This is a genomic window from Pseudomonas sp. GW822-FHT02E03, from assembly GCF_058802325.1.
Window position 1 is genome coordinate 1 of record NZ_JBXAOA010000011.1, and the last position, 57,671, is coordinate 57,671.

47 protein-coding genes, 1 tRNA gene and 2 riboswitches (1 of these 50 running past the window's edge) are annotated in these 57,671 nt (G+C 60.3%); of the genes, 24 read left to right on the forward strand and 24 right to left on the reverse strand.

Annotated features, from left to right (window positions below; translation table 11 throughout):
• Positions 1-82 precede the first annotated feature (82 nt).
• Positions 83-3,793, reverse strand: a complete 3,711-nt coding sequence (metH, locus tag AC1RQB_RS10810) for a methionine synthase (RefSeq protein ID WP_063340166.1) — start codon at positions 3,791-3,793, stop codon at positions 83-85.
• A 155-nt stretch (positions 3,794-3,948) separates the two neighbouring features.
• On the opposite strand from metH, the gene AC1RQB_RS10815 reads away from it, so the two are divergent.
• Together AC1RQB_RS10815 and nfuA are read left to right on the forward strand one after the other, a co-directional pair.
• Positions 3,949-6,234: a fatty acid cis/trans isomerase gene (locus tag AC1RQB_RS10815; RefSeq protein WP_063340165.1), complete on the forward strand. Its 2,286-nt coding sequence runs from the start codon at positions 3,949-3,951 to the stop codon at positions 6,232-6,234.
• Between the two features lie 213 nt (positions 6,235-6,447).
• Entirely contained in the window at positions 6,448-7,032 is a 585-nt protein-coding gene (nfuA, locus tag AC1RQB_RS10820; protein WP_007941757.1) for a Fe-S biogenesis protein NfuA, read from the forward strand.
• A gap of 183 nt (positions 7,033-7,215) precedes the next feature.
• Here nfuA and cobM read toward each other — a convergent pair whose 3' ends face one another.
• From cobM to AC1RQB_RS10840, 4 genes are all read right to left on the reverse strand, one after another.
• Positions 7,216-7,962 carry a precorrin-4 C(11)-methyltransferase gene (cobM, locus tag AC1RQB_RS10825; protein WP_063340164.1) on the reverse strand — a complete coding sequence of 249 codons (747 nt, stop codon included), beginning with the start codon at positions 7,960-7,962 and terminating at the stop codon, positions 7,216-7,218.
• Between the two features lie 82 nt (positions 7,963-8,044).
• Complete coding sequence (locus tag AC1RQB_RS10830) at positions 8,045-8,458, reverse strand: cobalamin biosynthesis protein (RefSeq protein ID WP_007898224.1); 414 nt, start codon at positions 8,456-8,458, stop codon at positions 8,045-8,047.
• A complete protein-coding gene (locus AC1RQB_RS10835; RefSeq protein WP_063340163.1) occupies positions 8,455-9,162 on the reverse strand; it encodes a CbtA family protein in 708 nt (235 codons plus the stop codon). The genes AC1RQB_RS10830 and AC1RQB_RS10835 overlap by 4 nt, the downstream gene beginning before the upstream one ends.
• Positions 9,163-9,173: 11 nt before the next feature.
• Positions 9,174-9,380, reverse strand: coding sequence for a CbtB domain-containing protein (locus AC1RQB_RS10840; protein ID WP_063340162.1), 207 nt, complete (start codon positions 9,378-9,380; stop codon positions 9,174-9,176).
• Positions 9,381-9,501: 121 nt separating this feature from the next.
• A riboswitch (cobalamin riboswitch) is annotated at positions 9,502-9,729 on the reverse strand.
• A gap of 263 nt (positions 9,730-9,992) precedes the next feature.
• A riboswitch (cobalamin riboswitch) is annotated at positions 9,993-10,206 on the forward strand.
• A gap of 101 nt (positions 10,207-10,307) precedes the next feature.
• Here AC1RQB_RS10840 and cobW point away from each other — a divergent pair.
• The 5 genes from cobW (at position 10,308) to AC1RQB_RS10865 (ending at position 18,895) form a co-directional block, all read left to right on the forward strand.
• A complete protein-coding gene (gene cobW, locus AC1RQB_RS10845) occupies positions 10,308-11,369 on the forward strand; it encodes a cobalamin biosynthesis protein CobW (protein ID WP_063340161.1) in 1,062 nt (353 codons plus the stop codon).
• A gap of 3 nt (positions 11,370-11,372) precedes the next feature.
• The gene (gene cobN, locus AC1RQB_RS10850) at positions 11,373-15,239 is read left to right on the forward strand and encodes a cobaltochelatase subunit CobN (RefSeq protein ID WP_063340160.1); all 3,867 of its coding nucleotides are present in this window, start codon (positions 11,373-11,375) and stop codon (positions 15,237-15,239) included.
• Between the two features lie 149 nt (positions 15,240-15,388).
• Positions 15,389-16,399 (forward strand): magnesium chelatase ATPase subunit I, encoded by a 1,011-nt coding sequence (locus AC1RQB_RS10855; protein WP_063340159.1) that lies wholly within the window; start codon positions 15,389-15,391, stop codon positions 16,397-16,399.
• Positions 16,400-16,518: 119 nt separating this feature from the next.
• Positions 16,519-17,064 (forward strand): vWA domain-containing protein, encoded by a 546-nt coding sequence (locus tag AC1RQB_RS10860; protein WP_063340158.1) that lies wholly within the window; start codon positions 16,519-16,521, stop codon positions 17,062-17,064.
• A gap of 184 nt (positions 17,065-17,248) precedes the next feature.
• Entirely contained in the window at positions 17,249-18,895 is a 1,647-nt protein-coding gene (locus AC1RQB_RS10865) for a phospholipase D-like domain-containing protein (RefSeq protein WP_063340157.1), read from the forward strand.
• A gap of 175 nt (positions 18,896-19,070) precedes the next feature.
• Here AC1RQB_RS10865 and AC1RQB_RS10870 read toward each other — a convergent pair whose 3' ends face one another.
• The gene (locus AC1RQB_RS10870; protein WP_063340156.1) at positions 19,071-20,294 is read right to left on the reverse strand and encodes an NADH:flavin oxidoreductase/NADH oxidase family protein; all 1,224 of its coding nucleotides are present in this window, start codon (positions 20,292-20,294) and stop codon (positions 19,071-19,073) included.
• Positions 20,295-20,371: 77 nt separating this feature from the next.
• Between AC1RQB_RS10870 and AC1RQB_RS10875 the strand changes: the two genes are divergently transcribed.
• Entirely contained in the window at positions 20,372-20,776 is a 405-nt protein-coding gene (locus AC1RQB_RS10875; protein WP_008066914.1) for a MerR family transcriptional regulator, read from the forward strand.
• 133 nt (positions 20,777-20,909) lie between these two features.
• Here AC1RQB_RS10875 and AC1RQB_RS10880 read toward each other — a convergent pair whose 3' ends face one another.
• Complete coding sequence (locus tag AC1RQB_RS10880; protein ID WP_063340155.1) at positions 20,910-21,359, reverse strand: thioredoxin family protein; 450 nt, start codon at positions 21,357-21,359, stop codon at positions 20,910-20,912.
• A gap of 341 nt (positions 21,360-21,700) precedes the next feature.
• On the opposite strand from AC1RQB_RS10880, the gene AC1RQB_RS10885 reads away from it, so the two are divergent.
• The 8 genes from AC1RQB_RS10885 (at position 21,701) to AC1RQB_RS10920 (ending at position 28,376) form a co-directional block, all read left to right on the forward strand.
• The gene (locus tag AC1RQB_RS10885) at positions 21,701-22,546 is read left to right on the forward strand and encodes a transporter substrate-binding protein (protein ID WP_063340154.1); all 846 of its coding nucleotides are present in this window, start codon (positions 21,701-21,703) and stop codon (positions 22,544-22,546) included.
• A 52-nt stretch (positions 22,547-22,598) separates the two neighbouring features.
• Complete coding sequence (locus AC1RQB_RS10890; protein ID WP_007898260.1) at positions 22,599-23,261, forward strand: amino acid ABC transporter permease; 663 nt, start codon at positions 22,599-22,601, stop codon at positions 23,259-23,261.
• A gap of 9 nt (positions 23,262-23,270) precedes the next feature.
• Complete coding sequence (locus AC1RQB_RS10895; RefSeq protein WP_063340153.1) at positions 23,271-23,933, forward strand: amino acid ABC transporter permease; 663 nt, start codon at positions 23,271-23,273, stop codon at positions 23,931-23,933.
• Positions 23,930-24,721: an amino acid ABC transporter ATP-binding protein gene (locus AC1RQB_RS10900; protein ID WP_063340152.1), complete on the forward strand. Its 792-nt coding sequence runs from the start codon at positions 23,930-23,932 to the stop codon at positions 24,719-24,721. Before AC1RQB_RS10895 ends, AC1RQB_RS10900 begins: the two co-directional genes overlap by 4 nt.
• A 24-nt stretch (positions 24,722-24,745) precedes the next feature.
• Entirely contained in the window at positions 24,746-25,135 is a 390-nt protein-coding gene (locus AC1RQB_RS10905) for a RidA family protein (protein WP_007898265.1), read from the forward strand.
• A 145-nt stretch (positions 25,136-25,280) separates the two neighbouring features.
• Positions 25,281-26,045 carry an IclR family transcriptional regulator gene (locus AC1RQB_RS10910; RefSeq protein ID WP_032830034.1) on the forward strand — a complete coding sequence of 255 codons (765 nt, stop codon included), beginning with the start codon at positions 25,281-25,283 and terminating at the stop codon, positions 26,043-26,045.
• Between the two features lie 39 nt (positions 26,046-26,084).
• Positions 26,085-27,302 carry an amino acid deaminase gene (locus AC1RQB_RS10915; RefSeq protein ID WP_063340151.1) on the forward strand — a complete coding sequence of 406 codons (1,218 nt, stop codon included), beginning with the start codon at positions 26,085-26,087 and terminating at the stop codon, positions 27,300-27,302.
• Between the two features lie 141 nt (positions 27,303-27,443).
• On the forward strand, positions 27,444-28,376 hold the full coding sequence (locus AC1RQB_RS10920; protein WP_063340150.1) for a sugar kinase: 933 nt from the start codon (positions 27,444-27,446) through the stop codon (positions 28,374-28,376).
• A 142-nt stretch (positions 28,377-28,518) separates the two neighbouring features.
• Here the strand turns inward: AC1RQB_RS10920 and AC1RQB_RS10925 are convergent, their stop codons facing one another.
• Complete coding sequence (locus AC1RQB_RS10925) at positions 28,519-28,794, reverse strand: peptidylprolyl isomerase (RefSeq protein ID WP_007898282.1); 276 nt, start codon at positions 28,792-28,794, stop codon at positions 28,519-28,521.
• Between the two features lie 66 nt (positions 28,795-28,860).
• The gene (locus AC1RQB_RS10930) at positions 28,861-31,398 is read right to left on the reverse strand and encodes a PAS domain-containing hybrid sensor histidine kinase/response regulator (RefSeq protein WP_063340149.1); all 2,538 of its coding nucleotides are present in this window, start codon (positions 31,396-31,398) and stop codon (positions 28,861-28,863) included.
• Positions 31,399-31,517: 119 nt separating this feature from the next.
• On the opposite strand from AC1RQB_RS10930, the gene AC1RQB_RS10935 reads away from it, so the two are divergent.
• Positions 31,518-32,627 carry a PilT/PilU family type 4a pilus ATPase gene (locus tag AC1RQB_RS10935; protein ID WP_063340437.1) on the forward strand — a complete coding sequence of 370 codons (1,110 nt, stop codon included), beginning with the start codon at positions 31,518-31,520 and terminating at the stop codon, positions 32,625-32,627.
• Between the two features lie 120 nt (positions 32,628-32,747).
• On the opposite strand, the gene AC1RQB_RS10940 is transcribed toward AC1RQB_RS10935, so the two are convergent.
• From AC1RQB_RS10940 to AC1RQB_RS10985, 10 genes are all read right to left on the reverse strand, one after another.
• On the reverse strand, positions 32,748-34,703 hold the full coding sequence (locus AC1RQB_RS10940) for an acetoacetate--CoA ligase (RefSeq protein ID WP_063340148.1): 1,956 nt from the start codon (positions 34,701-34,703) through the stop codon (positions 32,748-32,750).
• Positions 34,704-34,843: 140 nt separating this feature from the next.
• A complete protein-coding gene (hbdH, locus tag AC1RQB_RS10945; RefSeq protein WP_063340147.1) occupies positions 34,844-35,617 on the reverse strand; it encodes a 3-hydroxybutyrate dehydrogenase in 774 nt (257 codons plus the stop codon).
• 7 nt (positions 35,618-35,624) lie between these two features.
• A complete protein-coding gene (locus AC1RQB_RS10950) occupies positions 35,625-37,016 on the reverse strand; it encodes a GntP family permease (RefSeq protein WP_063340146.1) in 1,392 nt (463 codons plus the stop codon).
• Between the two features lie 305 nt (positions 37,017-37,321).
• Positions 37,322-38,737: a sigma-54 interaction domain-containing protein gene (locus tag AC1RQB_RS10955; protein WP_063340145.1), complete on the reverse strand. Its 1,416-nt coding sequence runs from the start codon at positions 38,735-38,737 to the stop codon at positions 37,322-37,324.
• Positions 38,738-38,904: 167 nt separating this feature from the next.
• Positions 38,905-40,479 (reverse strand): ABC transporter ATP-binding protein, encoded by a 1,575-nt coding sequence (locus AC1RQB_RS10960; RefSeq protein WP_063340144.1) that lies wholly within the window; start codon positions 40,477-40,479, stop codon positions 38,905-38,907.
• Positions 40,480-40,493: 14 nt separating this feature from the next.
• Positions 40,494-41,516, reverse strand: coding sequence for an ABC transporter permease (locus AC1RQB_RS10965; RefSeq protein WP_063340143.1), 1,023 nt, complete (start codon positions 41,514-41,516; stop codon positions 40,494-40,496).
• Positions 41,516-42,577 carry a microcin C ABC transporter permease YejB gene (locus AC1RQB_RS10970; protein ID WP_008066883.1) on the reverse strand — a complete coding sequence of 354 codons (1,062 nt, stop codon included), beginning with the start codon at positions 42,575-42,577 and terminating at the stop codon, positions 41,516-41,518. Before AC1RQB_RS10970 ends, AC1RQB_RS10965 begins: the two co-directional genes overlap by 1 nt.
• The gene (locus AC1RQB_RS10975) at positions 42,577-44,445 is read right to left on the reverse strand and encodes an extracellular solute-binding protein (protein WP_063340142.1); all 1,869 of its coding nucleotides are present in this window, start codon (positions 44,443-44,445) and stop codon (positions 42,577-42,579) included. The genes AC1RQB_RS10970 and AC1RQB_RS10975 overlap by 1 nt, the downstream gene beginning before the upstream one ends.
• Before the next feature lie 135 nt (positions 44,446-44,580).
• Positions 44,581-44,862, reverse strand: a complete 282-nt coding sequence (locus AC1RQB_RS10980; RefSeq protein WP_007898306.1) for a peptidylprolyl isomerase — start codon at positions 44,860-44,862, stop codon at positions 44,581-44,583.
• Positions 44,863-44,958: 96 nt separating this feature from the next.
• Positions 44,959-45,840, reverse strand: coding sequence for an esterase/lipase family protein (locus tag AC1RQB_RS10985; protein WP_063340141.1), 882 nt, complete (start codon positions 45,838-45,840; stop codon positions 44,959-44,961).
• Positions 45,841-46,179: 339 nt separating this feature from the next.
• On the opposite strand from AC1RQB_RS10985, the gene AC1RQB_RS10990 reads away from it, so the two are divergent.
• Positions 46,180-47,232 (forward strand): hypothetical protein, encoded by a 1,053-nt coding sequence (locus AC1RQB_RS10990; protein WP_063340140.1) that lies wholly within the window; start codon positions 46,180-46,182, stop codon positions 47,230-47,232.
• A 58-nt stretch (positions 47,233-47,290) separates the two neighbouring features.
• Here the strand turns inward: AC1RQB_RS10990 and AC1RQB_RS10995 are convergent, their stop codons facing one another.
• Positions 47,291-48,379, reverse strand: coding sequence for a 3-deoxy-7-phosphoheptulonate synthase (locus AC1RQB_RS10995; protein ID WP_063340139.1), 1,089 nt, complete (start codon positions 48,377-48,379; stop codon positions 47,291-47,293).
• Between the two features lie 629 nt (positions 48,380-49,008).
• Here AC1RQB_RS10995 and AC1RQB_RS11000 point away from each other — a divergent pair.
• From AC1RQB_RS11000 to AC1RQB_RS11025, 6 genes are all read left to right on the forward strand, one after another.
• The gene (locus AC1RQB_RS11000) at positions 49,009-49,767 is read left to right on the forward strand and encodes a carbon-nitrogen hydrolase family protein (RefSeq protein WP_063340138.1); all 759 of its coding nucleotides are present in this window, start codon (positions 49,009-49,011) and stop codon (positions 49,765-49,767) included.
• The gene (locus AC1RQB_RS11005) at positions 49,768-50,211 is read left to right on the forward strand and encodes a GNAT family N-acetyltransferase (RefSeq protein WP_493094563.1); all 444 of its coding nucleotides are present in this window, start codon (positions 49,768-49,770) and stop codon (positions 50,209-50,211) included.
• Between the two features lie 127 nt (positions 50,212-50,338).
• Positions 50,339-50,980, forward strand: a complete 642-nt coding sequence (gene gacA / locus AC1RQB_RS11010) for a response regulator transcription factor GacA (RefSeq protein WP_008015884.1) — start codon at positions 50,339-50,341, stop codon at positions 50,978-50,980.
• Positions 50,981-50,982: 2 nt separating this feature from the next.
• Positions 50,983-52,806: an excinuclease ABC subunit UvrC gene (gene uvrC / locus AC1RQB_RS11015; protein ID WP_063340136.1), complete on the forward strand. Its 1,824-nt coding sequence runs from the start codon at positions 50,983-50,985 to the stop codon at positions 52,804-52,806.
• A gap of 33 nt (positions 52,807-52,839) precedes the next feature.
• The gene (gene pgsA / locus AC1RQB_RS11020; protein WP_008066866.1) at positions 52,840-53,400 is read left to right on the forward strand and encodes a CDP-diacylglycerol--glycerol-3-phosphate 3-phosphatidyltransferase; all 561 of its coding nucleotides are present in this window, start codon (positions 52,840-52,842) and stop codon (positions 53,398-53,400) included.
• A gap of 63 nt (positions 53,401-53,463) precedes the next feature.
• Positions 53,464-53,539: transfer RNA gene (locus AC1RQB_RS11025), tRNA-Gly, on the forward strand.
• A gap of 165 nt (positions 53,540-53,704) precedes the next feature.
• On the opposite strand, the gene AC1RQB_RS11030 is transcribed toward AC1RQB_RS11025, so the two are convergent.
• The 4 genes from AC1RQB_RS11030 to AC1RQB_RS11045 form a co-directional block, all read right to left on the reverse strand.
• On the reverse strand, positions 53,705-55,096 hold the full coding sequence (locus tag AC1RQB_RS11030) for an aldehyde dehydrogenase family protein (protein ID WP_063340135.1): 1,392 nt from the start codon (positions 55,094-55,096) through the stop codon (positions 53,705-53,707).
• A gap of 61 nt (positions 55,097-55,157) precedes the next feature.
• Positions 55,158-55,973: an HpcH/HpaI aldolase/citrate lyase family protein gene (locus AC1RQB_RS11035; protein WP_063340134.1), complete on the reverse strand. Its 816-nt coding sequence runs from the start codon at positions 55,971-55,973 to the stop codon at positions 55,158-55,160.
• Positions 55,970-56,812 (reverse strand): HTD2 family dehydratase, encoded by an 843-nt coding sequence (locus AC1RQB_RS11040; RefSeq protein ID WP_063340133.1) that lies wholly within the window; start codon positions 56,810-56,812, stop codon positions 55,970-55,972. The genes AC1RQB_RS11035 and AC1RQB_RS11040 overlap by 4 nt, the downstream gene beginning before the upstream one ends.
• A gap of 25 nt (positions 56,813-56,837) precedes the next feature.
• Positions 56,838-57,671: the 3' portion of an electron transfer flavoprotein subunit alpha/FixB family protein gene (locus AC1RQB_RS11045; protein WP_063340132.1), read on the reverse strand. The gene runs 123 nt beyond the window's last position; only the last 834 of its 957 coding nucleotides appear in the window; its start codon lies off the right edge, out of view; its stop codon occupies positions 56,838-56,840.

Genomic DNA, 57,671 nt, shown 5'->3' on the forward strand with positions numbered 1-57,671 from the left:
CCCCCCCCCCCCCCCCCCCCCCCCCCCCCCCCCCCCCCCCCCCCCCCCCCCCCCCCCCCCCGCTCCCACAGGGGGATGGAGGTTAGTTGTCGTAACCCAGGTTAGGCGCCAGCCAACGCTCGGTCACGCTCAATTCCTGACCTTTGCGCGAGGTGTAGCTCTGCACCTGATCCTTGTCGATCTTGCCCACGGCGAAGTACTGCGCCTGTGGGTGAGCGAAGTACCAGCCGCTGACCGCTGCCGCCGGGAACATGGCGTAGTGCTCGGTGAGGAACACGCCGCTGCGGCCGGCTTTGAGCTCTTCCGCTTCCGGGTCCAGCAGCTTGAACAGCGTGGCTTTCTCGGTGTGATCCGGGCACGCCGGGTAGCCTGGAGCGGGGCGGATGCCGGTGTATTGCTCTTTGATCAGCGCCTCGTTGTCCAGCGTCTCGTCCTTGGCGTAGCCCCAGTAGTCTTTACGCACCTGTTGGTGCAACCACTCGGCACAGGCCTCGGCCAGGCGGTCGGCCAGGGCCTTGACCATGATCGAGTTGTAGTCGTCGCCCGCATCCTGATAGGCCTTGGCCACTTCTTCGGCGCCGATCCCTGCGGTGGTGATGAAGCCCCCCACGTAATCGGTCACGCCGCTGTCCTTGGGCGCAACGAAGTCGGCCAGGGAGAAGTTCGGTTTGCCATCAGTCTTGATGATCTGCTGGCGCAAGTGATGCAGCTTGGCCAATGGCTTGCCGTCATCGTCGTAGACTTCGATGTCATCGTCGCGCACCTGATTGGCCGGCCAGAAACCGAACACCGCACGGGCGCTGATGAGTTTTTCGTCGATCAGTTTGGCAAGCATTTCCTGGGCATCGGCGTACAGCGCGGTGGCGGCTTCACCGACCACTTCGTCCTTGAGGATGCGCGGGAATTTACCGGCCAGGTCCCAGGAGATGAAGAACGGTGTCCAGTCGATGTACTCGGCCAGCACCTTCAGGTCAATGTTGTCCAGCACCTTGGCGCCGGTGAACGTCGGTTTGACCGGTTCGTAGCTGCCCCAGTCGAACTGCGGCTTCTTGGCGATGGCCACCGGGTAGCTCAGGCGTTCGGTACGGGCGCTGCGGTTGGCGGTGCGCTCGCGAACGTCGATGTATTCCAGGCGAGTCTTCTCGACAAAACCGGCCTTCAGCTCCTTGGACAGCAATTGCGTCGCCACGCCCACAGCGCGGGAGGCATCGGTGACGTAGATCACCGCGTCGTTGCTGTACTTGGGCTCGATCTTCACCGCCGTGTGCGCCTTGGACGTGGTCGCGCCACCGATCATCAACGGCAGATGGAAGTCCTGACGCTGCATCTCGCGGGCCACGTGAACCATTTCGTCCAGCGAAGGCGTGATCAAACCGGACAGGCCGATGATGTCGCATTTCTGTTCTTTGGCGACTTGCAGGATCTTCTCTGCCGGCACCATCACGCCAAGGTCGACGATGTCATAGCCGTTACAGCCCAGCACCACGCCAACGATGTTCTTGCCGATGTCGTGTACGTCGCCCTTGACCGTGGCCATCAGGATCTTGCCCTTGGCTTCTGGCTTGTCGCCTTTTTCCAGTTCGATGAACGGGATCAAGTGGGCCACGGCCTGCTTCATCACGCGGGCGGACTTCACCACTTGCGGCAGGAACATTTTGCCGGCGCCGAACAAGTCGCCGACGATGTTCATGCCGGACATCAGCGGGCCTTCGATCACTTCGATCGGGCGCGCAAAGGACTGACGCGACTCTTCGGTGTCTTCGACGATGTGGGTGGTAATGCCTTTGACCAGTGCATGTTCCAGACGCTTGTTGACGTCCCAGTTGCGCCACTCTTCGGTCTCGGCTTCCTTGACGCTGCCGTCGCCCTTGTACTTGTCGGCGATGGCGAGGAGGGCGTCGGTGCCTTCCGGGGTGCGGTTGAGGATCACGTCTTCGACGGCGTCGCGCAGCTCGGCCGGAATCTGGTCATAGATCTCCAGTTGGCCGGCGTTGACGATACCCATGGTCAGGCCGTTGCGGATCGCATACAGCAGGAACACCGAGTGAATCGCCTCGCGCACCGGGTTGTTGCCACGGAACGAGAACGACACGTTCGACACGCCACCGGAGGTCAGGGCGTACGGCAGTTCGTCGCGGATGTAGGCGCAGGCGTTGATGAAGTCCACAGCGTAGTTGTTGTGTTCTTCGATGCCGGTGGCCACGGCGAAGATGTTCGGGTCGAAGATGATGTCTTCCGGCGGGAAGCCGACTTCATTGACTAGGATGTCGTAGGAGCGTTTGCAGATTTCTTTCTTGCGCGCTTCGGTGTCGGCCTGGCCGGCTTCGTCGAAGGCCATCACCACCACCGCGGCGCCGTAGCGTTTGCACAGTTTGGCGTGATGAATGAACTGTTCGACGCCTTCCTTCATGCTGATCGAGTTGACGATGCCCTTGCCCTGGATGCACTTGAGGCCGGCTTCGATCACTTCCCATTTGGAGGAGTCGATCATGATCGGCACGCGGGAGATGTCCGGTTCACCGGCAATCAGATTGAGGAAGGTCACCATGGCCTTCTTCGAATCGAGCATCCCTTCGTCCATGTTGATGTCGATCACCTGGGCGCCGGCTTCGACCTGCTGCAGGGCGACTTCCAGGGCTTCGGTGTAGTTGTCTTCACGGATCAGACGGGCGAATTTGGCGGAGCCGGTGATGTTGGTCCGCTCGCCGACGTTGACGAACAGCGAGCTGCGATCAATGGTGAACGGTTCCAGGCCCGACAGGCGGCAGGCCTTGGGAATGTCCGGAATCTCGCGCGGCGCATAACCGGCCACCGCTTTGGCGATGGCTTCGATGTGGCCCGGCGTGGTGCCGCAGCAGCCGCCGACGATGTTCAGGAAGCCGCTTTGGGCGAATTCTTCGATGACCTTGGCGGTTTGGGCCGGCAGTTCGTCGTACTCACCGAATTCGTTCGGCAGCCCGGCGTTCGGGTGCGCGGAAACGTGGGTGTTGGCCTTGTTCGACAGTTCTTCCAGGTACGGGCGCAACTCGCTGGCCCCGAGGGCGCAGTTCAGGCCGACCGATATCGGTTTGGCGTGGGCCACTGAGTTCCAGAACGCTTCGGTGGTCTGGCCCGACAGTGTGCGGCCGGAGGCATCGGTGATGGTGCCGGAGATCATGATCGGCAACTCGACGCCCAGTTCTTCGAACACGCCTTGCACGGCGAAAATCGCCGCTTTGGCGTTGAGGGTATCGAAGATGGTTTCGATCAGGATCAGGTCGGCGCCGCCTTCGATCAGGCCTTTGGTGGCCTCGGTGTAGTTTTCCACCAGTTCATCGAAGGTCACGTTGCGGTAACCGGGGTTGTTGACGTCGGGCGACAGCGAGCAGGTGCGGCTGGTCGGGCCGAGTACGCCAGCGACGAAACGCGGCTTGTCCGGGTTCTCGAGAGTTTTCGCATCGGCAATCTTGCGGGCCAGGCGAGCGCCTTCTACGTTCAATTCGTAGGCGAGTTCTTCCATGCCGTAATCGGCCATGGAAATCCGGGTGGCGTTGAAGGTGTTGGTTTCCAGAATGTCGGCGCCGGCGTCCAGATAGGCCTTCTCGATGCCGCCAATCACGTCAGGACGTGTCAGCACCAACAAGTCGTTGTTGCCTTTGACATCGCTCGGCCAGTCGGCGAAGCGTTTGCCACGGTAATCCTGCTCCTCGAGCTTGTAGCTCTGGATCATCGTACCCATGCCGCCATCGAGAATCAGGATGCGCTCTTTGAGGGCGTGCTTGAGAGCTTGAAGGCGAACGCTGCGATCGGACATTTGGACTACTCGGTAAGGCCATGACGAAGGGCCGGAATGATAACAAACCTGTGCGCTTTTGGAGCATGTACGGGTTTTGCATGAATATCGTTCATGTTGGTGCGCAGGCCAGACCGGTAGAATCGCGGCGTTTTCTCATGATCAGGACCAGGGATATGTCGTATCGCGTCGTCACCAGCCTATTGATGCTGTTTTTAAGCGGGGGCGCCGCTGCGCAAGGTCCGGATATTTCCTACGTCCGGGACATTCAACCGATCTTCACCGAAAAGTGCGTGGCCTGCCATGCCTGCTACGACTCCGCCTGTCAGCTCAATCTGGGCAGTGGTGAAGGGGCGGCCCGAGGTGCAACCAAGGCGCCCGTTTATGATGGCGAACGCAGACAGGCCGCAGCGCCGACCCGACTGTTTTATGACGCCTTTGGCAAACGCGCCTGGCAGCAAAAAGGCTTTTATTCGGTGCTCGACGCCCAAGGCAGCCAGGCGGCGCTGATGGCGCGCATGCTCGAACTGGGCCACAAAACCCCGTTGCAACCAAACGCCAAATTGCCGGAAGACATCGTCCTGGGCCTGAACCGGGAGAACATGTGCGCCATGCCGGCGGAGTTCGACGGCTATGCCAGCTCCCACCCTAAAGAAGGCATGCCGTTGGCAGTCACCGGCCTGACCGATCAGCAATACCAGACGTTGCAACGCTGGCTGGCCTCCGGTGCGCCAATCGATGAGCAGGGCCTGGTGCCCAGCGCCAAGGAAGCCTTGCAGGTGGTGCAGTGGGAAAACCTGCTCAACGCGCCGGGCGCCCGGGAAAGTCTGGTCGGGCGCTGGTTGTTCGAGCACTGGTTTTTGGCCCACATCTATTTCAAGGACGGCGAGCCGGGGCATTTCTTTCAGTGGGTACGTTCGCGCACGCCGACGGGGCAGCCAATTGATTTGATCAACACCCGCCGTCCGAATGACGATCCGGGCACTCAGGTCTATTACCGGCTATGGCCGGTGCAAGGCGTGATCGTGCACAAGACCCACATCACCTATCCGCTGAGCGCGGCGAGGATGGCGCGGATCAAAAGCCTGTTCTACAGCGGCAACTGGCAGGTCAGCGCGCTGCCGGGCTACGGGCCGGAGCGACGGGCCAATCCGTTCACGACCTTTGAGGCCATCCCGGCGCAGGCGCGTTACCAGTTCATGCTCGATAACGCCGAATACTTTGTGCGCACCTTTATTCGTGGCCCGGTCTGCCGCGGCCAGATCGCCACCGACGTGATTCGCGACAACTTCTGGGCGCTGTTCCAGGCCCCGGAGCATGATCTCTATATCACCGACCCGAATTATCGTGGCCAAGCCACGCCATTGCTGGCGATGCCGGGGCAGAACGATGACGTCGGCAGTGTCCTGAGCCTGTGGCACGACTACCGCGACAAGCGCAACGAGTACGAAGCCTTGCGCCGGGACAGCTACGCCGACCTGCCGGCACCGAGCTGGTCGACCCTGTGGGCCGGCAATGACAACGCGCTGCTGAGCATCTTCCGGCATTTCGACAGCGCCTCGGTGAACAAAGGCCTGATCGGTGACGTTCCGCAAACCATCTGGCTGTTCGATTACCCGTTGCTGGAACGCACGTATTACCAGTTGGCAGTCAACTTCGATGTATTTGGCAACGTATCCCATCAGGCCCAGACCCGGCTGTACTTCGACCTGATTCGCAATGGTGCCGAGCAGAACTTTTTGCGTCTGATGCCGGCCGACTCACGGGACGGCTACCTCGACGATTGGTACCAGAACGGCGGAAAGCTCAAAATGTGGCTGGATTACGAGTACATCGACAACGACAAACCCACGGCACTGACGCTGAGCGAGAAGGACCCGAAACGCGATTTCGCCCTGCAATTGCTGGCCCGGTACGGCGAACTCAATGCCAACCCCGACCCGATCAACCGCTGCGACGGTGCCTACTGCTCGCGGCCGAACATCGATCTGGCATTGCAGAACGCCGAACAGGCCTTGAGCCGCCTGACCTCACGTCCGTCTGCGGGGCTGAAGGTCATCGATCAATTGCCAGAAGCCACGATGCTGCGCATCGAGACTCAAAGCGGCAAGCGCGGGGTCTATAGCCTGCTGCGCAACCGGGCCCACAGCAACGTGGCGTTCCTGCTGGGGGAGTCGCGGCGCTATCAGCCGGGGCTCGATACGTTGACAATTTATCCGGGTGTACTCAGCAGCTACCCGAACTTCATGTTCAACATTCCAGCCGGCCAAGTGCCCGCTTTCGTTGATGCGATGGAAACCGCGAAGGACGCTGCCAGTTTCGAGAAAATCGTCGAACGCTGGGGCATTCGCCGCAGCCATCCGCAGTTCTGGCAATATTTCCATGATCTGAGTCGCTATATCCACGACACCGACCCGGTGGAAGAGGGCGTGCTGGACATGAACCGCTACGAGAATCTTTGATGCACGGAATTTAGAGGTGTCTGCGAACCAGTGTGGGAGCGGGCTTGCTCGCGAAAGCGGTGTGTCAGGCAACATCAATGTTGACGGTGCCGCCGCCTTCGCGAGCAAGCCCGCTCCCACATTGGATCAGCTGTGCTTTCCCGACAAAAATACTAGGACTTTGTCCGGCGCGATGATTGGCGTAAACTGCGTCCAAGCCTGCGAGGAGTTTCCATGACCGCTATTACCATTACCGACGCCGCCCACGATTACCTGGCTGATCTGCTTTCCAAGCAGAACACCCCGGGGATCGGTATCCGCGTCTTTATCACCCAGCCTGGCACCCAGTACGCCGAAACCTGCATTGCCTACTGCAAGCCGGGCGAAGAAAAACCCGAAGACACCGCGCTGGGGCTCAAAAGCTTCACCGCGTACATCGATCACTTCAGCGAAGCCTTCCTGGATGATGCGGTAGTCGACTACGCCACCGACCGCATGGGCGGCCAACTGACCATCAAGGCGCCAAACGCCAAAGTACCGATGGTCAACGCCGACAGCCCGGTCAACGAGCGCATCAACTACTACCTGCAAACCGAGATCAACCCGGGGCTGGCCAGCCACGGCGGTCAGGTCAGCCTGATCGATGTGGTCGAAGACGGCATTGCCGTGCTGAAATTCGGCGGTGGTTGCCAGGGCTGCGGCCAGGCAGATGTCACCTTGAAGGAAGGCATCGAGCGCACCTTGCTCGAGCGTATTCCCGAACTCAAGGGCGTTCGCGACGTGACCGACCACACGCAGAAAGAAAACGCCTACTACTAAGGTGTTCGCTGCAAACCTAAAAAAACGGTGCCCGTGAGCACCGTTTTTTTATGGGCGATCGATACCTGTTTTTGATCGTTCCCACGCTCTGCGTGGGAATGCCTCAACGGACGCTCTGCGTCTGCTCTTGGGACGCGGAGCGTCCCGGGCTGCATTCCCACGCAGAGCGTGGGAACGATCATCTCAGGGTCTGTAGAGGTGCGCATGCCCCGCGCGATACAGCGACGATTCACTGAAGTGATCGCTACCCAACACCCTGCCCACCAGGATCAACGCCGTGCGGCGAAATCCCTTGGCTTGAACCTTCCCGGCAATATCCGCCAGCGTCCCCACCACCCAGTCCTGATCCGGCCAGGTCGCCCGATGAATCACCGCGATCGGGCAATCGGCGCCGTAGTGCGGCAGCAATTCAGCAAGGATCTTCTCCAGGTGATTGACCCCCAAGTGGATCGCCATGGTCGCCCCATGCTGCGCCAGACTGCCCAGCTCTTCACCGGCCGGCATGGCGGTCTTGTCGGCGTAGCGGGTCAGAATCACGCTTTGTGACACGTCCGGCAGGGTCAGTTCAGCACCCAAAAGCGCCGCGCAGGCGGCGGTGGCGGTGACGCCGGGAATGATTTCGAAAGGGATGTCGAGTTCACGCAAGTAGCGAATCTGCTCGCCAATCGCCCCGTACAGGCTCGGATCACCGGAATGCACCCGGGCCACGTCCTGGCCGTTGGCATGGGCGGTCTTGATCAGCTCGATGATCTGTTCCAGATGCAATTCGGCGCTGTTGACCACCTGTTCGGCGCGGTGGCCGTCCAGTACAGCGGCCGGGACCAGGGAGCCTGCATAGATGATGACCGGGCAGCTACGAATCAGCCGTTGGCCTTTGACGGTGATCAGTTCCGGGTCGCCGGGGCCTGCGCCAATGAAGTAGACGGTCATCGTCGTTTCCTGTCAGAAAAAAGGTATGGGCACGCTTCAGATGAAGATTGCTCATGATCGAAGGCGGGGATTATCGGGGATTTTACGCGGCGCTGGCCAATGCAAGGGTGGCCTGGGCGTATTTTTGTCGTGGAATCAGCAACTTTGCCGGTGCCTGAGCCAATTGTTCGGCCAGTGCCAGCGCGGCACTTTCCGCTACGCCGTAACAGCCGGTGCGTTCGAACGCGATGTCCGAGTGGTGGCTGAGTTGCGGTTCATAACCAGCCAACTGTTCGCTGCTGAAATACATCAATGGCAATGCCAATTGTTCGGCCAGTTCGATCAGGGCGGGTTCTTCGCGCTTCAGGTCGATACTGGCCAGGGCCTTGATCTCACGAAGCTCGATTTGATGGGCCTGTAACGCTTGATCAAGCAGCGCCCGCAGCGTGCTGACGGGGCAGCCGCGCTGGCAGCCCAGGCCGACCACCAGGGTCGGCGCTGCGCTGACGTCAGTCATGCGGAGTATTGGCCATCGCTTTTGCGGCGGAACAACCAGGCGCTGATCAGGCCCAGGGCCAGCCAGAACGCCATGTTGGTCAGCTGCGAAGCGATTTTGAACTGCGCTTCCAGGGCTTCTGGAGCCAGCATGGAGTGCACTTCCGGTTGTGGCGCGCCGATGACGTGCGGAGCGGCCAGAATCGCCACGCCGAGGATCTTCATCAGCCAGTGGCGGCTGAACACAATCAGCGCGATGCCGACAGCGGTGGACGCGGCAGTACCAATCCACCAGATCTGCCGTTGCGCCAGATCCGCCGCGGCAGTGCCCGGCAGCTCAGGTGGCAGGCCGAGGGTGGGCGCCAGCACGAACGTCGCGTAACCCGCCAGGCCCCAAAGCAGGCCCTGAGAGGTACGGCGTGGAGCGCGTAAGGTGTAGAGGCCCGCGAGCATCAGGGCGAAACCCACCGCTACCACCAGATTGCCGCCGGTGGTCGACAGCACGCGCTGCCAGCCGTCTTCAGGCGACCAGGCTTCGGCATCGTGGGTGTGAGCGGTGACAGCTCCCGCGGCGTGCTCGTGGATTTCAACCGCGGCCGGCTCGGATTTTTCGTAGGTCTCGGCCTGCAGAATCAGCGGAGCCACCCAGAAGCTTTGCAGCAGGGTCAGCAGCAGGGCGGCCAGCAGCCCGGTGAAACCTGCGGTTTGCGCAATACGCTTGATCATGTCAGCAGGTCTCAATGGCACGGGAATGCGGCGCTGTGACGGGTATCGTGCGCGGCGTTGTGTACCGCTTCGATGTGCGAGAAACCGGCGAAATACACAAGGCTGGCGCCAAGGATCGACGCACAAAAAGCGGCGGTCAGGCGTTGGCTCAGGGTAGTGGTGGTGCTGATCGTGCTCTTTTTATCGGTGTTGCTGGCGGTGCTGCTGATGATCGACATGGCGCTTCCCTCTGGTCTGTCAGCGGGTGAATAGAGCGCATGAAAACCTCCGTACGCCGGGGCACGCAGAGATTTCGAACAGCGCCCGCCCACCGCGGGTTTGTTATTCAGTGAACGTAAAAGTCACTTTGTGTTGCGGGCCGGTCTCCGGGCTCGCGAGGGGCAGGGCTTGTGCCCAAACCTGCAAGCATCACCTTCCCATGCCGTATGACGGGCACAGTGGATTTGACGCTTCACTCGCTTACCGTTGCGGGGGCAGCACCGGACTGACATGGCTTTAGAGTAAAGCACATGATTCACCGGTTTCCCGTTTCACCCTGTGAAGGGCACCCGTAACAAGGCGTGTAGGAGAGCATGGGCGGGGGTTGGGCGTCAATTGGCATGGGTTCTCGTTTGAGTTGATCGTTCCCACGCTCTGCGTGGGAATGCAGCCCGGGACGCTCCGCGTCCCTTTCACAGCCGAACGCGGAGCGTCCGTTGAGGCATTCCCACGCAGAGCGTGGGAACGATCATCATCGACACTATTCCTGTAGGAGCGAGGCTTGCCCGCGAAGGCGTCCTGTGAGTCACCACAGATCTGTGCACGGACATTGACCCGCCCCCACACGATGCGTAGCCTTGCGCTTTCGAGGTTCTTCGGCATTTGCCGAAGCTAAGAAGGGAACGCGGTCGATGCCGCGGCTGCCCCCGCAACTGTGAACGGTGATGTTCGCTGCCACGCCACTGCAAACCCTGATCCATCAGGTTCGCGGGAAGGCGCAGCAAACGCCAGTCGTACGATTGGCACACCGTCAGCCAGGAGACCTGCCTCGACACAGATTCTCACTACAACCGGGCGGGGTGATCCGGTGGCGGAACTCTTGCGCGCGCGCACCTGCCGCTGCGATTGTCGTCCCGTATGCCCGCCACCTTGCCAAAGGGCATCCGATGAAAACACTGGCCAAACTCCCCGTCACCATCGTTACCGGCTTCCTCGGCTCGGGCAAAACCACCTTGCTGCGCCACATGCTCGACAACGCCCAGGGCCGTCGCATCGCAGTGATCGTCAACGAGTTCGGTGAGCTGGGCATCGACGGCGAAATCCTCAAGCAGTGCTCGATCGGTTGCTCCGAAGAAGAAGCCAACGGCCGTGTTTACGAGCTGGCCAACGGCTGCCTGTGCTGCACGGTTCAGGAAGAATTCTTCCCGGTGATGCGCGAACTGGTCGCGCGGCGCGGCGACCTCGACCACATCCTCATCGAAACGTCGGGCCTGGCCCTGCCAAAGCCCTTGGTTCAAGCCTTCCAATGGCCGGAAATCCGCAGCGCCTGCACGGTTGACGCGGTGATCACCGTGGTCGACAGCCCGGCCGTTGCTGCTGGCACCTTCGCGGCGTTCCCGGATCAGGTCGATGCCCAGCGCAAACTCGACCCGAACCTGGACCACGAGTCGCCGCTGCACGAGCTGTTCGCCGACCAACTGGCCAGCGCCGACTTGGTGATCCTCAACAAGGCCGACCTGATCAGCGCTGAAGACCTGGCCCGCGTGCGCCTGGAAGTTGCCGAAGAACTGCCGCCAGCGGTGAAAGTCATCGAAGCCAGCAGCGGTCGTCTGCCACTGGACGTGCTGATCGGCCTCGGCGCCGGTTCGGAAGAACACATCGACAGCCGCCACAGCCATCACGATCATCACCATGAAGGCGAGGACGACCACGACCACGACGCATTCGATTCCATCTCGATCGAGCTGCCACAAGCCGACGAAAGCCTGCTGATGGACGCGCTGACTCAATTGGTGGTCCAGCACGGCATCCTTCGGGTCAAAGGTTTTGCTGCGGTGCCGAACAAGCCGATGCGCCTGTTGATCCAGGGCGTGGGCACGCGTTTCGACAAGCACTTCGACCGTCAGTGGGGCGCTGAAGAAGCGCGCACCACGCGTCTGGTGTTGATCGGTCAGGATCTGGACGCCGCTGCGCTCGAAGCGCAATTGCGCGCTGCGCTCAGCGTTTAAACCATGCACCTGCTCAGGACTCAGCCCGGCGGTTTCGTGTCGGATGACAACATTGCCGACCTTGGACAAACTCCCGCCGAGCTGGTGATCCTGTGCAGCGGCGATTCCAGCCTGGCGTTGCTCGCCGAAGCGGCGCAGCAGTTGCCCGACGATTACCCGAGCGTGCGCCTGGCCAACCCGATGCAGGTGCAGAATCACGCCTCGGTCGATCTCTACGTCGACGAAGTGCTGCGCCACGCCAAAGTGATTCTGATCTCGCTGCACGGCGGCATCGCCTATTGGCGTTACGGCATTGAGCGGCTGGTGGAATTGTCCGAACGCGGCGTGCAGCTGATTCTGGTGCCGGGGGATGATCGCCCGGACCCGGAACTCAGTGACCTGAGCACCGTAACCGCGCAAGACCGCGATCGGCTCTGGCACTTCCTGCGTCAGGGCGGCATGGCCAACGCACTCGACCTGTTTCGCTGCCTCGCCAATCGCTGGCTGGATCGCGACTACTCATGGTGCGAACCGCAAACCCTGCCACGCACGGCGATTTACCACCCGCACAAAAGCCCCGCTGAATTGAGCGATTGGCAAGCCGACTGGCAAGCTGATCAGCCGGTGGCGGCGGTGCTGTTTTACCGCTCGCATTTGCAGGCGGCGAACACTGGTTTCATCGATATTTTCTGCCAGCGTTTGCAGGCGGCGGGGTTGAATCCGTTGCCGATTGCGCTGGCCAGTTTGAAAGAGCCCGGCTGTCTGACGGTGGTCGAGGGCTTGCTGGATGAAGTCGAGGCAGGGGTGATTCTCAACACCACCGGTTTCGCCCAGTCCAGCCCCGAAGCACCGCACCTGCGGCCGTTTCGCCGCAACATTCCAGTGATTCAAGCGATCTGCGCCCAGGACAATGAACCCGGTTGGCGCGCCAGCGAACAAGGTCTCGGCCCCCGCGACCTGGCGATGCACATCGCACTGCCGGAGCTGGACGGGCGGATCATCAGTCGGCCGATCAGCTTCAAGGATCTGGCCTGGCGCAGTGAGCGCAGTCAGTCAGACGTGGTCTGCTACCGGCCGCAACCTGAGCGCATGGATTTTGTCGCTGAACTGGCTCGGCGCTGGATCGATCTGGCGCGAGTGCCCAACGGCGAAAAACGCATCGCCCTGATCCTCGCCAACTACCCGACTCGCGATGGGCGTATCGGCAACGGCGTTGGCCTTGATACTCCGGCTGCGGCATTGAACATCCTCCGTGCCCTGCACGCCGAAGGTTATCCGCTGCCGGCCGAGTTGCCGGACAGCGGCACCGCGTTGATCCAGCAATTGCTCGGCGGCGTCAGCAATGACCTCGACACCCTCGACCAGCGTCCCTGTCATCAAAGCCTCGCGCTGGACGACTACAACCTGATGTTCAACGCGCTGCCCGACGCCAACCGTCAGGCGGTGCTGGAGCGTTGGGGCTCGGCCGAAAACGATCCGATGTTCCGTGGCGGGCGAATGATGATCGCCGGCTTGCGTTTCGGCCTGACCTTCGTCGGCATTCAACCGGCCCGGGGTTATCAGGTTGACCCGAGCGCGGTCTATCACGACCCGGACCTGGTGCCGCCCCACGGCTATCTGGCGTTCTACTTCTGGTTGCGCAACACCTACGGCGCTCACGGCGTGATCCATGTGGGCAAGCACGGCAACCTCGAATGGCTGCCGGGCAAGGGCGTCGGGCTGTCGGAAAACTGCTGGCCGGATGCGTTGCTCGGGCCGCTGCCGAACATCTATCCGTTCATCGTCAACGACCCGGGCGAGGGCGCCCAGGCCAAACGCCGCACCCAAGCGGTGATCATCGATCACCTGATGCCACCGCTGACCCGCGCCGAAACCTACGGTCCGCTGCGCAATCTCGAATTGTTGGCCGACGAATATTACGAAGCGCAATTGCTCGATCCGCGCCGTGCCCGGGAACTGCAGCGCGATATTCTGCAACTGGTGCGCGACACGCACATCGACCGCGAACTGCAACTGGACGAGAAGCTCGACAGCGATGCCGATGCGGCGATCTGGTTGCCGCGTCTGGACACGTACCTGTGCGACTTGAAGGAGTCGCAGATCCGCGATGGCCTGCACGTGTTTGGCGAGTCGCCAGTGGGGCGGTTGCGCATCGACACCTTATTGGCCTTGCTGCGTATTCCTCGCGGCGATGGACGAGGGGCGCAATCGAGCTTGCTGCGGGCGCTGGCCAAGGCGTTCGTGCTGGGCTTCGATCCGCTGGATTGCGTTTTGGCCGAGCCCTGGAGCGGACCTCGACCGGAGGCATTGCTGTCGGTCAGCGATGAACTGTGGCGTACGGCGGGGGATACCCGTGAACGTCTGGAGCTGTTCGCCGCTCAACTGATTTCACACACGTTAGACCAGCCTCAAGCCCAACCCGGCCCCTGTGGGAGCGGGCTTGCTCGCGAAAACGGAGTGCCAGTCGACATTGATTTGCCTGACACACCGCTTTCGCGAGCAAGCCCGCTCCCACAGGACGCAGATTGGTCGGAAGTAAACGCCATCATCGACAGCCTGCGCGAAGTCGTTGCCCCACGTCTGGACGCCTGCGGCCCAGCGGAAATGCGCGGCCTGCTGGACGCCCTCAACGGTCGATTCGTCCCGGCCGGGCCGAGCGGCGCACCCAGTCGCGGCCGTCTGGACGTGCTGCCCACCGGGCGCAACTTCTATTCGGTGGATGTGCGCAACCTGCCAACCACCACCGCCTGGCGCATCGGCTTCCAGTCTGCGAACCTGATTCTTGAGCGGCACTTGCAAGACCACGGCGATCACCTGCGTCAGCTCGGCCTGTCGGTTTGGGGCACCGCGACCATGCGCACCGGCGGCGATGACATCGCCCAGGCCATGGCGCTGATGGGCGTGCGACCGGTGTGGGCGACGGGCAGTCAGCGGGTCGACGATTTCGAAATTCTGCCGTTGAGCCTGCTGGACCGCCCACGGGTGGATGTGACCTTGCGCGTCTCCGGATTTTTCCGCGATGCCTTTGCCAACCTGATCCGGCTGTTCGACGCCGCCGTGCAAGCGGTCGCCGCGCTGGATGAACCGGATGATCTCAACCCGTTGGCGGCCAAGGTCCGCGCCGAACGGCAAGCGTTGCTGGAATCCGGTCTGGATGAAGACGCTGCGCGGCGGCAGGCCGGCTGGCGCATCTTCGGGGCCAAACCGGGTGCTTACGGAGCAGGCGTGCAGGGCGCCATCGACGGTCGTCTGTGGCAAAGCCGCGACGACCTGGCCGAGGTTTACCTGAACTGGGGCGGCTACGCTTACGGCGGCTCTGACGAAGGCACCGCCGCCCGCGAACAGTTTGCCCAGCGTCTGAGCCAGGTGCAGGCGGTGCTGCAAAACCAGGACAACCGTGAGCACGACTTGCTCGATTCCAACGACTATTACCAGTTCCAGGGTGGCATGTTGGCGGCCGTCGAAAGCCTTAGCGGTGAAGCGGCGGCCAGTTATCACGGCGATCACAGTCAGCCGGACTTGCCGAAGATTCGCACGTTGAAGGAAGAGCTGAGCCGGGTGATCCGTTCCCGAGCGGCCAATCCGAAATGGATCGACGGGGTCAAGCGTCATGGCTATAAAGGCGCGTTTGAACTGGCGGCGACGGTCGATAACCTGTTTGCGTTCGACGCCACCACGCAGTTGATCGACGACCACCAATATGCGTTGCTGGCGGATGCCTATTTGCTCGATCCAGCGACCCGGGAGTTTGTCCGCGAGCACAATCCCCATGCCTTGCGCGACATGACCGAGCGCATGCTCGAGGCGCAGCAGCGGGGGATGTGGAAAGAGCCGGGCGAGTACCGCGAGGCGCTGGAGAATTTGTTGCTGGATATAGAAGAAGACGGGTAGCCAAGAGACGGATCGTTCCCATGCTCTGCGTGGGAATGCAGCCCGGGACGCTCCGCGTCCCTTCCAGAGCCGAACGCGGAGCGTCCGTTGAGGCATTCCCACGCAGAGCGTGGGAACGATCACACCACCGACCACACGAGTAATGCCACATGACAGACACCCCCCATTTCCCGCTCTCCGCCGTGGTCGGCGCCGATGACTTGAAGCTCGCGCTGTACCTGACCGCCATCGATCCAAAAATCGGTGGCGTACTGATCGAGGGCCCGCGCGGCATGGCCAAATCGACCCTGGCCCGAGGCTTGGCGGACCTGTTGGCCAGCGGTCAATTCGTCACCTTGCCCCTGGGCGCCACCGAAGAACGGTTGGTCGGCACCCTCGATCTGGACGCGGCCCTGAGCGAGGGGCGCGCACAGTTTTCCCCCGGCGTACTGGCCAAGGCCGACGGCGGCGTGTTGTATGTCGATGAAGTCAATCTGCTGCCCGATCACCTCGTGGACTTGCTGCTCGACGTGGCCGCCAGCGGTACCAACCTGATCGAGCGCGACGGGATTTCCCATCGGCATTCGGCGAAGTTTGTGCTGATCGGCACCATGAACCCCGAAGAGGGCGAGCTGCGTCCGCAATTGCTGGACCGCTTTGGTTTGAATGTCGCCCTCAGTGGCCACACCGCACCCGCCGAGCGCGGTCAGATCATCCGTCGCCGACTGGATTTCGACAGCGACCCGCAAGGGTTCTGCGCCGAGTGGGAAAGCCAGCAACACGCACTGCGCGAGCGTTGCCAAAAGGCGCGCTCGGCACTGGCGGGCATTCCTCTGGACGATACCGCACTGGCGCAGATCACCGAGCGTTGCTTTGCCGCTGGCGTCGATGGGCTGCGAGCCGATCTGGTCTGGTTGCGCGCGGCCCGGGCTCACGCGGCATGGCGGGGCGCGAATGCGATCAGCGAGGACGATATCGACGCGGTCGCCGAGTTTGCCTTGCGCCATCGTCGTCGCGAACACTCGCCACCGACGCCGCAACAATCCCAGACACCGCAGCCGCCCTCGACCGGGCACGCCAATCCGAGTGAAGGTCAGGGCCAGTGGGGCGAAATGCCCGCCCAGGCGCTGCCGGTCGGCGCTCGACGTGAAGTGCCGAGCTGGCCAAAAAAAAAGCCCTAGGCATTCGCCCTCGATCGGACGCGGGGGCGAATGCCAGACCCCGCGCAGGACGGCTGGATCATGGTAAACAGGGCAAGCGTCACGCGGCCCTGAGTGGATCGATCAATTGGCCCGGCACCTTGCTCAATGGTCGACCGCGTCAACGCGACGATGTGCTGTTTCATCTGCGCACCCGCAGCCCTCATGAATTATGGCTGGTGATTGTCGATGCCTCGGCCTCGACCCGACGTCATCAAGCGTTGAGCGATGCCAAGGGCTTGTTGGCGCAACTGTTCGACGATGCCTATCGACAGCGTGCGCGCCTGGCGTTGCTGACCGCCAGTGGTCATGTGCCGAAGTGGCAAGTGCAAGGGTTGAAAGCCTCCGCGGGCTTGCGCGACTGGCTCGACGGGCTCGGTGCCGGCGGCGGTACGCCGATGCTGGCGGCGCTGGGCGAGGCGGGGCGCTGGTTGGCGGCTCGGCAAAAACGTTTTCCGGCAGAGCAGCAACGGCTGTTGTTGGTGACGGATGGGCGGGTGAAGGAATGGTCAACGTTGCCGGCGCTGGATTGCCCGGGGCTGCTGATCGACATTGAGCGCGGGCCGATTCATCTTGGCCGGGCCAAGGTGTTGGCGGCGCAGCTGCAGGTTGATTATCGACATATCGATGAGCTGATTTCAGGTTGAGTTTGGTGTTGATAGTGCTGGCCCCTTCGCGAGCAAGCCCGCTCCCACATTTAATCTGTGGCGTTCACAAATCCCATGTGGGAGCGGGCTTGCTCGCGAAGGCATCACCTCGGAATCGGATAAGTGCGGTTAATCCGCATCGCTGCCCTATGCTCTGTAAGCAAGCCAATCACAGGAGTGACCCATGCGCGTTCTAGCCCGCAACGATCAGGACGATTTTCGCGTCAAAGCCTACGCTGGCACCAACGGCGTGTTGCTGGCGATTGATCTGGCCGAACCCCGTCGCAAAGGCCTGCTGGGTTTCGCCATCGAAAAACAGCAAGGCAACAAACCCTGGCTGTTTCTGTTCAACAGCCTGACCTTCCCCGGCAAGGATCATACGTTCCCCCAGTTTCACGCTACCCCCAGCGATGCCGCGCCGTTGCAGAAATTTCGCTGGGCCGATTACGCGGTCAATCCAGGTGTGACGATCCATTATCGGGTTCACCTGGCCTACGGCACTGCCGATGCGCCGCAGCTGGGTGAGTTTCTGGAAGTGACGCTCACCACCGACAATGGCCTTCCAGCGGGCCAGAATGTCATCTTCAACCGGGCGGTGGCTGCGAGTCAGGCCTTCCAGCGCAAATTCGCCGACCTCGATGCGCAGCTCAGCGCCAACAAGAAACTGCCCATCGAAGAATGGCCCGACGCTCCACGGCAATGGCTGGAAAATGGTCTGCTCGCACGCTTGCTGGGGTTCATCGAACGGGCCGAGGATGGCCGGTGGGCGCTGGACATCGCGATCTATGAATACCAGTTGCAGGTGATCGTCGATGCGGTGAACGCCGCGTTTGAGCGCGGCGTAAAGGTTCGGGTCCTGTACCACGCCCAACCCGACGAAGACACTACGGCGATGAACGAAGCCAGCCTGGAAAAAATCCCGGCGGCGAACAAGCGCGGGCGGGTCACTCACAACATCTTCCACAACAAGTTCATGGTCCTGAGCCGGCTCGACGCAGCGGGGCAGCATCAGCCCGAAGCGGTGCTCTGTGGCAGCACCAACTTCACGCCCAACGGTGTTTATCGTCAGGCCAACGTCGTGCATGTGCTGGACGACGCTCGGATCGGCGCCAGTTATCTGCAAACCTTCGAGCAGGTCTGGGCCGACCCGACGGATGTCGGCGCCACACGGGAATGGCTCACGGAAAACAATCCGATGCAGCCGGAGCAGGCACTGTTCGCCGGCTTCTCACCGCGCTCGGGCCAGGGCGACTTGCGTGAGTTCGTCGACATCATCAACGCCGCCAAAAAAGACCTGCTGTTTGTCACCGCGTTTGCCTTGCCGGACGAAGTGCTCAACGCGTTGCTCGGCCTGCCCCACGACGATATTTTGCGTTACGGCCTGCAAAACACCGTCAGCAGCATCACCGGTTTCCACGCCGACCGCACCGCTCAATTTGCCGCCACCGCGCTGCTCAATACCGGCCTGGAAGGCTGGCTCAAGGAAAACATGAAAGGCCAGAAGGGCAGACTGCTGGTGCATACCAAAGCCATCGTCGTCGACTTCACCACCGACGCACCGACCATCATCAGCGGCAGCCACAACCTGAGTGAGGCGGCCAGTAACGTCAATGACGAGAACTACCTGATCATCCGTGGCGACACCGACCTGGCCGATCGTTACGGGCTGGAACTGCTGCGCTTTTATGAGCATTACCGGTTCCGCTACTTCGCAAAAAAACTACAACTCAAACAGGTCCGGCCATTGGCGCCGGATGACAGCTGGACCGATGATTATTACCGCGAAGGCGATCTGCGCATGTTGTCGCGGTTGCGCTTTTCCGGACGATAAACACACTCGCGCGCGCCCTTTGTAGCAGCTGCCGAGCAGCGCGAGGCTGCGTCCGGCTGCGAAGCAGTCGTAAGTCCGGCTGACGCGGTCTGCCTGATGCACCGCAATCTCAGGTTTTACGACTGCTACGCAGCCGGACGCAGCCTCGCGCTGCTCGGCAGCTGCTACAGGTCGGTTATTTACCCATCGCCTGGCGGTACTGACGGGTACGCCGAGCGATGTACAACTGGTCGAGGATCAATGCCCATACCGCCGAGACTTGCGGCCTAGGCTTGCGCCCGCGGCTCAATCGATGGAGCTGAAACTTCACCACGGCCATATTCGCCAGCGCCGCCAGAGGTTTGCGTTTCCAGCGAATCGGTGGCAACTGCGGGTGACTGTTCTGGCCTTCACGCCAGCGTTTGACCAGGTTCGGTTCGATGGCCATGGCCGTGCCGATGCCGGCCATGGCGATGCCGCTGTCGAGCACTTGTTCGACGATCGCCAGTCGCCGTATACCGCCAGTCACCATCACCGGCATGATCGCCACACTGGCCAGTTCGCCGGCCATTTCCAGAAAGTACGCTTCTCGCGCCAGGGTCCGACCGTCGCGCGCCTCGCCTTGCATGGCCGGGGCTTCGTAGCTACCGCCAGAGAGCTCCAGCAAATCGATTTGCTGTTCGTTGAGCCACTGGATCACTTGCCGGGCATCCTCGGCGTCGAAGCCGCCGCGCTGGAAGTCCGCGGAATTGAGCTTCACCGCCACGCAAAACTGCGGCGATACGGACTTGCGAACCGCGCTGAGCACTTCCAGCAGCAGGCGCGCGCGATTTTCCAGAGAACCGCCCCAGCGGTCGGTGCGTCGATTGGTCAATGGCGAGAGAAACTGGCTGATCAGATACCCGTGCGCGGCATGAATCTGCACCCCGGTGAAACCGGCCTTTTCCGCCAGGGCGGCGCTGGTGGCGAAGCGTTGAATGACCTCTGCGATGTCGTTCTCGCTCATGGGTTTGGGTTCGGCAAACATCTTCGAAAACCCGCCCAGATCCAGCGCGACCGCCGAAGGTGCCCAGGCTTGCTGGCCGAGGTTGGCCATGGTCTGGCGCCCGGGATGATTGAGTTGCACCCAGAACTGCGCGCCACCGGCCCGGCCGATGGTTGCCCACTGACGAAAACGTTCGAGGTCTCGCTCGTCTTCCAGCACCACGCCACCGGGGCCGGTCATGGCGCGGCGGTCGATCATCACGTTGCCGGTCAGCAACAACCCGGCTTCGCCGTCGGCCCAGGCTTGATACAGCCGAAACAACTCGCCTGAAGGCGCCTGCCCGGTATCGGCGAGGTTCTCTTCCATCGCGGCTTTGGCGATGCGATTGCCGATGGTCTGTCCGTTGGGCAAATTCAACGCTTGGAAGGGCGACATGCTTGACTCCTCATCAGTGAAGCGTAGAGGCTAAGCTTAAAGTTAACTTTAATGTCAAGCGTGCAAACGAGGCCGTGATGAAGATTGGTGAATTGGCGCAACAGAGCGGGTTGAACGCCTCGCGCATTCGTTTTTATGAAGCCCAGGGCCTGATCCGTCAGGTCGAGCGGCAGGCCAACGGCTATCGGCGTTACCCGCCGCAAGTGTTGCAAACCCTGAAAATCATCCAGTGCGCCCAGCAGGCCGGTTTCACTCTCGAAGAGCTGAAGTTGCTGCTACCGGATGCCACGACGGGTGAGGTCAATCACGACGAACTGGTGGCGAGCCTTGGGCGCAAGGTCGAACAGATCGAAGCGATGCAACTGCACCTGGCCCAGAGCAAGGCGCAGTTGCTGGAGGTGATCGAGAGCATCCAGGCGCGACCCGAGGGCATGGGGTGCGGTGCGAATGCCGAGCGCGTGCTGGCGTCGCTCAAGCAATAGTTCTGATGACTGCCCAGGATCAAGAGCAAAAGCTTTGCGAGCAAGCCCGCTCCCACAGTTGAACGGGTTGTCCGGCTAGACACGGTCTAAATGTGGGAGCGGGCTTGCTCGCGAAGGCGATCGCCCAGACGACTCAAAAATGACTCATGAAACGCATATTCAGCAGCTCCCGCGCCCGAGGCGCGGTGCATAAAGTGCTGAGGGTTTTCTGCAACCACGGCAAGTCATGGTGAGGTTTGCGGGCAACCTGTTTGGGCCTGAGCTTGCCGATGTGCTTTTTGAAATTTTCTTCCAGGGTTTCCCGAGTCCCGATGCCCTTGAGCTTCTTCAGCAGCTTCCCCTCCTTGTAGAACAACACAGTGGGTGTGCCGGTGACTTCCGGATGCCGAGGGGACTCGCTCGTACTCAGCACGTAGACCTGCGCGTGATCCTTATATTGCTCGGCGATCGTGCGGAAAACCGGCTCGGCCATCTCGCAGGCGTAACAGTTTTTATCGCCGAAATACAGGATCACCGGGCGCCAGGTTTTCAGGGCTTTGCGATAGGCCGGAGCCAGCGTTGATGGGTTAATCATCGAACTCATTGAAATCTCCTTTTCAAAGACCATCGAAGGCCTGTTGACGTTAAAGGAGGCGAGCAGGTGGGTCTACTGTCAGAAATTACAGGTAGGGCTCTGCTTCATTTTGAATCGCTATGGCTTCAGATGTGGTGCAAGTACTCGAGCGTTGTGTCCCACGGTAGCGCTCTCTTATTTGTGCGTTTCGTAACGCCTTCTCGCGCTCACGCGCATCCATCTGATTCAAAACACTTTCCAGACTCCCCGAGATTCTGCCCATAACCTGTGGCACACTTTCTGCTGTCTATTCCGTTGTTACATACCATGTTCCGGTATAGCGGAATAAACACTACTCTGGAGTGCTTGCCATGCATCGCCGACCTTTGTTTAAAGCGTGTGTTTTTCTGTTCGCGGCTTCGGCCGCTGTCATGGGGGCCGCTCAAGCGGCAGACAGCAAGCTCGACAGCGTGCTGGCCCGTGGGAAATTGATTGTGGGCACGGGCAGTACCAATGCGCCGTGGCACTTCCAGGGCGCGGATGGCAAGTTGCAGGGGTTCGATATTGATATCGCGCGGATGGTGGCCAAAGGGTTGTTCAACGACCCGAGCAAGGTCGAGTTCGTGGTGCAGTCGTCCGATGCGCGGATTCCGAATCTGCTGACCGACAAGGTCGACATGAGTTGCCAGTTCATCACCGTGACCGCCAGCCGTGCGCAGCAAGTGGCGTTCACCCTGCCGTACTACCGCGAAGGTGTCGGCCTGTTGTTGCCGGCCAACAGCAAGTACAAGGAAATCGACGACCTGAAGGCTGCCGGCGATGGCGTTATCGTGGCGGTGCTGCAGAACGTGTACGCCGAGGAACTGGTGCATCAGGCGTTGCCCAAGGCCAAGGTCGATCAATACGACAGCGTGGATTTGATGTATCAGGCGGTGAACTCCGGCCGTGCCGACGCGGCGGCCACCGATCAGTCGTCGGTGAAATACCTGATGGTGCAGAACCCTGGTCGCTATCGCAGCCCGGCTTATGCCTGGAGCCCGCAAACCTACTCCTGTGCAGTCAAGCGCGGCGATCAGGACTGGTTGAACTTCGTTAACACCGTGCTGCATGAAGGCATGACCGGTGTTGAGTTCCCGACGTATGCGGCGTCGTTCAAGCAGTGGTTCGGTGTCGATCTGCCCACCCCAACCATCGGTTTCCCCGTCGAATTCAAATGATCCCGTGAGAGCGGGGCGGTTCTAAATCGCCCCGCTCAAGGTACTGTTGACCATGAACTATCAGTTGAATTTTGCCGCCGTCTGGCGTGACTTCGACACCTTGCTGGCGGGGCTCGGTCTGGGCCTTGAGCTGGCACTGGTGTCGATCGCCATCGGCTGCGTGATCGGCCTGCTGATGGCGTTTGCATTGCTGTCAAAGCACCGCCCGTTGCGGGTGTTGGCGTCGGTGTATGTGACGGTGATCCGTAATACGCCGATCCTGGTGTTGATCCTGTTGATCTACTTCGCGTTGCCGAGCTTAGGGGTTCGGCTGGACAAGATCCCATCGTTCATCATCACCCTGTCGCTGTATGCCGGGGCGTACCTGACCGAAGTGTTCCGCGGCGGGTTGTTGAGCATTCCCAAGGGGCTACGTGAAGCCGGCCTGGCCATCGGGCTTGGTGAGTGGCAGGTCAAGGCGTACATCACCGTGCCGGTGATGCTGCGCAATGTGCTGCCGGCCCTGTCGAACAACTTCATTTCGTTGTTCAAGGACACCTCGCTGGCGGCGGCGATTGCCGTGCCGGAGCTGACCTATTACGCGCGCAAGATCAATGTCGAGAGCTACCGGGTGATCGAAACCTGGCTGGTGACCACAGCGCTCTATGTTGCGGCCTGTTACCTCATTGCCATGATGCTGCGTTACCTCGAGCAGCGTCTGGCGATTCGCCGATAGGAGGCCCCCATGTACGAATCCCCCAGTTGGTTGCATGAGTTATGGGTGGCGCGGGAAGTCCTTTGGCAAGGCTTTCTGACCAGTGTGCAGTGCTCGGCGCTGGCGATTTTACTGGGCACGCTGGTCGGCATCGTTGCCGGTCTGGTGCTCACCTACGGCACGTTCTGGATGCGCGCGCCGTTCCGGTTTTACGTCGACATCATTCGCGGCACGCCGGTGTTTGTATTGGTGTTGGCCTGCTTTTACATGGCGCCGGCATTGGGCTGGCAAATCAGCGCATTCGGCGCCGGTACCTTGGGGCTGACGCTGTTTTGCGGCTCCCACGTTGCCGAGATTGTGCGCGGTGCATTGCAAGCGCTGCCCAGTGGCCAGATGGAAGCGAGCAAGGCCATCGGCCTGACGTTCTACCAGGCGCTGGGCTACGTGTTGTTGCCCCAGGCGTTGCGGCAGATCTTGCCAACCTGGGTCAACTCGTCCACCGAGATCGTCAAGGCCTCGACGCTGTTGTCGGTGATCGGCGTCGCCGAATTGCTGCTCAGCACCCAACAGATCATCGCCCGGACGTTCATGACCCTGGAGTTTTACCTGTTCGCCGGATTGCTGTTTTTCATCATCAATTACGCCATCGAATTACTCGGCCGGCACATTGAAAAGCGGGTGGCCTTGCCATGACACAAGCTCAAGTTTCGACACAGAATCAAGCGCTGCTGGACATCCGCGGCTTGCACAAACAATACGGCCAGCTCGAAGTGCTCAAGGGCGTCGACCTGACGATGCAGCGCGGCAACGTGGTCACGCTGATCGGCTCCAGCGGCTCGGGCAAGACCACGTTGCTGCGCTGCGTGAACATGCTCGAAGAGTTCCAGGGCGGGCAGATTCTGCTCGATGGCGAATCCATCGGCTATCACGAGGTCAACGGCAAGCGCGTGCGTCACCCGGAAAAAGTCATCGCCCGCCATCGCGCCATGACCGGTATGGCGTTTCAGCAATTTAACCTGTTCCCGCACCTCACCGCGTTGCAGAACGTCACCCTCGGGTTGCTCAAGGTCAAAAAGCTGCACAAGGATGAAGCCGTGGCGCTGGCGGAAAAATGGCTGGAGCGGGTTGGGTTGCTGGAGCGTCGTGATCATTACCCCGGCCAGTTGTCTGGCGGCCAGCAACAGCGCGTGGCGATTGCCCGGGCGATTGCGATGAACCCGAGCCTGATGCTGTTCGATGAAGTCACCTCGGCCCTCGACCCGGAGCTGGTGGGCGAAGTGCTGAACGTGATCAAGGGCTTGGCCGAGGACGGCATGACCATGCTGCTGGTGACCCACGAAATGCGCTTTGCCTTCGAGGTGTCGGACAAGATCGTGTTCATGAATCAGGGGCGGATCGAAGAGCAGGGGCCGCCCAAGGAACTGTTCGAACGCCCACAGTCGCCGCGTCTGGCGGAATTTCTCAAGAACACCCGTTTTTAACGTTTTCAATCAGGAGAAACACTCATGAGCATTACTCGTTACGGCACCGGTAGTACGGCCGGTGGCGGCCAGCCCCGTCCTTTCGCCCGCGCCGTCGAAGCGGATGGCTGGCTGCACGTGTCCGGCCAGGTGCCGGCGCTGGATGGCGAAATCATTGTAGGCGGGATTGTCGAGCAGACTCACCAGACCATGAAAAACCTGATCGCGATTCTGGAGGAGGCCGGTTACGGGCTCGAAGACGTGGTCCGTACCGGCGTATGGCTGGAAGACCCGCGGGATTTCTGGAGTTTCAACAAGGTGTTCTCCGAGTACTTCAAAAGCGAACATGCCCCGGCCCGGGCCTGCGTGCAGGCGAACATGATGGTCGATTGCAAGGTCGAGATTGATTGCATCGCGTACAAGAAAAAGGCCTGAACCGAGGTGACTTCATCGCTAGCAGGCTAGCTCCCACAGGGAAATGCATTCCAAATGTGGGAGCTAGCCTGCTAGCGATGGCGGCCTAACGGTCGTCGCCGTACTCTAGGTAAACTCCCGGCGACTTTGAATGGGAACCACTGAAATGACCGAAGACACCATCAAGCGCCGGGCTCGCGGTCTGGACCGGGCGTTCGACATTCTCGATTTCCTCAAGGAAATCGGCCAGCCCCTGCGCCCGAATGAAATCGCCAGCGGCATCGGCAGCCCGAAATCCACGGTCTACGAACTGGTCGCCTCCTTATTGGAACGGCGCATTCTTGAACCTGTGGGCAAGGACGGTCACGTTTACCTCGGTCGTCAGCTGTACTTCCTCGGGCAGGCGCATTTGCGCCATTTCGACCTGACCCGCGAGGCTGATCTTGCCTTGCAAGAGATCGTCAGCCAGACACGTGAAACCGCGCAGATGTGCCTGCTCAACGGGCGCAAATATACCGTGGCGTTGATGAAAGAAGGCGAGCGGCATTTCCGCATTTCCTCGGACATCGGCGAGAACGCGCCAATCCCCTGGACCGCTTCCGGGCGCTTGCTGCTGGCGCACCTGAGCGATCAGCAGATTGTCGACTTGATCGACCCGGACGACTTCATCCTGCCCGACGGCGAACGTTTGCCGCTGGAGCGGTTTCTCGAGGAAATTCGCCAGGCCGGTATCGATGGGTTCTTTTCCTTCGATAGCGTCGCTGACACCTTTACCCATTGCTTCGCCGCCCCGGTCAAAGACCCGAACGGCGTGGCCATCGCGACCCTGTGCATTGTCGCCCCACGGGCCGATGCAAAGAACAATTACAACGACTATCGTCGGGTGCTGATCGACAGTGCCAACAGTCTCGCCCGGCGTATCAACGAATAACAGCGGCTGCCTGCGGCCGCGAGTGTGAGGAGATCGACCATGTATTCCGCCAAAAATACTGCCGCCGTGGAAAAGGGCTTTGCCCACACAGGCGCCAATCTTGTGCGCGACGTCAGCCTGCCAGCGCTGGTGCTGCACCGTGACGCGCTGGAGCACAACATTCGCTGGATGCAGGACTTCGTCAGCAACAGCGGCGCGGAACTGGCGCCCCACGGCAAAACCAGCATGACCCCGGCGCTGTTTCGTCGCCAACTGGACGCCGGTGCCTGGGGCATTACTCTGGCCAGTGCCACGCAAACCCGCGCGGCTTACGCCCATGGCGTGCATCGGGTGCTGATGGCCAACCAATTGGTCGGCACGCCGAACATGGCGCTGATCGCTGATCTGTTGGCAGACCCGACCTTCGATTTCTATTGCATGGTCGATCATCCGGATAACGTCGCGGACCTCGGTGCGTATTTCGCCTCGCGCGGGGTGCGCTTGAACGTGATGATCGAGTACGGCGTGGTCGGCGGGCGTTGCGGTTGCCGCACCGAAACCGAAGTGCTGGCGCTGGCCAAGGCGATTGCGGCGCAACCGGCATTGGCGCTGACCGGCATCGAGGGCTACGAAGGGGTGATTCACGGCGATCACGCGGTGAGCGGCATCCGTGCGTTCGCTGATTCTTTGGTGCGCCTGGCGGTGCAATTGCAGGACAGCGGCGCGTTCGCCATTGCCAAGCCGATCATCACGGCGTCGGGTTCGGCCTGGTACGACCTGATCGCCGAGTCTTTCGAAGCGCAGAACGCCTGCGGGCGTTTCCTCAGCGTGCTGCGTCCTGGCAGCTACGTAGCTCACGACCATGGCATCTACAAAGAAGCTCAATGCTGCGTGCTCGACCGCCGCAGCGACCTGCACGAAGGCCTGCGCCCGGCGCTGGAAGTCTGGGCGCATGTGCAGTCGTTGCCTGAACCGGGTTTTGCGGTGATCGCCCTGGGCAAACGCGACGTCGCCTATGACGCCGGCTTGCCGGTGCCGTTGCTGCGTTACAAGGCCGGTGTGGTGCCGGCAATCGGCGAGGATGTGGGTGCCTGCAAGGTGACGGCGGTGATGGACCAGCATGCGTTCATGACTGTGGCGCCGGGGGTTGAATTGCGGGTGGGCGATATCATTTCGTTCGGTACTTCGCACCCGTGCCTGACGTTCGACAAGTGGCGCATCGGGTGTCTGGTGGATGAGCAGTTGAATGTCATCGAAACCATGGAAACCTGTTTTTAAGGTTTGAGACCGCGTCGCGACCTTCGCGAGCAAGCCCGCTCCCACATCGGATCTTCAGTGTTCACAAGACCCCTGTGGGAGCGGGCTTGCTCGCGAAGACGTCCACCCAGACACCACCGAAACACCAGAGACACCACATCAATGAACAGCATCAGCCCCCTCGGTCCCAACACCCCGCGCATCGCCCTGATCGGCGAATGCATGATCGAATTGCAGCAGCGCGCCGATGGCACGCTGCAGCAAAGCTTCGGCGGCGATACCCTGAACACCGCGGTCTACCTGGCCCGTGAGCTGGGCGATGGCGGCACGGTGGATTACGTCACCGCCTTGGGCGATGACAGTTTCAGCGATGCGATGTGCCAGAGCTGGGCCAGTGAAAATATCGGGCTGGACATGGTCCAGCGTTTGCCCGGTCGCCTGCCTGGCCTGTATTGCATCCAGACCGATGCGGCCGGCGAGCGACGTTTTTTCTACTGGCGCAACGAAGCGGCAGTGCGCGATTGCTTCACCACCCCGGCGGCCGCGCCGATCCTGGCGGCGCTGCCGGATTACGACGTGTTGTATTTCAGCGGCATCACCCTGGCGGTGCTCGGTGTGCAAGGGCGGGAAAAACTTCTGGAAACCCTGATCGAAGCCCGGCAACGGGATGCGCGAATTGTGTTCGACAACAATTATCGACCACGCTTGTGGGCTTCGATTGAAGAGGCACAGGCGGCTTATCGCAATGTTCTGCCGTATATCGACCTGGCGTTGCTGACGGTTGACGACGAGCAGGCGCTGTTCCATTTTTCCGATTGCGCGGCGGTGTTTGCCGCTTACGAGCAAATGGGCACGCCGGAAGTGGTGCTCAAGCGCGGGGCCGAGGCGTGTCTGATTCACTGCGATGGAGAGTCGTTCGAAGTGCCGGCGCAGGTGGTCGAACGGGTGGTGGACACCACGGCGGCGGGGGATTCGTTCAGTGCGGCTTACTTGGCGTGTCGGCTCAAGGGTGGCAGCCCGGTCGAGGCTGCCGAGGCCGGGCATCGGTTGGCGAGTCGAGTGATTCAGGTGCCTGGGGCACTGATCCCGAGATAAGCGGTGGATGGCCGCTTGCTGCGCAACCGGATCGCGGGCAAGCCCGCTCCCACAGGTTTTTTTGGTGTGGCTGTAATCTGTGGCAATTCACAATCCCTGTGGGAGCGGGCTTGCCCGCGATGAGGCCCTAAAGGCAAGCCCATCAATCCCGGTAAAACACCTGCACCAGGTGATAGCCGAACTTGCTCTTGATCGGCCCATGCACCACCCGCAATGGTTTTTTGAAGATCACCGCATCGATCACGCCGACCATCTGCCCGGGCCGTACTTCGCCCAGGTCGCCGCCGCGTTTGCCGGACGGGCAGGTGGAGTATTTTTTGGCCAGCACATCGAAGGCTTCGCCCTTGGCGATGCGTTGTTTGAGCTGCTCGGCTTCTTCCGAGGTTTTCACCAGGATATGGCGGGCTTGGGCTTTCATTGGCAGTACCTTGCAACGGTGGTGGCTATGTTGGTGCCAGCGTGGGGCGCGCGATTATGCCTTAACTCAGTCCGCTTGGCCGATCATCGTGCGAATCTTGTTGGCCAACAGATCAATGGAAAAAGGTTTGGCCACCATGTCCATGCCTTCCTCCAGGAACCCTTGGCGTTCGGCGGCTTTCTCCGCATAACCGGTCATGAACAGCACCTTCAGATCCGGGCGATGCTGACGCGCGATTTCCGCCAGTTGCCGACCATTCATGCCCGGCAGCCCGACATCGGTCACCAGCAGATCGACCCGCAGATCGGATTCCAGCAAGGGCAGGGCGGCCTTCGCGTCTTCGGCTTCATGGGCGTGATAACCCAGTTCATTGAGCAGATCGAGCACCAGCATGCGCACCGCCGGATCGTCTTCCACCAACACCACCGTTTCACCGGCCACCGCTGCCGGTGTTTCGCCGGTGAGCGGTTCCAGAGTGTGCTCCGGCACCGCGACGTGCAGCCGTGGCAAATACAGGCGAACGCAGGTGCCCTGGCCCGGCAGGCTATGAAGGCTGACGTGCCCGCCTGACTGCTGGGCGAAACCATAGATCATCGACAGTCCAAGGCCGGTGCCCTGACCGATGGGTTTAGTGGTGAAAAACGGGTCGAAGGCCTTGGCCAACACTGACGGCGTCATGCCGGCGCCGTTGTCGCTGACGGCAATCATCAGGTAATCCCCGGCCGTGACCGGTTCCAAGGGGGTGATGTCGCTACCGTCAAGATGAACGTTGGCGGTTTCGATCAGCAGCTCGCCACCTTCGGGCATCGCATCCCGGGCATTGATCACGAGGTTGAGCAGGGCGTTTTCCAATTGGCTGACGTCAGTACTGACCGGCCAGACTTCATCGGCCAGTTGCATTTTGAGCTCGATATGGTCGCCCTTGGTCCGGCGGAACAAATCTTCCAGGGAGTGCACCAACTGGTTGGCATTCAGCGGCTTGCGATCCAGCGACTGACGCCGGGAGAACGCCAGCAGGCGATGGGTCAGGGCAGCGGCGCGGTGAGCCGAGGACACCGCGGCTTCGGTGAAGCGCCCGATCTCGGCGGCACGCCCGTCGGCGATGTAGCGCTGCATCAAATCGAGGCTGCCGATGATCCCGGTGAGCATGTTGTTGAAGTCATGGGCGATGCCGCCGGTGAGCTGTCCCACCGCTTCCATTTTCTGCGCATGCCGCAAGGCGTCTTCGGCGCGCTCGCGCTCGAACATCTCGTTCTGCAGCCGCTGGTTGGCTTCGGCCAGTTGTTGAGTGCGGGCGCTGACGCGTTCTTCAAGGGTTTCGTTGAGATTGCGCAGGGCTTCTTCGGTCTGTTTGCGCTCGGTTTCGTCGATCACGAAGATGTAGAAACCGTTTACCGCGCCGTCCGCGCCATGACGCGGCAGGTAGTTCATCAGGGCCTGGCGGGTGCTGCCATCGCGGTGCGCGGCGCTGATGCTGAAACTGCAGGCCTTGCCTTTCAGCGCTTCGGCAATGTATTCGGCGCGCAGGGCATAGGCTTCATCGCCCAGCACTTCACGGACGGTGCGGCCGTAAAGCTCCTGGGGCGTCAGGCCGTACCATTCCAGGTAGGCGGCATTGTTGAGGCGAAAACGCTCCTCGCTGTCGACGTAACTGATCAGGATCGGCATGGCGTTGATGATCAGTTGCAGCTCGGTCTGGCTCTGGCGCAAGGCCTGTTCGATGTGTTTGCGTTCGGTCAGGTCGAGTGCGGCGCCAAGGAAACGAATCGGCCGACCGTGATGATCCTTGTAGCAGCGGCCTCGGGCAAACACCCAGCGCAATTGGCCGTCGGGCTGCAGCAAGCGATATTCCTCGGCGTACTCGCTGCCATGGGTGATGCAGTGCTTGATGCTGCGGGCAATCATCGCCCGGTCTTCCGGGTGTACGCCGTGGAGGTATTCGCTGATGGGCAACTGGCTGGCCATGGCCGGATCGACGCCATGCAATTGCGCGAAGTGGGCATCGGCGATGAAACGGTCTTCGCCGATGTCCCAGTCCCAGGTGCCGACGGCATCGGTGGCGGCCAGCGCCAGTTGCAGGCGCTGTTCGGTTTCGTGCTGGGCCTTGAGGCTGGCGGCGGAGCGTTGTTCTAGTTCCAGGGCGATGCGGCGGCGTTCGTTGGTTTCGATGGCCGTGACCAGAATCCCGGCGACCTCGGCGCTTTCATTGCGAATGGGACTGTAGGTCAAATCCAGCCAGAAGTCGGAATCTCGTCCGTCGCGCTGCAAGGTAAAGCGCTGTTCGCTGTAGGTCCGCACTTGGCCCTGTAGGACGGCGCTGTAAATCGGGTCAGTGAAGTCTTTCAGTTCTGGCCAGATCAGGTGCGTCGGTTGTCCGAAAGCATGAGGGTGTTTGCTGCCGGCGAGGAAGGCGAAGCCGTCGTTGTAGATCTGGGTGAGCTGTGGGCCCCACAGCAACAGCATCGGCATCGGCGAGTGAATCACAATGTCCACGGCGGTGCGCAGGCTCTGCGGCCAGTGATCAGCAGCGCCCAGCGGGTTGTTTGTCCAGTCCAGTCGGGCAATCAAGGCCTGGGCGTCGCTGGCGGTCGGTGGTGCGTTCATCACAATGTCCTGCGCGTCAGTCGGTGTGGCGGCGTCTACTATCCTTGCATGGCGGTAGACGCTGGATGATCCGTTTTGGGTCATTTTTTCAATTGAATGCTTCGCGGGTGTTTTTTGCCATGGAAATCGATGCACTGTTGCAAATTCTGGCCAGCCGCAATGGCTCCGATCTTTACTTGTCCACGGGCGCGCCACCCAGCGCGCGATTCGACGGTGTGCTCAAACCCCTGGCCGAGCAACCGTTCAAGCCCGGAGAAATCGCAGCCATTGCCGCGTCCATCATGGACGCCGAACAGCGCCTGGAGTTCGATCGCGAACTGGAAATGAACCTGGCGCTTTCCCTGGCCGGGGTCGGGCGCTTTCGGCTCAATATCTTCAAGCAGCGCAATGATGTGTCGATCGTGGCGCGCAACATCAAACTCGACATTCCACGCTTCGAAGACCTCAAGCTGCCACCGGTGCTGCTTGAAACCATCATGCTCAAACAGGGGCTGATATTGTTCGTCGGTTCGACCGGTTCGGGCAAGTCGACCTCGCTGGCGGCGCTGATCGATTACCGCAACCGCCACAGCAGCGGGCATATCATCACCATCGAAGACCCGGTCGAGTTTATCCATCGGCACAAGAAGTCGATCATCAACCAGCGTGAGGTCGGCGTCGATACCCGCAGTTTTCATGCAGCGTTGAAAAATACCCTGCGCCAGGCGCCGGACGTGGTGCTGATCGGCGAGATCCGCGACCGCGAGACTATGGAACACGCGCTGGCGTTTGCCGATACCGGTCATCTGGTCATTTCCACTTTGCATGCGCACAACGCCAATCAGGCACTGGACCGCGTGATTAACTTCTTTCCCGAAGAACGCCGGGCGCAACTGCTCCATGACCTGGGCAATAACCTCAAGGCCTTTGTTTCCCAGCGTTTGGTGCGTACCCGGGATGGGCAGCGCCGGGCGGCGGTGGAAGTGATGCTGGGAACGCCAACCATCGGCGACCTGATCCGGCGCAATGAGCTTGGCGAGCTCAAGGGGATTATGGAAAAGTCGTCAGAAGCGGGAATGCAGACCTTTGATGGTGCGCTGTTCGGGCTGTTTGCCGAGGGCGCGATTGATGAGGCAGAGGCGTTGAAACATGCGGACTCGGTGAACAACTTGCGTCTGCGTCTGAAAATGCACGCCGAGGCCACGCCTGGGCCCCATACACCGTCGGGTGAGTGGGGATTGGTGGACTAGGGCAACGACGATCAAAATGTGGGAGCGGGCTTGCTCGCGAAAGCGGTCTATCAGCCAACATCAATGTTGAATGTGAAATCGTCTTCGCGAGCAAGCCCGCTCCCACAGTGGATCTTCGTTTCAGTCATTCAATTCAGGGCGGTCGCGAAACTGCTCCAATGCCTCGGGATTGGCCAGTGCATCGGTGTTTTTCACCTTCTGGCCATGCACCACATTCCTTACCGCCAGCTCGACCACCTTGCCGCTGATGGTTCGCGGTATATCCGTCACCGCGACAATCTTCGCCGGCACATGCCGCGGCGTGGTGTTGGCGCGTATCACCTGGCGAATCTGTTGTTGCAGTGCTTCGTCCAGCTCGACACCATCACGCAACTTCACGAACAGCACCACCCGCACGTCATCCTGCCATTGCTGGCCGATGGCAACGCTGTCCAGCACCTGCGGGATTTTCTCCACCTGACGATAGATTTCCGCCGTGCCGATGCGCACGCCGCCGGGGTTGAGCACGGCATCGGAACGCCCGTGGATCAACAGGCCTCCGTGGGGCAGTTGTTCGGCGTAATCGCCCTGGGCCCAGACACCGGGGAACAGGCTGAAATAGGACTTTCGTAGTTTCTCCCCATCAGGGTCATGCCACAAACCGATGGGCATGGCCGGAAAATGCCGGGTGCACACCAGTTCGCCTTTTTCCCCGATCACAGGCGTACCGGCGTCGTTCCATACTTCGACCGCCATGCCCAGGCCCTTGCACTGCATTTCGCCACGACGCACCGGCAGGACCGGGTTGCCGATCACGAAGCACGAAACGATGTCGGTGCCGCCGGACATCGAGGACAGGCACAGGTCAGACTTGAACGCGCGGTAGACGTAATCGAAGCTTTGCGGCGACAGCGCAGAACCGGTGGACAGCACGGTTTTCAGGCTGCTCAGGTCATGACTGTCGCAGGGCTTCAGGCCATTGCTTTCCAGCGCGGTGAGGAACTTGGGGCTGGTGCCGAAGACGTTGATGCGTTCGTCGTCGATCAGGTCGATCAAACGCTCCGGGCCTGGATGAAATGGCGAGCCGTCGTACAGCACCACGGCGCTGTCGACGGCCAGGGCCGAAACCAGCCAGTTCCACATCATCCAGCCGCAGGTGGTGTAGTAGAACAAACGGTCGCCGGGGCCGAGATCGGTGTGCAGGCCATGTTCCTTGACGTGTTGCAACAGCACGCCGCCGGTGCTGTGCACAATGCACTTCGGCACGCCGGTGGTGCCGCTGGAGTAAAGGATGTACAGCGGATGGGCGAAGGGCACGGGAATGAATTGCGGCTCGCCGCCCGGGTCGTAGAAATCGTCCCATAGCGTCACGTTGGCCTGGCTGCGGAAGTCCTCTATACGCGCTTGGGGTCGTGCATAAGGCACAACGATCAACTGCTGCAAGGACGGCAGTTGCCCGAGGATTTCGTTGACCTTGGCGGTCTGGTCGATCTCTTTGCCGGCGTAACGGTAACCGGCGCAGGTGATCAGCACTTTCGGCTCGATCTGGCCGAAGCGGTCGATCACCCCATGAGTACCGAAATCTGGCGAGGAACAAGACCAGATCGCGCCCAGACTGGTGGTGGCGAGCATGGCCACCAGTGTTTGCCAGGTGTTTGGCATGCACGCGGCCACGCGGTCGCCGAGGCCGACGCCGGCGGCTTTCAGGCCGTTCTGAAAACCGGCGACATGGCTCGCCAGTTCGGCCCAGGTCAGTTGTTCCCGTTGGCCGTTTTCGCCGATGGCTACTACCGCCACGGCGTCGTCGCGACGGCGCAGCAAGTGCTCGGCGAAGTTCAGCGTGGCGCCGGGGAACCACTGGGCGCTGGGCATTTGCGCGCCCTCTATCAGCACCGCGTCTGGTTGATCGTGAAAACGAATGTCGAAGAAATCGACGATGGCCTGCCAGAAAGCTTCGCGCTGATCGATGCTCCACTGGTGCAGGGCAGGGTAGTCGGCGATCTTGAGGTTGTGTCGCTGATTGATCGAGCGCCGAAAGGCCTCCATGCGGGACTTACCGATGCGCTCGGTGCCGGGTTGCCAGAGGATGTCGGACATGGCTTGGCCTCTCTCGTTCCCACGCTCTGCGTGGGAATGCCTCAATGGACGCTCCGCGTCCGCTTTGGGACGCAGAGCGTCCCGGGCTGCATTCCCACGCAGAGCGTGGGAACGATTAGTGTCAGGGGGCTAGCGGCGGGTTACTGCGCCAACCACCCACCATCAATATTCCACGCAGCGCCACGCACCTGGCTACCGGCTTCGCTGCATAAAAATAGCACCAACTCACCCAGCTGCGGCGGCGTCACGAATTCCAGCGACGGCTGCTTCTCGGCCAGCAAATCATGTTGCGCCTGCTGCGGGTCGATCCCGGTCGCGGCGCGATCATCAATCTGCTTTTGCACCAGCGGCGTCAGCACCCAACCCGGGCAAATGGCATTGCAGGTGACGTTCGTCGTGGCGGTTTCCAGACCGACCACCTTGGTCAGGCCGATCACACCATGCTTGGCCGCAACGTACGCGGCCTTGCCCACCGAACCGACCTGGCCATGCACTGACGCGATGTTGATGATCCGACCCCAGCCCTTGGTGCGCATCCCCGGCAAGCTCAAACGGGTACTGTGAAACACCGACGACAGGTTGATCGCAATGATCGAGTCCCAGCGCTCCACCGGAAAATCTTCCACCGCTGCCACATGCTGGATGCCCGCGTTGTTGACCAGGATATCCACGCCGCCGAACTCACGCTCGGCGTACTCGATCATGTCGGCGATCTGCGCCGGGTCGCTGACGTCGGCGGGGTGATGGCCGACCTTGCCGCCGAATTGTTCGACTTCGGCAATCACCCTGGACGCATCGCCGAAACCGTTGAGGATCAGGTTGGCGCCGGCCTTGGCCAGGCTCAGGGCGATTCCCAGGCCGATGCCGCTGGTGGAACCGGTGACCAGTGCGGTCTTGCCCAAAAGAGTCGTCATGAATACCTCACACAATGCCAGTGGCGTAGAAAGTACCGATCACCACAAAAACAGCGAGTGTCTTGATCAGCGTAATACAGAAAATGTCTTTGTAGGCTTCGCGGTGGGTCAAACCGGTGACCGCCAGCAACGTAATCACCGCGCCGTTGTGCGGCAGGGTGTCCATGCCGCCACTGGCCATCGCGGCGACCCGGTGCAGCACTTCCAGCGGGATATTGGCGGCATGGGCAGCGCTGATGAACGTCTCGGACATCGCCGCCAGGGCAATGCTCATGCCGCCCGACGCCGAACCGGTGATGCCAGCCAGCAGGGTCACGGTAATTGCTTCGTTGACCAGCGGATTGGGAATGCTTTTGAGCCAGCCGGATAGCACCAGAAAACCCGGTAGCGACGCAATCACTGCACCGAAACCATATTCCGACGCGGTGTTCATCGCCGCCAGCAACGCGCCGCTGACCGCACTTTTACTGCCTTCGGCCAACTTGCCGCGAATCGTCTGAAAGGCGAACACCAGTACCATGACGATACCCACCAGCAAGGCTGCCTGGACCGCCCAGATCGCCGTCAGTTTGGCGATGTCGGTGGTCACCGGTGCTGCCATGCCTGGCAACGAGAGGCTGTGAGTCTTGCCGTACCACAGCGGAATCCAGCGGGTGAACAGCAGGTTCATCAGGCCCACCATCAACAGCGGCGAGAGCGCGATCCACGGGTTGGGCAGCTTGATGTCCGGCGCGGTTTCCGGCTCGTTGCGCAGCGCTGAACCATACCCTTCACCGCTGCGCTGGGCCTTGTTGCGCTGGCTCTGCAGGAACAGCATGCCGGCGCAGAACACGAAAATCGTGCCGATCACACCCAGCCACGGCGCGGCCCAGGCGGTGGTGTTGAAGAAGGTGCTGGGGATGATGTTCTGGATCTGCGGCGTGCCGGGCAGGGCGTCCATGGTGAACGAGAATGCGCCTAGGGCGATGGTCGCCGGAATCAGGCGCTTGGGGATATTGCTCTGGCGGAACATTTCGGCGGCAAACGGGTAGACCGCAAACACCACCACAAACAGCGACACGCCGCCGTAAGTGAGCAGGGCGCAGACCAGCACGATCACCAGCATCGCCTGGCGAGTGCCGAGCAAGCGAATGGCTGCTGCGACGATGGAACGGGAGAAGCCCGACAACTCGATCAGCTTGCCGAACACGGCACCGAGCAGGAACACCGGGAAATACAGTTTGACGAAGCCGACCATTTTTTCCATGAACACCCCGGTGAAGACGGGGGCAACGGCGGAAGGGTCGGTGAGCAGGACGGCGCCGAGGGCGGCGATCGGGGCAAAGAGGATAACGCTGTAGCCACGGTAAGCAGCCACCATCAGCAGCGTGAGGGCTGCCAAGGCAATGATCACACTCATGGTGTGTCTCCTTCGATTGTTATTTTTGTAGGGTGAAGCTTTGTGGGAAGGGCTATAGCGAGTTTCGTGCCATGCAAGTAAGTAATTGAAATAAAAGAATATTTTTTATTTTGTGCGTTTAGTTTTAATGATTCGTCTCTATTTAGAGACTTGCGTTGGCAGGTCTGGCCCTTTCGCGAGCAAGCCCGCTCCCACAGTTTGACCGAGTCGCTCGGAAAAATGCGGTCGAATGTGGGAGCGGGCTTGCTCGCGAAGAGCGCGCAGCGCTCAGGATGCCATGTCTACCAAATGAGATATGTGTCTCCTTATGGGGACTCTGCAATCCCCAACGCCACCATCTTCTTGTACAACGTCGACCGCCCCAGCCCCAAACGCGCCGCCGCTTCAATAACCTTCCCACCGCATTGCGCGAGGGCGGTTTCAATCAACTGCCGATCAAACCGTTCGCGAGCTTCACTGAAAGTCTCATGGGCAACCGGCTCGATGGCCAAGGGCGCCACACGTTGCACCGGGATAAAACTGCCAATCGCCGCGCGGATATCCCCCACGTTCAGCATCAAATCATCACTAAGCAACGCCGCTCGCTCCAGAACATTGCGCAGTTCGCGGATGTTCCCCGGCCAGGCGTGTTGACTCAACAAATCCAGGGCTTCGGGGTTCAGTTCGTGCTGACTGCGCAGCTCTTCGAGAATCGCTTCGCTGAGGGCCGGCAGGTCGTCGAGGCGATCACGCAGGGGCGGGACCTGAATTGGCAGCACATTGAGGCGGTAATACAAATCGGCACGAAACTCGCCGCGTTTGATTGCCGCTTCCAGATCGGTGGAGGTGGCCGCGATCACCCGCACATCGCTCTGGATCACTTCGTTGGAGCCTACGGGCTCGAATTCCTTTTCCTGCAACACCCGCAGCAACTTGCTTTGCAGCGGCAGCGGCATGTCGCCGATCTCATCGAGAAACAGCGTGCCGCCCTGAGCGATTTGCAACTTGCCGGTACGGCCTTTGCGATCGGCGCCGGTGAACGCGCCGGGGGCGGTGCCAAAGAACTCGGCTTCCAGCAGCGACTCGGGGATCGCCGCGCTGTTGATGCTTACGAACGCTTTGTGGGCCCGAGGCGAGGCGCCGTGGATCGCTTGGGCCAGCAGCTCCTTGCCGGTACCGGTTTCGCCGAGCAGCAACACCGGTGATTCGGCACTGGCGCTGCGCCGGGCGCGGCGTTTGACTTCCAGGCTGGCGGTGCTGGTGCCGATGAAATGGGCGAAGTTGTACTTGGTCTGCCGTGCCCGCAGCAGCGAACGGGTGGAGGCGAGTTCTTCCTGCATGCTCAGGTAGCGCTTGAGCATCGGCGACAGGCTGCGCAACTCATCGAACAGGGCAAAGCCGATAGCGCCAATCACTGCGCCGGCATCGTCGTGAATCGGCAAACGCATCACCACCAGCGGTTCCTTGGGAGTGTCTTGCATGTCCAGCAGGATGGGGCGTCCGGTGCGCACCACCTCGCGCAACAGGCTGCCGGGGATCACGCTTTCACAGGCCCGGCCGATCGCACCGGCGGCCGATTCGAGACCGAAACGCCGGGCATAACGCTCGTTCATCCAGACGATGTTCGCGTCGCGGTCGACAATCACCGTGCCTTCGCTCGATTGCTCGATGATTTCGAACAGCGAGCGGATCGCCAGGGTACGAACGCGCTGGTAGTCCTTGAGGCTTTCGGTGGTGTTCATGGGGGCTGATCCTGATTAAGTATTGCCTGTGCTGGCCCCTTCGCGGGCAAGCCCGCTCCCACAGGATTTGGGGTTGCCGCTGAATTTGGGCGCGACATAAAACCTGTGGGAGCCGGGCTTGCCCGCGATGGCCGCGACGCGGTTCATCGGTGTACACGGGATTATGCCTACCCCGGATGCGCCGCCGCCAACAGCTCTTTGGTGTAGGGATGCTGCGGCGAGTCGAACACATCGTGGCTGGCACCGCTTTCCACCACTTTGCCGTCCTTGATCACGATCATGTCATGGGCCAGGGCGCGTATCACCGCCAGGTCGTGACTGATGAACAGGTAGGTCAGGCCGTATTTTTCCTGAAGCTGACGGAGCAGGGCGACCACTTGTTTTTGCACCGTGCGATCCAGCGCCGAGGTCGGTTCGTCGAGCAGGATCAGCGCCGGTTTCAGTACCAGTGCGCGGGCAATGGCGATGCGCTGGCGTTGGCCGCCGGAGAATTCGTGCGGGTAGCGATGACGGCTTTGCGGGTCGAGCCCAACTTCTTCCAGCACCCGGATCACTTGGGCTTCGCATTCGTCCGGGGTGGATTGGCTATGAACCTCAAGGCCTTCACTGATGATCTGCGCCACGGACATTCGCGGGCTGAGACTGCCGAAGGGGTCCTGGAACACCACCTGCATCTTCTTGCGCCACGGTCGCAGCTGCTTTTGCGTCAAGCCATCCAGGGCCTCGCCCTGAAAGCGAATGCTGCCTTCGGAATCGAGCAAGCGCAGGATCGCCTGACCAAGGGTGGACTTGCCCGAACCTGATTCACCGACGATGCCCAACGTCTTGCCGCGCTGGACGTTCAGGCTGATACCGTCCACCGCGCGCAGGTATGTTTTACGCTGGAACAGGCCGCCACCGATGGCGAAATGCACCTGCAAATTATCCACTTCCAGCACTTTTTCACGCTCGTCCCGGGGCAGGGCTTCACCTTCCGGTTCGGCGTGCAGTAATACGCAGCTATAAGGATGTTTCGGCTCGGTGAACAGTGTCTCGCAAGGCGCCTGTTCGACGATTTCCCCGGCCTTCATCACGCATACCCGCTGGGCGATACTGCGCACCAGATTGAGGTCGTGGCTGATCAACAGCAGCGACATGCCGAGCCGCTGTTGCAGGGATTTGAGCAGCAGCAGGATCTTGCGTTGCACCGTCACATCCAGTGCGGTGGTCGGCTCGTCGGCGATCAGCAATTCCGGCTCGCAGGCCAGGGCCATGGCGATCATCACCCGTTGCCGCTGGCCGCCGGAGAGTTGATGGGGATAAGCCTTGAGCCGTTCTTCGGGCTTCTGGATGCCTACCAGTTGCAGCAACTCGAGAATCCTTGCTTGCGCCGCTTTGCCGCCCAACCCTCGGTGCAGCAGCAGAGTTTCGCCGATCTGCTTTTCAACGCTGTGCAGCGGATTGAGGGAGGTCATCGGCTCCTGGAAGATCATCGCGATCCGGTTGCCGCGCAGCTCGCGCAAGGTCTTGATGTCGGTGCCGATCAACTCCTGGCCGCGATAGCGAATGCTGCCGGTGGTTTCAGTGCCGGTCTCGGGCAGCAGTTGCAGGATCGAGTGGGCGGTCACCGACTTGCCGCAGCCCGACTCGCCGACCAGCGCCAGGCATTCGCCGGGGCGGATGTCCAGGCACAGGTTGCGCACCACTGTCTGGCCGCTGAAGGCCACGTTGAGGTCACGGATTTCGATCAGGTTGTCACTCATATCAACAGTCCGCGTCATGATCGTGGATCGAAGGCATCACGTAATGCCTCGCCAATGAACACCAGTAGAGAAAGAATCAGCGCGAGGGTGAAAAACGCCGTCAGGCCCAGCCACGGCGCTTGCAGGTTCTGCTTGCCCTGACCGATCAATTCGCCCAGAGACGCACTGCCGGCCGGCATGCCGAAGCCGAGGAAGTCCAGCGCCGTGAGGGTGGAAATCGCCCCGGTCAAAATGAACGGCAAATAACTCAGGGTGGCGTTCATCGCGTTGGGCAGAATGTGCCGCACGATCACCTTGCGGTCGGTCAGGCCCAGCGCACGGGCGGCCTTGACGTATTCCAGGTTACGCCCGCGCAGGAACTCGGCGCGCACCACGTCCACCAGGGCCAGCCAGGAAAACAGCGCCATGATCCCCAGCAGCCACCAGAAATTCGGCTCGACGAAGCCCGACAGAATGATCAGCAGGTACAGCACCGGCAGCCCCGACCAGACTTCCAGCAAGCGCTGGCCGAGCAGGTCAACCCAGCCGCCGTAGTAGCCTTGCAGCGCACCGGCGGCGATGCCGATCAACGCACTGATGAAGGTCAGCGCCAGCGCGAACAGAATCGACACCCGCGCCCCGAAAATCACCCGGGCCAGCACGTCGCGGGCCTGATCGTCAGTGCCCAGCCAGTTGACCTTCGACGGCGGGCTCGGCGCGGGTTGATTGAGGTCGTAATTGGGCGTGTCGTCGCTGAACGGGATCGGAGGAAACAGCATCCAGCCGCCGTCCTTATGAATCAGCTTCTGCACGTAATCGCTGCGGTAATCGGCCTGGAACGGCAGTTGCCCACCAAACTCCTGTTCGGTGTGGCGCTTGAACGCCGGGAAGTACAGCGAGCCCTGATAACTGACCACCAGCGGTTGGTCGTTGGCGATCAGCTCGCCGCCCAGGGTCAGCAGGAACAGGCCGACAAATAACCACAGCGACCACCAGCCACGGCGGTTTTTCTTGAAACGCTCGAAACGGCGACGGCCCAGCGGCGAGAACTTGAACATCAGGCGTTCCTCGCGGCGAAGTCGATGCGTGGGTCGACCAGGGTGTAGCACAGGTCGCCGATGAGTTTTATCAGCAGGCCGAACAAGGTGAAGATGAACAGCGAACCGAATACCACCGGATAGTCCCGTGAAACCGCGGCTTCGTAACTCATGCGACCCAGGCCATCGAGGGAGAAAATCACTTCGATCAGCAGTGAGCCGGCAAAAAATACGCTGATGAAGGCCTGCGGAATTCCTGACACCACCAGCAGCATGGCGTTGCGAAACACATGGCCGTAAAGCACCCGGCGTTCGCTCAAGCCCTTGGCTCGGGCGGTGACCACGTATTGGCGAGTGATTTCATTGAGGAAGGAGTTCTTGGTGAGGATGGTCAGGGTGGCGAAACCGCCAACCACCAGCGCTGTCACTGGCAGCACCAGGTGCCAGAAATAATCGGTGATTTTGCCCAGGGTCGACAGCGACTCGAAATTGTCCGAGACTAGCCCGCGCACCGGGAACCAGTTCAACGAAGTACCGCCGGCGAAGACCACGATCAGGAACATCGCAAACAGAAACGCCGGCATGGCGTAACCGATGATGATCGCAGTGCTGCTCCAGATATCGAAATGGCTGCCATGATGCACGGCCTTGCGGATGCCCAGGGGAATCGACACAAGATAAGTGATCAACGTGGCCCAGAGCCCGAGAGAAATGGTTACCGGCATTTTTTCCAGGATCAGGTCGGTGACCGTGGCACCACGGAAAAAGCTCTTGCCGAAGTCGAGGCGGGCGTAGCTCTTGAGCATCAGCCACAGACGTTCCGGGGCCGGTTTGTCGAAGCCATATTGCTTTTCAATCTCCTTGATCAGCTGCGGGTCGAGCCCTCGACTGGCCCGTGAGCTGCCATGCATGGTTTCGCTGGAACCGCCACCGACACTCGCACCGCCAATGCCCTGCAATTGTGCGATGGCCTGTTCCACCGGGCCACCGGGCGCGGCCTGGACGATGACGAAATTGACCAGAAGAATGATCACCAGTGTCGGAATGATCAGCAGCAAACGCCGCAGTATGTAAGCCCACATCAGCGCGGCCCTCCGGGTTGGCCGCGTTTGATCAGTTCGGCGGTCATCTGTTCGTTAGTCAGGGGCGTGGTGCTCACTTCCCACCAACTCTCGATAGCTTCGTCATTGCTCGCCTGTACAGAGGGAATGCCGAAGCGGTTCCACCACACGGTCGAGCTGCCTGGCGGGTAATAATTGGGAATCCAATAGAAGTTCCATTGCAGGACACGATCCAGGGCATGGGCGTAGCGCAGCATGTCAGCCTGGGTGGTGGCGCGAACCAGGCCGTTGACCAGCGTATCGACCGCCGGGTTCTTCAGCACCATGTAGTTGTTGGAACCGGGATCGTTGGCCGCCGCCGAGCCAAAGTAGTTGTACAGCTCGTTGCCCGGCGAAGTGGTGACCGGGTAGCCGGTGACGATCATGTCGTAGTCCCGGGACATCAGGCGGTTTATGTACTGGGACGCGTCGATGCGGCGAATATTCAGGTCGATGCCGATTTGTTTCAGGGTGCGCTTATAAGGCAACAGCAGTCGGTCCATGCCGTTCTGGCTGACCAGGAAAGTGAAGCTCAGCGATTGGCCTTGGGCGTTGACCAGTTGATCGCCATCGGGTTTCCACCCGGCTTGTTCGAGCAAACCCAGGGCTTGCAACTGTTTGTCGCGAATCACGCCGCTGCCGTCAGTTTTCGGTGCTTCGAAGACCTGGGTGAAGACTTCGTCGGGGATCTGCCCGCGCAGCGGTTCGAGAATCGCCCGTTCACCTGCGTCGGGCAGTTCTCGGGCAGCGAGGTCGGTGTTGGAAAAGTAGCTCTGCTGGCGGATGTACATCTCGCGCATCATCTGCCGGTTGCTCCACTCGAAATCCCAGAGCATGGCCAGGGCCTGGCGCACGCGACGGTCCTGGAACATCGGGTTTTGCAGGTTGAACACAAAGCCCTGGGCCGATTGCGGTGCCTCTTTGGCCAGGTGGGCCTTTTGCAGGCGACCGTCGCTCAGGGCCGGGCTTTCGTAGCCGATGGAATAGGCGGTGGCGGAGAATTCGCGGTTGTAATCGTAGGCGCCGCCACGCAGAACCTGACGGGCCACGTCGGTATCGCCGAAGTACTCAATGCTGAAATGATCGAAGTTGTAGAGGCCGCGGCTGACCGGTAAATCCTTGGCCCACCAGTCGGCGTTACGCTCGAAGGTGATGCTGCGCCCGGAGTCGACCTTGCTCACGCGATACGGCCCGCTGCCCAGCGGTGGCTCGTAACCACCGCCGCTGGCAAAGTCGCGGGTTTTCCACCAGTGCTCGGGAAACACCGGCAAGGTCGCGAGGTCCAGCGGCAGGGTACGGTTTTCGTTGCTCTTGAAGTCGAACCGAACGGTGAGTGGTGACTCCACTTCGACGCCTTTGACGTCGGCGAATTGCGTGCGATAGCGCAGGCTGCCCTGAGTCATCAGCAGGTTGAAGGTGTAGCGCACGTCTTCGGCGGTGATCGGCTTGCCGTCGGCGAAGCGGGCCTTCGGATTCAGGTAGAAATGCAGGGACAGTCCGTCGTCGGAACGCTCCATCCGTTGGGCGACCAGGCCGTAAACGGTATAGGGCTCGTCCAGCGAGCGCTGGGCCAGGGGCGAGTAGATCAAGCCGTCGATCTGCGTGACACCCGTGCCCTTGTCGATGTACGGCAGCATATGGTCGAAATGACCGATTTCCATCGCCGAGCGACGCATCGTGCCGCCCTTGGGCGCGCGCGGGTTGGTGTAGGCGAAATGGCTGAAGCCAGCGGGATACTTCGCCGGTTCACCGTACACGGTCAACGCATGTTGCGGTGCAGCGTTCACACCAGCGGCACTTAATAGCAGCGCCACGGCAGTGAACAACAAAGTGGGGAAAGCCAGTCGCATTGTCAGCCTTAGAGCCGGGTGGTCGATAACCACAATTTGTACGCTAGCGGCGCGTCCCTCGCCAGCCGTATCACGTAACGAAAACACAACGGCCCACCAAAAGGCGGGCCGTTGTGTAGCAAACTCAAGCGTTGATCAGTCCTGACGACTGGTCACTTCCAGCAGGTGGTAACCGAACTGGGTCTTGACCGGGCCTTGCACCACGTTGATCGGTGCGCTGAAGACCACGGTGTCGAATTCCTTGACCATCTGGCCCGGGCCGAACGAACCCAGGTCACCGCCCTGACGGCTGGACGGGCAGCTGGAGTTGGCTTTGGCGACTTCGGCGAAGTCGGCACCGGCCTCGATCTGGGCTTTGAGTTCGTTGCACTTTTCTTCGCTGGAAACCAGGATGTGACGGGCAGTGGCTTTGGCCATGGGAAAATACTCCATTCAATGTTCAATAAAGTGCGGAGCCTACCGGATTCAGTGGGCTATTTCTTCCCCAAAGTTCCGTCTGTTTCATGCCGCGTTTTAAAGGCCGGCATTTCGCAAGCGTTCGGCATGTTGCACATACAGGGCAATCGGATCGATACCCTGGCGGACCTGACCGGTTGTCTGGCCGAGGCTATCCAGATGATCCAGCGAATAATCCGAACGGATCACTTTGCCCAGATGGGAACTGAATCGACCGACCATGCCGTCATTCTGCTCGGCTTCGGTGGTGAAATAGTGGGAGAAGGCCCGCAGAAACCCGTGCAGCGGATTGAGTGCATGGAGTCCCTCATCGAGGATGGCTCCCTGCAAAGTGCCGCTCCAGGAATAGTAGCGCACGCCATTGACCTGATCGCGACCCTTGCCGCCCCAGGTTTTTGGCAACCCTTGCGGGTACTTGTCGTTAAAGGCGCCGACGCCTTCGGTGGTCAGTGCATTGAGCGCGGCAATGGCATTTTGCGGCAGATGCCGGTTGCCACTGAGCAATGACAGGAAATCGGCGAACAGCGTGGCCACCGCTCCGGCAACGTGTTCCGGCAGGCGTCCGGGGATCAGCGCCTTACGCAGGAAGTCGGCCAGTTCCGAGCCATGATTCGGCCCGCTGACCGATGTCACCGAGGCGACCACCTCGGGTGCCAGCGCTCCTGCATACCGTGCCGCAAGCGCCCCCTGACTGTGACCGATCAGATTGACTTTGCTTGCACCGGTTCCCAGCAGTACCCGATCGATCTGCGCCAACAGTTGCTCGCCGCGGGTTTCATTGCTATGGGTAGCCGACAGATGCGGGATGAAGACCCTGGCGCCGGCGCTTCTGAGGGCCAGTTTGACGTCATGGAACAATTCCAGGTTGCCGATGCGATCGAAGCCGAAGAGCCCGTGGACCAGCAGGATCGGATAGTGAGTGGCTGCATTCCGTAGCATGTAGATTCCTTTTTCGCAGTAGGTCAGGTGTGTGTTCAAGGGGGCACTCTAAAGCACACCAGCTGCTCGGCGATGTATGAAAAAGCCGCTATAACCCGATGAAAACGGAATAGAAATAGTGCGAAAGTTCAGATGAACCTGAGGTCTTGGTCGGAATATCTGGACATCTTTTTAACGATGGTTGAACGCTTTCTCGCAATGACCTACTTGTGAAACGTCATTTTTCCGCGCAAGCCGACGCCTTTGCCCTGCATCACGAATCAGCTTCGTGGGGTTCAATAGGCTTCGTTCGATGCCGACTTTCAAGGCGGCATTTATTCCAAGGACTGGAGCGTATGAATGACTATTTATGAAGCGGCAAACCTGAATGTTGTAGAGCAATACATGGCGGCACCACGGCTGGACCAGGCGGAGAACGCCATGTTGGATCCATCCGAAAGAAAGGCCATTGTCACTGTTGCGCCTTATCAGGCCATGGCCTGCGGAGACAAGCTGGTCTTGTCCTGGTCAGGTATCGATGCAGAGGGTGCGGCGTATCGGCATGAAGTGTCGCGGTTCGTCAGCGAAGCCCAGGTGGACAGGGTGATTGTCTTTGCTGTGTCGGACGTACACATCGCCGCACTGGACGGCGGGTCGCTTGAGGTTTACTACACGCTGTACAGTGCGCTCCATTGTGAGCCTTTGGAGTCCGGGCGTTTACAGTTGAGCGTCGGTGATGTCCGGCCGGATCTGCTGCCTGTGATTGTGAACGATGCGGTGGGTGGCACACTTGATCCCGACAGGGTCGCCGAGGGCGCGCGCGTTACGATCAGGCCGTATTCCCGGATGGCGGCTGGAGATCGGGTCTTGCTGTCCTGGGCCGGCGGTACGCCACAATCAAGCTTCAATGACACATTGAAAATCGAATCCTTTGCAGTGGGTGGCGAACTGTCGTTCTGGGTAAGTCCCGAGTCTATTGCTCCCAACCTTGGTGCAACCATTACGATCAGCTATTGCGTCGAGAAAGAAGGCCAAGAGCCTCGCTTCTCGGAGCCTGCACAGTTGTTGATCGGCCCTCTGGAGCGAGGACCGCTGTTGCCTCCCTCTGTGCTGGAGGCCGATGAGGGTTGGCTGGATCTGCAAGATGCGATCGATGGTGTCACCGTCGTGATCGACAATGCCCAGGCAGAAGAGGGTGAGCTGGTTTATCTGAAATGTGACGGGGAGCATTTCAATCATCGCGATGATCGTGAGATCTCAAGGGAAATGGCCGGTCAACCGCTGGTATTTATCGTTCCCTACAGGTTTTGGCGCGAACATCGGGATTTGACGGTCCGGGTAGCCTATTCGGTCGAACGTCTCGACGATGTGAGCCAACAGTCCGAAGTCACGTTGGTACAAGTGCAGTCGTAACCGGTTTAAGGCAACCGCCTTCCAGTTTTCGTTTGGAGAACTGGAAGGCGGGCACCGGTCACTTCGGCTGTTGGGTGCAGCGCTGAGCACGAAGTTGCTCGGCTGCCTGCTGCAACAACCGTTCTGTCCCGATCCAGCCAAGGCAGCCATCCGTTACTGACACCCCGTAACGCAGCGACGGGCTCAGCGCTTGGCAACCTTCGAACAGATGGCTTTCGATCATCATGCCAATCAACGATCGATCACCCTGCAGGCGCTGTTCAAGCACGTCGTTGAACACCGCTGGCTGACGCAATGGGTCTTTACCGCTGTTGGCGTGGCTGCAATCGACCATGATCCGCGCCGGAATCTTGAGCCGGGTCAAATCGCTGTGCACTTGAGCGATGCTGTCACGGTCGTAGTTCGGCCCGCGATGGCCGCCACGCAATACCAGATGGGTATCGGCGTTGCCTGGTGTCTGGATAATCGCAGGATGCCCCTGGCTATCGACACCGAAATGGCGGTGCGGATGGGCGGCCGAGCGCATGGCATCGCTGGCGACAGCCACACCGCCATCGGTGCCATTCTTGAACCCAACCGGCATGCTCAGGCCGCTGGCCATCTCCCGGTGGATCTGTGATTCGGTGGTACGGGCGCCAATCGCGACCCAGCTCAGCAGGTCGTCGAAGTAGCCGGCGGCCATCGGTTGCAGCAGCTCGGTGGCAACGGGTAAGCCCAGCTGAAGCATTTCGCGCATTAACTCGCGGGACAGCGTCAAGCCGCCGGCCATGTCGTCGCTGCCATCCAGATGCGGGTCGTAGGCCAGGCCTTTCCATCCCACCGTGGTGCGCGGTTTTTCGACGTAGGCGCGCATCACCAGCAGCATCTCGTCGCTGACTTCGGCAGCCAGGCGGGCAAGGTGGGTGGCGTATTCGAGGGCGGAACGGGGATCGTGAATCGAGCACGGACCGACAATGACCAGCAGACGGGAGTCTTCACCGTTGAGGATCGCGCGAACCGCTTGACGGTGGGCGGCGACTTGCCGGGTCAGGGCATTGCTGAGGGGTAATTGTTGTTTGAGCTGCAATGAGCTGGGCAGACGCAAGGTCAGCGCTTCATTGGCAGGGTTCAAGGTGGACAGCGGCAGAGCAGAGACGGACGAGTTCATATTCGGGCTTCCTGGGCTGGCGGCGGGTTTCGTTCCCGCGCGCTCGGCCCTACTGGGGTGTTCGACAATTGGCCGGATTGGCTGCGTGTGTGTGCTTGCCACCTGTGGGTGACCGATCGGAGGCGGCAGGCTGTCCCGAGCGGAGGCTGGTAAATCGCCAGGCGGCAAAACTGTCGTAACGGTAATAAGTGGCGTAGTTCATGTCGTGAATCCTCAAATTGTCTGGTGTGACGCTAAAAATGTTCAGGGCTGAAAAAACAAAACCCCCGGTCGGGAGGCCGACCGGGGGTTGAGAATTCTCTGGTGGCGACCCGTTTAAAGTGGGCGCCGTGTGGGTATCAGGCGCGCCAGTGGCTAAACCAATACCCAAAATAAAAGCTGACCAAAGCACAAACGTCATTCACCCGGGCAGCCGCAACCGAGCGCGGGGCGCTAGCGGTACGAAGCTGTGAGAGGGCATTGAGCATGGTCTGTCTCCGATGAATGCGCCGAGCTTACTAGAGGCCGGTACGCGGATTCAATCAGAAAATGCTATCGATCATCACAGGCTTTTCTATCGCTTGAGTACGTCGGGGGTTGTGACACACTTTGCGTTGCGCCCAACAACCACAACGCCACAAGGACGAACCATGACGACACTGACCATTGCCGCCGCTCAATCGATCTCCATCGCCGGTGATCTTGCCGCCAATATGGCTTGGCATCAGCGCTTCATGCAGGTTGCTGCAGAGCAAGGCGTGCAATTGCTGGTGTTTCCAGAACTGTCACTGACCGGGTACGAACGCGGCCTGGCGGCGGAGCTGGCCATAGCGCCAGACGCCAGGGTGCTGCAACCGCTGCGCGATTTTGCGCGGGAAGTCGGTGTGACCAGTGTCGTCGGGATGCCGATTCGTCTGTCGGACGATTCGCCGGTATTGATCGGAGCTCTGGTATTGGGCGCCGATGGTTCGCTTGGGGTTTACAGCAAGCAGCATCTGCACCCGGGCGAGGAGGTGGCGTTTGCTCCGGGAACGGGCGGTTCGACATTAAAGATCGGTGCCGACACCGTCGCGCTGGCGGTCTGCGCCGATTTTTCTCACGCCAGTCACGCGGCAGCCGCGGCACGGCAGGGCGCTGATCTTTACGCCGCGGGCGTGTTGATCACAGAAAACGGCTACGCTCCGGATACCGCACTATTGCAAGGCTATGCTTGCACTCACTCGATGGCGGTTCTGATGGCCAATCATGGTGGCGCAACGGGTGGCTGGGAGTCGGCAGGGCGCAGTGCAATCTGGGCGGCGGACGGGACGTTGATTGTGGCGGCGCCGGGTACGGGGAACCTTATGGTCGTTGCTCGCCGCAATGCTGACGGCTGGAAAGGGCAAATCGTGGCTGTGGCGGAGGCTTGAATGGGTTTCGAATTGCGTCCGGCAACCTCGCGGGACCTGGACTTTGCCCGTGACCTGACTTGTCGAAATATGCTTCGCTACTACATTCAACATGAGCTGTTGTGGCTGGACGAGGCCTTCGATGTCGCCTGGGAAGGACGGGAAAACTGGCTGATTGTGCGTGATGACACATTGATGGGGTATGTCAGTCTGAGCCGCGACGCTAAAGCCTTGTATATCCGCGAATTGCATTTACTCGAAGCGTACCAGGGGCAGGGCGCTGGTTCCTGGGTGATCGATCAGGTATTCGCCATGGCGAGCAAGGAACGACGTCCGGCATTGCGTCTGACCGTCTTTGAAAATAATCCGGCAAAAATACTTTACGAAAGAAAGGGCCTGAAGGTGGTCGGCAAAGACCAGTGTTTCCTGAGAATGCAGCGTGATATCAATGGACTGCATCGCTGAAACACACTGGCGGCAAGCCTCGCAAGAAGATTTGACACTTTTTATATGCTGCTTGCCGCTAGGTCTGCCAGTTGCTTTTTGCTAAGGTGTCCGACAACCCAATAAGACCAATTCGCGAGGTGTCTGCTTGATTAGGGTGCTAGTAGTCGATGACCATGATCTCGTTCGTACAGGCATTACACGAATGCTGGCTGACATCGATGGCCTGCAAGTAGTCGGCCAGGCTGAGTCAGGGGAGGAATCCCTGCTTAAAGCGCGTGAGTTGAAACCCGATGTGGTGCTGATGGACGTCAAGATGCCCGGGATCGGCGGTCTTGAAGCCACGCGCAAATTATTGCGCAGTCATCCGGACATCAAAGTCGTCGCGGTCACCGTGTGCGAAGAAGATCCGTTTCCTACCCGGTTGTTACAGGCCGGTGCCGCAGGTTACCTGACCAAGGGCGCTGGATTGCCGGAAATGGTCCAGGCCATCCGCCTGGTGTTTGCCGGGCAGCGCTATATCAGCCCGCAGATTGCCCAGCAACTGGCGATCAAGTCGTTCCAGCCAACCAATGATTCGCCCTTCGACGCCTTGTCGGAGAGGGAAATCCAGATTGCGTTGATGATTGTCGGCTGTCAGAAGGTGCAGATCATTTCCGACAAACTGTGCCTGTCGCCCAAAACAGTGAATACCTACCGTTACCGTATTTTCGAGAAGCTTTCGATCAGCAGCGATGTCGAATTGACGCTGCTGGCGGTTCGTCACGGCATGGTTGATGCCAGCCTCTGAAAATGACTGAAATCTTCGATCCAAGTGCTTTTCTGTCGACAGTCAGTGGTCGGCCGGGCGTCTATCGCATGTTCGACAGTGATGCGCGCCTGCTCTATGTCGGCAAAGCGAAAAATCTCAAGAAGCGTTTGGCGAGCTACTTCCGCAAAGCCGGTCTTGCTCCCAAGACCGCCGCGCTGGTAGGCCGTATCGCCCAGGTCGAAACCACCATCACGGCCAACGAAACCGAGGCCTTGCTACTTGAGCAGACGCTCATCAAGGAATGGCGTCCGCCGTACAACATCTTGCTGCGCGACGACAAATCCTACCCTTATGTCTTTCTCTCGGATGGCCAGTTCCCACGCTTGAGCATTCATCGCGGGGCGAAAAAGGCCAAGGGCAAATATTTCGGCCCTTATCCCAGCGCCGGGGCGATTCGCGAAAGCCTGAGCCTGCTGCAAAAGGCGTTTTTCGTTCGTCAGTGTGAAGACAGCTTTTACAAGAACCGCGCTCGACCTTGTCTGCAATACCAGATCAAACGCTGCAAGGCGCCGTGTGTGGGGCTGGTGGAGCCCGAGGTGTATGCCGAAGATGTACGCCATTCGGTGATGTTTCTTGAAGGGCGCAGCAACGCTCTGGCGGACGAGTTGTCTGCGGCCATGGAGGAGGCGGCGGTCAACCTCGAATTCGAGCGCGCCGCCGAGCTGCGTGACCAGATCTCATTGCTGCGTCGGGTCCAGGACCAGCAAAGCATGGAAGGCGGGACGGGCGATGTCGATGTGATTGCGGCGTTCGTCAACCCAGGTGGCGCCTGCGTACACCTGATCAGCGTGCGCGGTGGTCGGGTGTTGGGGAGCAAGAACTTCTTTCCGCAGGTGGGTATCGAGGAAGACGTTTCTGAAGTCATGGCAGCGTTTCTCGGCCAATACTTCATCAGCAGCCCTGAACGGGACTTGCCGAGCGAGCTGATCGTCAACGTGGTGCATGAAGACTTTCCGACCCTGATCGCGGCCATTGAAGAGCTGCGCGGTCGTGAATTGACCATCAGTCATCGAGTCCGTGGTACGCGAGCACGCTGGCAGCAATTGGCGGTCACCAATGCCGAGCAGGCGTTGGGTGCGCGACTGGCGAACCGGCAACACGTTGCGGCCCGTTTCGATGCGCTGGCCGAAGTGCTGAACCTGGACGAGCCGCCGCAACGTCTTGAGTGTTACGACATCAGCCATTCCAGCGGCGAGGCCACTGTGGCGTCCTGCGTGGTGTTCGGCCCGGAAGGCCCGATCAAGTCCGACTACCGCCGCTATAACATTGAAGGCGTTACCCCGGGCGATGACTATGCCGCGATGCACCAGGCCTTGACCCGGCGCTTCAGTAAATTGAAGGACGGCGAGGGCAAGTTACCGGACATCCTGCTGGTCGACGGCGGCAAAGGTCAGCTATCCATGGCCCGTGATGTGCTTAACGAACTGGCTGTGCCCGACCTGATTTTGCTGGGTGTTGCCAAGGGCGCGACGCGCAAGGCCGGTTTTGAAACCCTGTACCTCAACGATGCAGCCCATGAATTCACCTTGCGCGGCGATTCCCCCGCGCTGCATCTGATCCAGCAGATACGCGACGAAGCGCACCGTTTCGCCATTACGGGGCACCGCGCACGTCGCGGGAAAACTCGCCGCACGTCTACGCTTGAGGGCGTTGCCGGTGTCGGACCGACACGTCGGCGCGATTTGTTAAAACATTTTGGTGGATTGCAGGAGCTGTCTCGTGCCAGCATCGAAGAGATCGCCAAAGCACCCGGAATCAGCAAAAAGCTCGCAGAGTTGATTTATGCAAATCTGCACAGCGAGTAGAATGCCCAACTCACCTCGTAGCCAGTTGTGCCGATGAATATCCCTAATCTGATTACCGTTCTACGCGTCCTGCTCATCCCGATCTTCATTTTGCTGTTTTACTTGCCTTACCACTGGAGCTATCTGGCGTCTGCCTCGGTCTTCGCCTTTGCCGCCGCGACCGACTGGCTCGACGGGTATCTTGCCCGTCGTCTGGAACAAAGCACACCGTTCGGGGCCTTCCTCGATCCTGTTGCAGACAAGCTGATGGTCGCCGTTGCTCTGGTTCTGCTGGTGCAAGAGCATGGCAATCTGTGGCTCACGCTGCCGGCCGCCGTTATCATCGGTCGTGAAATTGTTGTCTCGGCACTGCGTGAGTGGATGGCCGAACTCGGTGCCCGCGCCCATGTAGCGGTGTCGAACCTGGGCAAATGGAAAACCGCCGCGCAGATGCTGGCGCTGGTGATCCTGCTGGCCAATCCTTCGGACTTCAGCTTCTGGGTTCTGATGGGGTATGCCTTGTTGCTGGTGTCCGCTGGCCTGACGTTGTGGTCCATGGTCCAATACTTGCGGGCTGCCTGGCCGCATCTGAAGACGGACGTGGAAAAGAAATAAACTTTTTTTGAATCAAGGGGTTGACGGGGGATGTGGATTCTATAGAATGCGCCTCACCAAGACGCGGGAATAGCTCAGTTGGTAGAGCACGACCTTGCCAAGGTCGGGGTCGCGAGTTCGAGTCTCGTTTCCCGCTCCAAATAATAAAAAATGGACCTCTGAAAAGAGGTCCATTTTTTTTGCGTCAAAGAAAATCCCAGGCCTGCATCTTCCTTGGCATCGACGGCCCTCGCTTTTTCGTTAACACGAAAGATTGAGTCGTTGGGATATGGATTGACTCGCAAAACATTGATCGTCGATGCAATCAGCGGCGATCCAGCCACACCGTCTGTGCATTGCAGAACTCACGGACCCCGAAATGTGACAGCTCCCGGCCGAACCCGCTTTTCTTCACGCCGCCGAAGGTGACACGTGGGTCGGTTGCGCAATAGCCATTGATGAACACACCGCCGGTTTCCAGTTCGCCCGCCAGCTTATGGGCAAGCTCGACATCGCGAGTGTAAATGGTTGAGGCAAGTCCGAACTCACTGTCATTGGCCAGCTCTAGCGCGTGGGCTGCATCGCGCGCGGTGATGATCGAGGCCACCGGCCCAAACAACTCCTGTTTGAACGAGGTCATCCGGTCGGTGACATCTGCGAATACGGTGGGCTCAAAAAAGTTGCCAGAGCCTTCAGCCTTCTTGCCGCCCATTAACAATGTCGCGCCTTCTTCCAGCGTCTGCTGGACCTGACGATCCAGCTCATCACGTAGATCGAAGCGAGCCATGGGGCCGATGTAGGTGTCTGTGGCCAATGGATCGCCGACGACCAACTCGCGTGTGGCCTCGACGAACTTGCGGGTGAACGCTTCGACAATGCCTTGCTCGACAATCAGGCGTTTGGCGGCCGCGCAGACTTGCCCGGTATTCTGGTAGCGGCCAATCACGGCGGCTTTGACCGCTTCGTCGAGGTCGGCATCGTTGAGCACAATGAACGGATCGGAGCCGCCCAGTTCCAGTACACATTTCTTCAAGGCAGCACCGGCTTGAGCGCCGATGGCCATGCCGGCTCGCACGCTGCCGGTGAGTGTCACCGCAGCAATGCGTGGGTCGGCGATCGCGGTGGAGACGCCGTCCGGCGTGACATTGATGACCTCAAAGACACCTTCGGGGAAGTCGGCTTGCTTGAAGGCCTCCCGCAACAGATAGGCGCAACCCATCACGTTGGGCGCATGCTTGAGGACGTAAGTGTTGCCAGCGATCAGCGCTGGAACCGCGCCGCGCAGCACCTGCCAGATGGGGAAGTTCCACGGCATCACGGCGAGAATCGGGCCCAGTGGGCGATATTCGATGCGCGCCTTACCACCCTCGACCTGGGTGGGTTCGGCGGTCAGCATGGCGGGGCCGTGTTCGGCGTACCACTCGCAGAGCTGCGCGCACTTTTCGATTTCACCGCGCGCCTGAGTGGTGGGCTTACCCATTTCCAGGGTGATCATGTTTGCCATCGTTTCTGCATTGCCGCGTAATACTTTCGCTAGGGTAATCAACGACTGCGAACGTTCTTCTGCAGGTTTGCTGCGCCAGAGGGAGAACCCGGCAACGGCGCGTGAAAGGGCAGCTTCCAGTGCCGACTCGGACTCGAATGGGTAGTAGCCGATCTGCTCGCCATTGGCAGGGTTGATCGAAATGGCATGGGTGAGGCTGGAAACGTTAGTCATGACACCGTCCTGCGAAATGTGAATGAAAGTGCAGCTTCAGAACAAAAGTCCCTCTGTTTAGTCAAGTCGCGCGAGCCAGAATGGAATGCGCGCGACCAATGACCGGTGCATCGACCATTTGCCCATCCAGCACGAAGACGCCGTCACCTGCGCTGGCGGCTTCGATGATGCGTTGCGCCCAGAGAAGTTCTTCAGGGCTGGGCTTTAACGCCTGATGGATGATCGCCACCTGGCTCGGATGGATGCACAGTGCGCCGCCAAAGCCCATGTCGCGGGCAAATTGAACAGCATTGTGCAGGCCTGCGGTATCTGCGATTGAGGGAAAGACACCATCCAGCGCCGGGGCCAGTCCAGCGACACGTGTGCAGAGCAACACGGCGTAGCGGGCGTGACTGAGGATCTCTTCAGCGGCAGAGCTGCCGGTGGTCAGGTTCAGGTCCAGGCCCAGATCGAGGCTGCCGAACGACAAGCGTTCAGCGCCTTTCGCACCGGCAATCGAGCTGAGTGCCGCCAAGCCTTTGGCGCTCTCGATGATCGGCCAGACCGGTTTGCCGGTGCTAAAGGCGGTGGACACCTGCGCCGCGCTTTCTGCTTTGGGCAGCAGAATAGCGGTCACGCCGGCATGCCGACGGCAAAGATCCAGGTCCGCGGCGTGCGCCCAGTGCTCCGGCGCATTCACCCGAACCAACACCTGAGCTGCGGGGTGTTCACTCAAGAAGCGCTCAAGGTTATCCCGGGCCTGCTCCTTGAGGTTTTCCTGCACGGCATCTTCCAGGTCGACAATGACTCGGTCCGCGCCGCTGGCGATGGCTTTGGGGATGCGCTCTGGACGGGTGGCCGGCACAAACAGGGCGGAGCGAACAATCGATGGACTCATGGTGTTTCTCCCAGGCTGAACTCGACTTCACCGATCTGCGCGGTGCCGTCCTGATTGCCTGCCCAGACCTGCGCCTTGCCACTGTCAATCAAGCGTCCGCCGACCTCGAAAGGTTGCGGCGAAATCAGCGGTCGGACCCCACGGAAGGTGAAGCGCTTCAAGCGCGCGGACGGGTGTGCTTTGGTAAAGGCACGCAGGTTCAACGTGGCAATCAATGGACCATGCACCACCAGTCCCGGATAGCCTTCGGTCTCTGTGACGTAAGGCCAGTCATAGTGAATCCGGTGGCCATTGAAAGTGACCGCGGAGTAGCGGAACAGCAGGGTCGAGGACGGCTCGACCGGTTCCTGCCATTGGCCCTCGGGGAGCGTTTCGGTGCCGCTCAGTTTGGGTGGAGTCGGTTCGCGGTAGACGATGTCCTGCTCATCTTGCAGGGCGCGTTGGCCGTCCTGGAAATACTCATGGCGCACCGTGACAAAAAGTAGTGAACCGGTGCGGCCGAGCTTCTCTTCGACGTTGAGGATGGTCGAAACACAGGTCACATCAGCCTCCACCTTCAAAGGCTGGTAGAACTCGATTCGGCTGCCGGCCCACATGCGATTGCGGTTGTGCGCCGGAGGCAAGAAACCACCCAGCGCCGGATGACCGTCCGGGCCCAGTTCGCTGGCTGCGACCGGCTCTTGAAAGAACGCCCAGTGCCACAGCGGCGGCAGCGCTTCGCCAGGCAGCGGTGCCACTTCGCTCAAGGTTGCGGCAATGCGTTTAACCAGGTTGAAGCTGATCCGGTCCTGGCTTTCCTGACGACGTCCGATCCACGCTGAAAAATCGATATCGCTCATACATTTCGCTCCTGTCGGTCGGTGATCAGGCCAGGGCGGCCATTTCTGGAATCGCTTCGAACAAATCCGCCACCAGGCCGTAATCGGCCACCTGGAAGATCGGCGCTTCTTCATCCTTGTTGATCGCAACGATCACCTTGGAGTCCTTCATGCCGGCCAGGTGCTGGATCGCGCCGGAGATACCGACGGCGATGTACAGCTGTGGCGCAACGATCTTGCCGGTCTGACCGACCTGCATGTCGTTGGGTACAAAACCTGCGTCGACCGCGGCGCGGGAAGCACCGACGGCAGCACCCAGCTTGTCGGCCAAGGCGTACAGGTGTTTGAAGTTGTCGCCGTTCTGCATGCCGCGACCGCCGGAAACGACGATCTTGGCAGCGGTCAGTTCCGGACGATCGGACTTGGCCAGTTCTTCACCTACGAAGGTGGAAATACCCGCATCGTGAGCAGCCGCAACCGCTTCAACGGCCGCCGAACCACCTTCAGCTGCAACCGGGTCGAAACCGGTGGCACGCACGGTGATCACTTTGACCGCAGCGTTGGACTGTACGGTAGCGATGGCGTTACCGGCGTAGATCGGGCGCTTGAAGGTGTCGGCGCTTTCGACCGAGATGATCTCGGAGATCTGGTCAGCGTCCAGCTGAGCGGCAACGCGTGGCAGGATGTTTTTGCCGTTGGAGGTAGCCGAGGCCAGCACATGGCTGTAAATCGTGCGCTGCTCGATAACCAGACCTGCTACTAACGGGGCAACGTTTTCCGGCAGTTGATACGCGTAGGCAGCGTTGTCGGCCACCAACACTTTCGCCACGCCAGCGATTTTCGCGGCGGCTTCAGCTACGGACCCTACGAAGGCGCCAGC

What these genes read in the sequence shown, in the direction of transcription:
- metH (WP_063340166.1), bottom strand. Translation starts at nt 3,793, where the DNA reads ATGTCCGATCGCAGCGTTCGCCTTCAAGCTCTCAAGCACGCCCTCAAA.
- AC1RQB_RS10815 (WP_063340165.1), top strand. Translation starts at nt 3,949, where the DNA reads ATGTCGTATCGCGTCGTCACCAGCCTATTGATGCTGTTTTTAAGCGGG.
- nfuA (WP_007941757.1), top strand. Translation starts at nt 6,448, where the DNA reads ATGACCGCTATTACCATTACCGACGCCGCCCACGATTACCTGGCTGAT.
- cobM (WP_063340164.1), bottom strand. Translation starts at nt 7,962, where the DNA reads ATGACCGTCTACTTCATTGGCGCAGGCCCCGGCGACCCGGAACTGATC.
- AC1RQB_RS10830 (WP_007898224.1), bottom strand. Translation starts at nt 8,458, where the DNA reads ATGACTGACGTCAGCGCAGCGCCGACCCTGGTGGTCGGCCTGGGCTGC.
- AC1RQB_RS10835 (WP_063340163.1), bottom strand. Translation starts at nt 9,162, where the DNA reads ATGATCAAGCGTATTGCGCAAACCGCAGGTTTCACCGGGCTGCTGGCC.
- AC1RQB_RS10840 (WP_063340162.1), bottom strand. Translation starts at nt 9,380, where the DNA reads ATGTCGATCATCAGCAGCACCGCCAGCAACACCGATAAAAAGAGCACG.
- cobW (WP_063340161.1), top strand. Translation starts at nt 10,308, where the DNA reads ATGAAAACACTGGCCAAACTCCCCGTCACCATCGTTACCGGCTTCCTC.
- cobN (WP_063340160.1), top strand. Translation starts at nt 11,373, where the DNA reads ATGCACCTGCTCAGGACTCAGCCCGGCGGTTTCGTGTCGGATGACAAC.
- AC1RQB_RS10855 (WP_063340159.1), top strand. Translation starts at nt 15,389, where the DNA reads ATGACAGACACCCCCCATTTCCCGCTCTCCGCCGTGGTCGGCGCCGAT.
- AC1RQB_RS10865 (WP_063340157.1), top strand. Translation starts at nt 17,249, where the DNA reads ATGCGCGTTCTAGCCCGCAACGATCAGGACGATTTTCGCGTCAAAGCC.
- AC1RQB_RS10870 (WP_063340156.1), bottom strand. Translation starts at nt 20,294, where the DNA reads ATGTCGCCCTTCCAAGCGTTGAATTTGCCCAACGGACAGACCATCGGC.
- AC1RQB_RS10875 (WP_008066914.1), top strand. Translation starts at nt 20,372, where the DNA reads ATGAAGATTGGTGAATTGGCGCAACAGAGCGGGTTGAACGCCTCGCGC.
- AC1RQB_RS10880 (WP_063340155.1), bottom strand. Translation starts at nt 21,359, where the DNA reads ATGAGTTCGATGATTAACCCATCAACGCTGGCTCCGGCCTATCGCAAA.
- AC1RQB_RS10885 (WP_063340154.1), top strand. Translation starts at nt 21,701, where the DNA reads ATGCATCGCCGACCTTTGTTTAAAGCGTGTGTTTTTCTGTTCGCGGCT.
- AC1RQB_RS10890 (WP_007898260.1), top strand. Translation starts at nt 22,599, where the DNA reads ATGAACTATCAGTTGAATTTTGCCGCCGTCTGGCGTGACTTCGACACC.
- AC1RQB_RS10895 (WP_063340153.1), top strand. Translation starts at nt 23,271, where the DNA reads ATGTACGAATCCCCCAGTTGGTTGCATGAGTTATGGGTGGCGCGGGAA.
- AC1RQB_RS10900 (WP_063340152.1), top strand. Translation starts at nt 23,930, where the DNA reads ATGACACAAGCTCAAGTTTCGACACAGAATCAAGCGCTGCTGGACATC.
- AC1RQB_RS10905 (WP_007898265.1), top strand. Translation starts at nt 24,746, where the DNA reads ATGAGCATTACTCGTTACGGCACCGGTAGTACGGCCGGTGGCGGCCAG.
- AC1RQB_RS10910 (WP_032830034.1), top strand. Translation starts at nt 25,281, where the DNA reads ATGACCGAAGACACCATCAAGCGCCGGGCTCGCGGTCTGGACCGGGCG.
- AC1RQB_RS10915 (WP_063340151.1), top strand. Translation starts at nt 26,085, where the DNA reads ATGTATTCCGCCAAAAATACTGCCGCCGTGGAAAAGGGCTTTGCCCAC.
- AC1RQB_RS10920 (WP_063340150.1), top strand. Translation starts at nt 27,444, where the DNA reads ATGAACAGCATCAGCCCCCTCGGTCCCAACACCCCGCGCATCGCCCTG.
- AC1RQB_RS10925 (WP_007898282.1), bottom strand. Translation starts at nt 28,794, where the DNA reads ATGAAAGCCCAAGCCCGCCATATCCTGGTGAAAACCTCGGAAGAAGCC.
- AC1RQB_RS10930 (WP_063340149.1), bottom strand. Translation starts at nt 31,398, where the DNA reads ATGAACGCACCACCGACCGCCAGCGACGCCCAGGCCTTGATTGCCCGA.
- AC1RQB_RS10935 (WP_063340437.1), top strand. Translation starts at nt 31,518, where the DNA reads ATGGAAATCGATGCACTGTTGCAAATTCTGGCCAGCCGCAATGGCTCC.
- AC1RQB_RS10940 (WP_063340148.1), bottom strand. Translation starts at nt 34,703, where the DNA reads ATGTCCGACATCCTCTGGCAACCCGGCACCGAGCGCATCGGTAAGTCC.
- hbdH (WP_063340147.1), bottom strand. Translation starts at nt 35,617, where the DNA reads ATGACGACTCTTTTGGGCAAGACCGCACTGGTCACCGGTTCCACCAGC.
- AC1RQB_RS10950 (WP_063340146.1), bottom strand. Translation starts at nt 37,016, where the DNA reads ATGAGTGTGATCATTGCCTTGGCAGCCCTCACGCTGCTGATGGTGGCT.
- AC1RQB_RS10955 (WP_063340145.1), bottom strand. Translation starts at nt 38,737, where the DNA reads ATGAACACCACCGAAAGCCTCAAGGACTACCAGCGCGTTCGTACCCTG.
- AC1RQB_RS10960 (WP_063340144.1), bottom strand. Translation starts at nt 40,479, where the DNA reads ATGAGTGACAACCTGATCGAAATCCGTGACCTCAACGTGGCCTTCAGC.
- AC1RQB_RS10965 (WP_063340143.1), bottom strand. Translation starts at nt 41,516, where the DNA reads ATGTTCAAGTTCTCGCCGCTGGGCCGTCGCCGTTTCGAGCGTTTCAAG.
- AC1RQB_RS10970 (WP_008066883.1), bottom strand. Translation starts at nt 42,577, where the DNA reads ATGTGGGCTTACATACTGCGGCGTTTGCTGCTGATCATTCCGACACTG.
- AC1RQB_RS10975 (WP_063340142.1), bottom strand. Translation starts at nt 44,445, where the DNA reads ATGCGACTGGCTTTCCCCACTTTGTTGTTCACTGCCGTGGCGCTGCTA.
- AC1RQB_RS10980 (WP_007898306.1), bottom strand. Translation starts at nt 44,862, where the DNA reads ATGGCCAAAGCCACTGCCCGTCACATCCTGGTTTCCAGCGAAGAAAAG.
- AC1RQB_RS10985 (WP_063340141.1), bottom strand. Translation starts at nt 45,840, where the DNA reads ATGCTACGGAATGCAGCCACTCACTATCCGATCCTGCTGGTCCACGGG.
- AC1RQB_RS10990 (WP_063340140.1), top strand. Translation starts at nt 46,180, where the DNA reads ATGACTATTTATGAAGCGGCAAACCTGAATGTTGTAGAGCAATACATG.
- AC1RQB_RS10995 (WP_063340139.1), bottom strand. Translation starts at nt 48,379, where the DNA reads ATGAACTCGTCCGTCTCTGCTCTGCCGCTGTCCACCTTGAACCCTGCC.
- AC1RQB_RS11000 (WP_063340138.1), top strand. Translation starts at nt 49,009, where the DNA reads ATGACGACACTGACCATTGCCGCCGCTCAATCGATCTCCATCGCCGGT.
- AC1RQB_RS11005 (WP_493094563.1), top strand. Translation starts at nt 49,768, where the DNA reads ATGGGTTTCGAATTGCGTCCGGCAACCTCGCGGGACCTGGACTTTGCC.
- uvrC (WP_063340136.1), top strand. Translation starts at nt 50,983, where the DNA reads ATGACTGAAATCTTCGATCCAAGTGCTTTTCTGTCGACAGTCAGTGGT.
- pgsA (WP_008066866.1), top strand. Translation starts at nt 52,840, where the DNA reads ATGAATATCCCTAATCTGATTACCGTTCTACGCGTCCTGCTCATCCCG.
- AC1RQB_RS11030 (WP_063340135.1), bottom strand. Translation starts at nt 55,096, where the DNA reads ATGACTAACGTTTCCAGCCTCACCCATGCCATTTCGATCAACCCTGCC.
- AC1RQB_RS11035 (WP_063340134.1), bottom strand. Translation starts at nt 55,973, where the DNA reads ATGAGTCCATCGATTGTTCGCTCCGCCCTGTTTGTGCCGGCCACCCGT.
- AC1RQB_RS11040 (WP_063340133.1), bottom strand. Translation starts at nt 56,812, where the DNA reads ATGAGCGATATCGATTTTTCAGCGTGGATCGGACGTCGTCAGGAAAGC.